Genomic DNA, 55,235 nt, shown 5'->3' on the forward strand with positions numbered 1-55,235 from the left:
GACCAATATGTCGCGAGCCGCAACCCGATCACCGGCAAGGGCGGCTGGTGGACCGCGATGATCGGACCGGGCAAGCCGATCGATACCGACCGCTTCTTCGTGATCTGCGCCAATGTCGTTGGCGGCTGCACGGGCACGACCGGCCCGGCCTCGACCAATCCGGCGACGGGCAAGCCCTGGGGCCTGTCCTTCCCGGTCGTCACCATCCGCGACATGGTGCGGGCGCAGGCGGCATTGATCGACTCGCTCGGCATCGAGACGCTGTTCTGCGTCGCCGGCGGCTCGATGGGCGGCATGCAGGTGCTGCAATGGGCGGCGAGCTATCCGGGCCGTGTGTTCTCGGCGCTGCCGCTGGCGACCGGCGCCAAGCATTCGGCGCAGAACATCGCCTTCCACGAGGTCGGCCGGCAGGCGGTGATGGCCGACCCGGACTGGCGCCAGGGACGCTATCTCGAAGAAGGCACCCGGCCTTCCAAAGGATTGTCGGTCGCCCGGATGGGAGCGCATATCACCTATCTCTCCGAGCAGGCGCTGCACCGCAAATTCGGCCGCAAGCTGCAGGACAGGGAGGCGCCGACCTTCTCCTTCGACGCCGACTTTCAGGTCGAGAGCTATCTGCGCCATCAGGGCCTGAGCTTCGTCGAGCGCTTCGACGCCAATTCCTATCTCTACGTCACGCGGGCGATGGATTATTTCGACCTCGCCGACGACCATGACGGAGTTCTGGCGCGCGCCTTCGCAGGCACGAAGACGCGCTTCTGCGTGGCCTCCTTCACCTCGGACTGGCTGTTCCCTACGGCGGATTCCCGCGCCATCGTGCATGCGCTCAACGCGGCCGGCGCTTCGGTCTCCTTCGTCGAGCTGGAGAGCGACAAGGGCCACGACGCCTTCCTGCTGGAAGAGCCCAATCTGTTCGCCACGACGCGCGGCTTCATCGGCGCGGCGGCACGGGCGCGGGGACTCTGAGCATGACCCTCCCGGACAATCAGACGAACCGCATCGACCTCAAGCTCGTCGCCGAGATGGTGCAGCCCGGCACGCGCGTGCTCGATGTCGGCTGCGGCGACGGGGCGCTGCTGGCACTGCTCGCGGAGACCCGCAACGTCGATGCGCGCGGGATCGAGCTCTCGCGCGAGGGCGTGGCCGATTGCGTGGCGCGCGGGCTCTCGGTGATCCAGGGCGACGCCGACACCGATCTCGCCGACTACCCCAACGACTCGTTCGACTATGTCATCCTGTCCCAGACGATTCAGGCGACGCGCAATCCGCGCCTCGTGCTGGAGCAGATGCTCAGGATCGGCCGTCGCGCCATCGTTTCCTTCCCGAATTTCGGGCATTGGCGGATGCGCTCGCAGGTGTTCTTCCAGGGGCATATGCCGGTGACCGAGGCCCTGCCCTATAGCTGGTGGGACACGCCCAACATCCATTTCTGCACGATCCGCGATTTCGTCGCGCTCTGCGACCTGATCGGCGCGGAAAAGGAACGCGCGGTGGCGCTCGACGCCGCCGGCGGCAAGGTCGGCGTCAAGGCGCCGTGGTGGTTCTGGAACCTGTTCGGCGCCCAGGCGGTGTTTCTGCTGAAGCGGGGGTGAATCCTTCTCCTCACCGGTCTCGGGCTTGCCCCAGACCGGCTTCTGGAGAGCGTATGTCGGAAACATCCGACATACGCGGAGAAGGTGGCAGCGCGCAGCGCTGACGGATGAGGGCGACGCAACAGGCAAAGAAAAGGGCCGCTTGCGCGACCCTTCCCTCATCCGCCTGCTCCCCAGACACCTTCTCCCCGAGGGGAGAAGGGCGCTCGCGATTTCAGTTCAGCGCCACACCCACGGGCCGCTTCTCCTTAACGGCCGCGACATGGCCCAGCATCAGCGAGCCCGGACCGACGGTGATCGGCACCGTCTCGCCATCGACGATCTCGCCGGCCAGGATGGCTTCCGCCAGCGGATCCTGAACGAACTTCTGGATCACGCGCTTCAGCGGGCGCGCGCCATAGGCGGGGTCATAACCCTTGTCGGCCAGCCACTCGCGCGCCTCCTTCGAGAGCTCGAGCGTGATCTTGCGATCGGTCAGCAGCTTCTGCAGCCGGGCCATCTGGATATCGACGATGGCGTCCATGTCCTTCCGCCGCAGGCGATGGAACAGGATGATGTCGTCGATCCGGTTCAGGAACTCGGGCCGGAAGGCGTGGCGAACCACGCCCATCACCTCGTCGCGCACCGCATCACTGTCCTGCCCCTCGGGCTGGTTCACCAGGAACTCCGAACCGAGATTCGAGGTCATGATGATCAACACGTTGCGGAAATCGACCGTGCGGCCCTGGCCATCGGTCAGGCGGCCATCGTCGAGAACCTGCAGCAGGACGTTGAACACGTCCGGATGCGCCTTCTCGATCTCGTCGAAGAGCACGACCTGATAGGGCCGGCGGCGGACCGCCTCCGTCAGCGCCCCGCCCTCCTCATAGCCGACATAGCCGGGAGGCGCGCCGATCAGCCGGGCGACCGAGTGCTTCTCCATGTACTCGGACATGTCGATGCGCAGGAGCGCGGTGTCGTCGTCGAACAGGAAGGATGCCAGCGCCTTGGTCAGCTCCGTCTTGCCGACGCCGGTCGGGCCGAGGAACATGAAGGAGCCGATCGGACGGTTGGGATCCTGCAGGCCGGCCCGCGCACGACGGACCGCGGTCGAGACCGCCTCCACCGCCTCGCGCTGCCCGACGACGCGGGAGCCCAGAACCTCCTCCATGCGGAGCAGCTTCTCCCTCTCGCCTTCGAGCATGCGATCGACCGGCACGCCGGTCCAGCGGCTGACGACCTGCGCGACATGGTCAGGCGTCACCGCCTCCTCGACCATGCCGGCGCCCTCGCCCTTCTCCTCGACCTCGGCGAGTTGCTTCTCGAGCCCGGGGATCTCGCCATAGGCAAGCTCGCCCGCCCGCTGATACTCGCCCTTGCGCTGCGCCTGGGCGAGTTCGTTGCGGGCGTTGTCGAGCTTGGTTTTCAGCTCGGCGGCGTGGCCGAGCTTGTCCTTCTCGGCTTTCCACTTGGCCGTGATGGTGTCGGAGCGCGACTCCAGATCGGCCAGTTCGGATTCGAGCCGCTTCAGCCGCTCCTTCGAGCCGGCGTCGTTCTCCTTCTTGAGCGCCTCCTGCTCGATCTTGAGACGGACGATCTCGCGGTCGATCGAATCCAGCTCCTCGGGCTTGGAATCGACCTGCATGCGCAGGCGCGCCGAGGCCTCGTCGACAAGGTCGATCGCCTTGTCCGGCAGGAAGCGGTCGGTGATGTAGCGGTTCGACAGGGTCGCCGCCGAGACCAGCGCCGAATCCGTGATGCGGACGCGGTGATGCTGCTCGTATTTCTCCTTCAGGCCGCGCAGGATCGAGATGGTGTCCTCGACCGTCGGCTCGTCGACGAAGACCGGCTGGAAGCGCCGCGCCAGCGCCGCATCCTTCTCGACATATTTGCGATACTCGTCGAGCGTGGTCGCGCCGATGCAGTGCAGTTCGCCGCGCGCGAGCGCCGGCTTCAGCAGGTTCGACGCATCCATCGCGCCGTCGGTCTTGCCGGCGCCGACGAGGGTGTGCATCTCGTCGATGAACAGGATGATGCCGCCATCCGAGGACGAAACCTCGGTCAGCACCGCCTTCAGCCGCTCCTCGAACTCGCCGCGATATTTCGCGCCGGCGATGAGCGAGCCCATGTCGAGGGCAAGCAGTTCCTTGTCCTTCAGGCTCTCGGGCACGTCGCCATTGACGATGCGCAAGGCGAGGCCCTCGGCGATGGCGGTCTTGCCGACGCCGGGCTCACCGATCAGGACGGGATTGTTCTTAGTCCGGCGCGAGAGGACCTGGATGGTGCGGCGGATCTCCTCGTCGCGGCCGATCACCGGGTCGAGCTTGCCCTCGCGCGCCGCGGCCGTGAGGTCACGGGCATATTTCTTCAGCGCGTCATAGGCCTGCTCGGCCGAAGCGGAATCGGCGTTGCGGCCCTTGCGGATCGCCTCGATCGCGGCATTCAGCGCCTGCGGGGTGACGCCGGCCTTCGACAGCGCCTTGCCGGCTTCGGTGTCCTTCTCGATCGCGAGCGCGAGCAAAAGCCGCTCGACCGTGACGAAACTGTCGCCGGCCTTCTCGGCCGCCTTCTCGGCGGTGTCGAAGACGCGGGCGAGACCCGGCGTCAGGTTGAGGCCGCCCGAGCCGCCCGAGACCTTCGGCAGCTTCGCCAGCGCCTGGTCGACAAGCTGCAGCGCGAGGCGCGACTGGCCGCCGGCCCGGTCGATGAGACCCGCCGCCATGCCTTCATTGTCGTCGAGCAACGCCTTGAGCAGATGCTCGGGGGTGAATTGCTGGTTGCCCTCGCGCAGCGCGATCGTCTGCGCCGCCTGGAGGAAGCCCTTCGCCCGATCCGTATATTTTTCAATGTTCATTCAGATCACTCCGCCCGCAGGCCGCGCCCCGTAGCGACGCAAGACCCGCTGCCTTTCATCAGGATAGGGCGCCGCGATGGGCCGCCCTTCGCCTCCCAAGATAGTGTGACATTGGCGCAACGGAAGAGGGGGCGATGCAATTGACCTCGGCCTCGCGCCAGGCGCAGATCGGGCATGGCCGGGACCAAGCGACAGCAGGCGATTCGTCGGGCGTTGAGAGCGCTGGCACCGGGCATCCCGCTTTCCGACGCAGAGGCGGTGATCACCCTGGCGGAGCGGCGCCACATGAAGGACCTGCCGCCTTCGACGGCACTGTGGCTCGCGCTCGGCAGCCATGTCCGCCACGTCCATACCGATTACGAGCGTCTGCTGGGCGAGGGCTATGACCGCGATGCCGCCCGCTTCTTCGTCGCCGACGAAACCGATGCGGTGCTGGCCGGCTGGGGCTGCCAGCGTTCGGTCGCGGATGGAGAAGACGATGCGGACGCTTGATCGAAACGGATACAGAATTTGATCTGTCAGGGCGCCTGAAGGCGGCTATCGTCCGGCAGATTGCAACGGCCGGACAGATCATGCGCATCGAGACGCTTTACCGCTATCCCGTGAAGGGGCTTTCGCCGGAGCGCCTGTCGCAGGCCACCCTGCCGGCAGGCGGCTATTTTCCGGGCGATCGGCTCTTCGCCATCGAGAACGGCCCTTCGGGTTTCGACCCGGCCGAGCCGGTGCATCAGCCGAAGATCAAATACCTCATGCTGATGCGCAACGAATCGCTGGCGCGGCTGCGCACGCGCTACGACGATGCCAGCGGCGATCTCGTCATCCGGCACGAGGGCAAGGAGGCTTTGCGTGCCCCCATGGCCACCGAAGAGGGCCACGCCGCGCTCGCCCGCTTCTTCGAGAGTTTCATGCCGGACGAGCTGCGCGGGGAGCCGAAACTGCTGACGGCGCCCTCAACCTATCGCTTCACCGATTCCCGCTCCGGCTTCGTCTCGATCATCAACCTCGCCAGCGTCGCCGATCTCGAAGGGCGGCTCGGACGGCCGGTCGATCCGCTGCGCTTCCGCGGCAACCTGATGGTGAGCGGGCTTTCGGCCTGGGGGGAAAACGACCTCGTCGGCCGCGACCTCGCCGGGCCGGACGGCCTGAAGCTACAGGTCATCAAGCGGATCGAGCGTTGCGCCGCGACCAATGTCGACCCGGATACCGGCGCCCGCGACATGCAGATCCCGAAGGCGCTGATGAAGAATTACGGCCATGTCGATTGCGGCATCTATTGCCGCATCATTGCCGGCGGAACGCTGCGGGAAGGCGACGCCCTCATGCCGTCCGAGGCGCCCGCGGAACTCGGCATCGCCTGACCACCCCGGAGAGCACCGCAGACAAGAAAAAGGGCCCTTGCGGGCCCTTTTTTATCTCTGATGGTCCGATGCTCCGAACTTACTCGGCAGAACCGTCCGTCTCGGAACCCAGCGCGTCCATGACCTCGCGCGGCGACCGGCGACGGCGCACCCGCTTGGCCGGAGTGGCCTCCTCGGCCGTATCGCCGACCGGGGCGGGCTCAGCAGGTTCCGCAGCCACCGGCTCGACCGGCGCCACGGTGCGGACCGGGTTCGTCAGGAAAGACGGCAGCGCGCTGGCGACGTCTTCCCCCTCGGGCTCGGGCTGCCGCTCGCGACGCGGGCGGCGCTCGGCGCGCTGCGGACGCTCGAAGGAGCGCTCGGCCTGCGGCTGCTCGGCAGCGACGGGCGCCACCGGCTCCCCGACATTGCCAACCGGAATGTCGGAACGCGGTGCGTCGGGACGCGGCGTGTAACCGCCCTGCCCGGCTTCGCCGTTGCGATCGAAGCGGCGTTCGCCACGATCCTGCCGGTCGAAGCGACGCTCGTTGTTATTGTTGTTGTTGTTGTTATTGTTGTTGTTGAAGCGCTCGCGGCGGTTCTGACGGTCGAAGCGCTGGCCGCCACCTTGCGACTGGCCGTCGCCGGCTTCGCCCTCGGCGCGCTGGCCACCATGCCCGTTATAGCCGTTGCCGTTCATCTGGCCGTTCTGACCACGGAAATCCGGCTGCGGGCCCGTGCCCGGCTGGAAGGAGCCGTCGTCGTCCCCCTCCTCCTCCATATCGTCCTCGACATCGACGAAGGCGCGATTGGGCGGGAAGGTATGGCCGAATTGCTGCGTCATCTGCTCCTGCGCTGCGAGCAGGATGCGATAATAGTGTTCGGCGTGCTGGAAGTAGCCCTCGGCAGCAACGGTATCACCCGAAGATTGCGCATCGCGAGCGAGCTGCAAATACTTCTCGGCGACGTGCTGAGCCGTGCCGCGGACCTTTACGTCCGGCCCGTTCGACTCGTAGCTACGCTGCAAAGGGTTGGGAGATTTACGATTGCCGTTATTGTTGCCGTTATTGCTACGGCCGCGCATACGCCGGTTCTGACCTGGTCTCATTCGCGTCTGTCTCGCGCTTCTTTGTTCAAAGCAACCGTGGCGTCGTCATGCGCGTTTCGACACACAGCGGGTTGCGACGCCGTGTCGGGCTGAGTGGACCTGAAGGGGCCTTGCGCCGTTTCTGGTCTTCACGCGCTCTTATTCCAAAAGGGGATCCATCCCCATGGGCCGAGGGGCGCCGCAGCGCCTTCGGAGTCCAATCTGGCAGGTCAGTTACATCGCTTCAGGAACACGCCCGTAAACAATGCTGATCTTGAGCAAGGCCTGCCGATGAAAGGGGCCGCCCAAGGCTCCGGCTCTGACGCCGCCAGCTTCGGCTGAAAGCTGCATAACCGCTTTTGGCTGCTTCTCCAAGCGAAATCGACCAAAAGCCTGTGCATGATCAGGCGGGCGCAAAGATCAGGGCCCGCTCATGCCCTCCGAGATCGTAACGACTCGCCTGCAATTCAAGGCCCCCGCCTGCCATGATCGAAGCGATATCCTGCTTCTGGCCGGCGCCGATTTCGAGAACGATAAAGCCTCCGGGCGCCAGAAGGGCCGGCAGGCTGCGGGCGAAGCATCGGTAAGGATCGAGCCCATCAGGCCCGCCATCGAGGGCGAGGCGCGGATCGTGCTCGCGCACCTCGACCGACAGCGTCGCGATGTCGGAGGACGGGATATAGGGCGGGTTCGAGACGATCAGGTCGAAAGGGCCACCCAGCCCTTCGGTCCAACGGCCCTGGCGGAAGGAAACCCGCCCGGCGACGCCGTTCCCTGCGGCGTTGCCGGCGGCGGTTTCGCAGGCTTCCGCTGAGAGATCGATGCCGAGCCCCGTCGCGTTCCGGCACTCGCTGAGCAGCGCGACGAGAAGGCAGCCCGTGCCGGTGCCCAGATCCAGGATCGACAGCGTCTCGTCCCGGCGTCCGCCCAACCGGTCCAATGCCGCCTCGACGATGGTCTCGCTGTCCGGCCGCGGCTCCAGCGTCGCCGGCGAGAGGCGGAAGGTAAGCCCCCAGAATTCACGCTCGCCGAGGACCCGCCAGACCGGCTCACCGGCGATCCGCCGATGCAGGAAACCGGCGAGCACCGCGGCGGTGGCGGGGTCGAGCGAACGATCCGGGTCGAGATGGCGCGTCTCCAGGGCCCCTTCGAGCAGAAGGCGCGCCTCGAGCCCGGCCGGCTCGATGCCGGCATGACGCAGGGCCCGGACGACAAGACGCCGCGCCTCCCTCACGGTCGGCACGGCGCCCTCCCCTAACCCCTCGACGGCCGCTCGGGCCGCTCGGTCAGTCGGGTTCAGCTGTTGCCCTGCATCTTCTGGTCGACGCACAGCTTCATCTTGGTGCGGAGCGAAGCCTTGCTCTCGCGAGCGCCCCTCATCTCCGTCTGGCAGGCCTTGCGGGCTTGAGCCTGGGTCATCGCTCCCTGAAGGGCCGCCGGCTTGCCGGACGTCACCTTGCGCATGGTCTGCTCCTGCGCCTGTGAAGCGCCGGACATGGCCAGAGCCATCAACCCGGCCATCGCGATCGTCGATACGGTCTTCATCATGGGAGGTTCCCCCGTTTGCTGGTGTCGATGCATCAGCAACGCGAGAAGGAGAATTTGGTTTCATCGCCGTCATTTTCCGGCGATTCCTTCTTCCAGAAGCAGCTTCGCCTGATGCTCGGCCGTCAGCGCATCGATGATCTCGTCGAGCACGAGCCCCTGCATCATCTCGTCGAGCTTGTAGAGGGTCAGGTTGATGCGGTGGTCGGTGACGCGCCCCTGCGGGAAGTTGTAGGTGCGGATGCGCTCGGAGCGGTCGCCGGAGCCGACCTGCGAACGTCGATCGGCCGAACGTTCGGCATCGATCCGCATCCGCTCCATGTCGTAGAGCTTGGCCCGCAGCAATTCATAGGCGCGCGCCTTGTTCTTGTGCTGCGAGCGCTCATCCTGGACCAGGACCACCGTGTTCGTCGGGATATGGGTCAGGCGGACGGCGGATTCGGTCTTGTTGACGTGCTGGCCGCCGGCGCCGCCCGAGCGCAAGGTGTCGATGCGGATATCGGCCTCGTTGAGCGCGATGTCGACCTCGCTCGCCAGCGGCAGCGTGGCGACGGTCGCGGCGGAGGTGTGGATGCGCCCGCTCCCCTCGGTATCGGGCACGCGCTGCACGCGGTGGACGCCGGATTCGAATTTCAGCCGGGCATAGACGCCGCGGCCGTTGATCTCGGCGATGACCTCCTTGTAGCCGCCCATCGTGCCTTCGCTCTCCGACAGGATCTCGACGCTCCAGCCCTTCTGCGCGGCGTGGCGCTGGTACATGCGCAGCAGGTCGCCGGCGAAGAGCGACGCCTCGTCGCCGCCGGTCCCGGCGCGGATCTCGATGATGACGCCACGCTCGTCGGCCGCGTCCTTCGGCAGCAGCGCGATCAGGATCTCGCGGGAGCGCGTCTCGATCTCGGCGCGGGCGGCATCGCGCTCCTCATAGGCCAGTTCGCGAAACTCAGGATCGGTCGCGGGGTCGGCGATCAGAGCCTCGGCCTCGGCCAGCGTCTCCTGAGCCTGGCGCCACGAGGCGATGGCGGCCACGACGGGATCGAGTTCCGACAGCTCCTTGGCAAGCTCGACCGTGCGCACCGGATCGGTGGCATGGTTGATCTCCTCGGTTGCGGCGGCGTGGCGAGCCACGATGCCGTCGAGACGATCCTGCGGAAGCTGTACGGACATGAGGGAACTCTGAAAACGATCTGAAAAGCGGGTCTCGCGGCGGGAAGCGACGCTAGACCGGCACCTTGAACTCGGAGGCGAAGGCCGCCAGCTGCGGGCGCAAATTGACCGCGCCTTCGGGTGAGGCGAGCATCCATTCGAGCCGCTCCCGGAGCTTGCCGGCATCGAGCCCGCGCAGCATCGCCTTGACCGGGCCGACCGAGGCCGCCGACATCGAGAAGGCGCGATAGCCCAGCCCGATCAACGCCATGGTCTCCAGCGGCTTGCCGCCCATCTCCCCGCAGACCGTGACCGGGCAACGCGCCTCGCTCGCCGCATCGACGATGCTCCGCAGGGCGCGCAGGGCGCCCACGCTGAGCGGATCGAAGCGGTCGGCGACGCGCTTGTTCTCGCGGTCGGCGGCGAAGAGGAACTGCATCAGGTCGTTGGTGCCGATCGAGAGGAAATCCGCCTCGCGGGCGATCTCGGGCAGTTCGAACAGCAGCGACGGCACCTCGACCATCACGCCAACGCGCAGATCACGCGGCGGCGCGACGCCCTGCTTCTCCAGCATGGCCTGCTCGCGGTGCAGGATCATGCGGGCCCGCCGGAATTCCTCGGTCGTCGCGACCATGGGCAGCATGATCTTGAGATCGCGACCGGCGCCGGCCCGCAACATCGCGCGCAACTGCGCCCGCAGCAGCCGCGGCTTGTCGAGGCCGATGCGGATCGCGCGCCAGCCCAGCGCCGGGTTCTCCTCCTCGATCCGCTCCATATAGGGCAGCACCTTGTCGCCACCGATATCGAGGGTGCGGAAGGTGACCGGGCGATGCTCGGCCGCATCGAGCACCGCGGCATAGAGCGCCTGCTGCTCGGCGGTGGTCGGCATGTGCTGCGCCACCATGAACTGCAATTCGGTGCGGAACAGCCCGATGCCGGAGGCGGCCGTCGCCGTGATGTTCGGCATGTCGACGATCAGCCCGGCATTGATCTGCAAGGTGATGCCGAGACCGTCCCTGGTGACGGCCGGCATCTCCTTCAGCTTCTCGTATTGCTTCTGCTTGCGCGCCCTCAGCCGGGCCTTGTCCTTGTAGGCGTTCTCGACATCGGGCTGCGGGCGGATCTGCACCTCGCCGGCCTGGCCGTCGACGATGATGGCATCGCCGGCCTGGACCAGCGCCGTGGCGTTGACGACCTCGCCGACAGCGGGGATGCCGAGCGCGCGGGCGACGATGGCGATGTGGCTGGTCGGCCCGCCCTCCTCCAGCAGGAGCCCGCGCAGACGGGAGCGGTCATAGTCGAGCAGGGCCGCCGGCCCCATCGAGCGTGCCACGAGGATGGCGTTCTCCGGCAGGTCCTCGCGCGCGACACCGTTGGCCTTGCCCGTCAATGTCCGCAGCAGGCGGTTGGCCAGATCGTCGAGATCGTGCAGGCGCTCGCGCAGATAGGGGTCGGTCTGGCGCAGCATCTTGGCGCGGGTGTCGGACTGGACGCGCTCGACCGCCGCCTCGGCGGTGAGGCCGGTCAGCACCACCTCGCGCATGCGGCGCAGCCAGCCCTGGTCATGGGCGAACATGCGGAAGGTTTCGAGCACGTCGCGATGCTCGCCGGTATGGGCGACGTCGCCGCGCTCGATCAATTCGTCGATCGAGGCCCGCATCTCGCCGATCGCCGCCTCCAGCCGCGTCACCTCGGCGGCAGGGTTCTCGGCGATGAGGTTGCTGATCGCGACGCGCGGCTCGTGCATCACGGCATGGCCGAGGCCGACGCCATCCGCCAGCGAGACACCGACGCCATGGATCGGCCGGTCGAGGCCAATCGAGGCGCCGGGCGCGGCCAGCGACTTCAGCCCGCCGGCCGCGATCATCTCCGCCATGATCATGGCGGTGGTCTGCAGCGTCTCGATCTCCTCCTCGGAATAGATCCGAGAGGCGCGATTCTGGATGACGAGCACGCCCATCACGGCGCCGCCACGCAGGATCGGCACACCCAGGAAGGAGCGATAGACTTCTTCGCCCGTCTCGGGGCGGTAGGAGAAGGCCGGATGCGCCTGCGCATCCGACAGGGCGAGCGCTTCGGCCTCGCTCGCGATCAGGCCGACGAGGCCTTCGCCGGCCCGCATCGTGGTGAGGTGGACCGCCTCGCGATTGAGGCCTTCGGTGGCATAGAGCTCGAGGGAGCCGTCCTCGCGCAGGACGTAGACCGAGCAGACTTCGGCGACGAGATTGCCGGCGATCAGGACGACGAGCCTGTCCAGCCGCTCCTGCGGGCTGATCGACGCCGCCATGACCTCGCGGAGGCGGCGCAAAAGGACGCCCGGTCCTCCGAGAGCGCCTCGCATCGATCTCAGCCCTCCGCCGCCTCCTCAGCCATCGACGATACGATGCCTGTCCAGACCCTGAGTCGCCCACCCGGATCACTGCGCCTTCTAGCGACCAAAGGCCGCCTTCGGCAAGGGCCGGTTGCGCCGGGCGCGGCACGATCAGCGATTCAGGCCAGATTTTCGCGATCGGCCCGGCAGGCAAGTCAGCGGACGGGCGTGGAATGCCCCGCATCGCCCGGATGCGGGCTCGCCTTGTGCCCGGCGGCGACCGCCCGACTCTTCGTATCCGTACGCCCGGGAACAGCGGCCCCCTTGGCGCGGCTCGCGCGCCTCGTCGCCGAATCACCCTTGGTCCTGGTCCCGGTCTTCCGGGGCGGCTCGACGGCGCCGGTGGACAGTGGCACGCCGGTGAGCGCTTCCAGATAGCGCCGCCGCCACCAGTCGATGTCGGTCGTCTCGATGACATGGTAGAGCTGCTCGAAGCGGCGGATGCGCTCGCTCTTCGGCATCGCCAACGCGGTGCGGATCGCCTCCGCCACCTCATGGGTGTCGTAGGGGTTGACGATCAGCGCCTCACCCATCTGCTGCGCGGCCCCGGCAAAGCGCGACAGCACCAGCACACCGGGATCCGCCGGGTCCTGCGCCGCGACATATTCCTTCGCGACGAGGTTCATGCCATCCCGCATCGGCGTGACCAGCCCGACCTGCGCGCGGCGATAGAAGCCGGCGAGCGCGGTGCGGGAATAGGCCTTCTTCACCACGCGGATCGGCGTCCAGTCGAATTCGCCGAGCTGGGCGTTGAGCCGCCCCGCCACCTCGTCGGACATCCGGTCGAGCTCGGCATATTCCGGCACGTCGCTGCGCGACGGCGGGGCGATCTGCAGCAGGCTGACATTGCCACGCTGCTCCGGATGGCTGCGCAGGAACTGGCCGAAGGCCTCCAGGCGCTGGACGATGCCCTTCGAGTAGTCGAGCCGGTCGACGCCGATCACCAGCTTGCGTTCGCCGAGCGATTCCCGCGTGGCCCTGAGCGGCGTCACCGCCCGGCGCACCGAGGCCGCGGCCAGGCGCCGGAAAGCCTCGACATCGATGCCGATCGGGAAGGCCTGCATCAGGGTCTCGCGCGCGCCGAGGCGCACACGCCGCCCTTCCTGGCGAGCGCCGCACAAATCGACGAGGCCGCCGATCAGATTGCGGACGTCGAGCTCGGTCTGCATGCCGATGAGATCGTAGGCGGCGAGCGTCCGGACCAGCGTGGCGCTGAACGGCAGGGCGCCCAGCACATCGGCGGAAGGCCAGGGAATGTGATGGAAATAGCCGATCCGGTTGGTGACACCGCGCCGGCGCAGCTCCGCCGCCAGCGGAATCAGGTGGTAGTCGTGAATCCAGATGACGTCGTCCGGCTGGATCAGCCCGGCCAGTGCCCGGGCGAAGCGGCGGTTGACGCCGAGATAGCCCATATAGTCGCTGCGCTGGAACTCGGTCAGCCCGAGCCGGTAATGCATGATCGGCCAGAGCGCGCGGTTGGAGAAGCCGAGATAATAGCTTTGGCGTTCGGCCTCGGTCAGATCGGTGACCGCGTAGGTCACGTTGCCGCGCTGGACCTGGCGGGTGTCCTCGCCGACTGCGCCGCTCCAGCCGAACCAGAGGCCGCCATATTTTTCGAGCGCCTCCCTCAGCGCGACCGCCAAGCCGCCCGCCGTCGCTTTTTCATAACGATCGGGGATGGTGACGCGGTTGGAAACGACGACAAGACGCATGGGCGACGAGTTCTCCGAGGAAGGCCGCCCGATTTTTGCCATGGGCGGCAGGAACAGAACGCCGCGAAAGGCGTAATGTTTCCGAGGTGCAGGGCCGGCTGCGTGACGCAGCGATGGCGGCCTTGCGGTGAAATCGTGTCCTGCATGTTAAGCATCCAGTACAGCGGCACAACCCCAAGGACGATTTTTCGGCGGCGGCGCTCCGCAAATTGTGAAAGAAAGGATTAGCGGATCGACTGGCCGTTCTTCTGCCTCCTTCTCCGCTCAGATACAGAACGATGACGACCTTGATCGAACCCGAATCTATCCATGAAATCCGCGACATCGCTCAGACCGAGCAGCAGATCGCACTCTTTCTGGATTTCGACGGCACGCTCGTCGAGATCGCGCCTTCGCCGGAGGACGTGAAGCTCGACCGTCGCGTCGCGCCCGCGCTCGAGACGCTGCGCCTCAAGCTCGGCGGCGCGCTGGCGCTGGTCTCCGGGCGCCCGATCGCGTTCCTCGACGAGATGCTGACTCCCTATCAGTTCGACATCGCCGGGTTGCATGGCGCCCAGATCCGGATGGGCGGCGCGCTTCGGGCGCAATCGGACGCGCCGGACAGCCTGCATGAAGCGCTGCGCGAGCTCGTCCGCTTCGCCAACAGCCATGTCGGCATCATCGTCGAGGACAAGCGGATCTCGGTGGCGCTGCACTGGCGGCTCGCCCCCACGCTCAAGGACGAGGCGCTCGACCTGATGCGCCGCACCGCCGCGAAGATGGGGCCGGGCGTGCGCCTGCAGGAAGGCAAATCGGTCGCCGAGATCGTCCCTGCGAATGCCAGCAAGGGCGGCGCCATCGCATGGCTGATGGCGACGCCGACCTATGCCGCGCGCCTGCCGGTCTTCATCGGCGACGACATCACCGATGAGGACGGCTTCAAGACGGTGAACGCGATGGGTGGCCTGTCGGTGCGGATCGGCGCCGACCGCGAAAGCCGTGCCATGCATCGCCTCGCCTCGCCGACGGCCTTGCACCGCATCCTTCTCGAAGCCGCCGAGAACGGCCACCTTTCCGCCGCCAGCTTCACCCAGGGCTGATCGGAGAATGTCCGCGTGTCCGAAGCGCGGACATTCTCCAGCTCTTCATTTCATTGCATTTTCTTCATGCGAACCGGTATCCGCGTCGCTTGAAAATGCTCTTGGACCGACCTGACGAGGACCGACCTGACCATGACCGTCACGACCACGGCCGCGGGGCAACACTCCGCCTCGCTCGACCTCGGTGTCATCGGCAACTGCTCGATCGCCGCGCTCATCGACCGGCGCGCCCGCATCGTCTGGGGCTGCTTCCCGCGCTTCGACCGCGATCCGGTCTTCTGCTCCCTGATCGACAACGAGGCGGACGATGGCGACGCGGAGCCGAAGAAGGGCTTCTTCGGCATCGAGCTCGTCGGCATGACGCGCTGCGAGCAGAGCTATCTCGACAACACCGCGATCCTCTCCTCCGTGCTGTCCGACGACCTGGGCAACGCCATCGAAATCCTCGATTTCGCGCCGCGCTTCGTGCGCTATGAGCGCTTCTTTCGGCCGCCGCAGATCGTGCGGCGGGTGCGGCGGGTGTCGGGACGGCCGCGCATCCGCGTCATGGTGAAGCCCTGCCTCGGCCTCGGCGAGCAGCCGGACGAGATCACGCGCGGTTCCAACCATGTCCGTTTCGTCGGCGCCGACCAGACCATCCGGCTGACGACGAACGCCCCGCTCTCCTATGTCGTGGAAGGCACGCCCTTCGCCGTCGACCAGGCCTATTCCTTCTTCATCGGCTCCGACGAGGCTCTGCGCGCCGAGATCGAGACCACGTCGCGCGAATTCCTCGACAAGACCACCGACTATTGGCGCGACTGGGTGCGCTCGCTCTCGATCCCCTTCGAGTACCAGCGCGAAGTGATCCGGGCCGCGATCACGCTGAAGCTCTGCGCTTTTGAGGAAACCGGCGCCATCGTCGCGGCGCTGACGACCTCGATTCCCGAGGCCCCCGGCACCCAGCGCAACTGGGATTACCGCTATTGCTGGCTGCGCGACGCCTATTTCGTCGTGCATGCGCTGAACCGCCTCGGCACGACGCGCACGATGGAGGACTATCTCGGCTTCATCACCAACATCGTCGACTCGTTCTCGGAGAGCGGCGCGGAGCACCTGCCGCCGCTCTATCCGATCACGCGCGGCGGGACGCTGACGGAGTTCGAGGCAACCAGCCTCTCCGGCTATCGCGGACACCGGCCGGTGCGCTTCGGCAATGGCGCGGCCGGGCAGATCCAGAACGACGGCTACGGCGCCGTGGTGCTGGCCGCGACGCATTCCTTCTTCGACCGGCGCCTGATCCAGCCCGGCAAGGACACGCTGTTCGAACAGCTCGAACGCATGGGAGCGCTGGCACTTGCCGTCTTCGACAAGCCCGATGCCGGCCCCTGGGAGTTGCGCGAGAAGGAAGCGGTGCACTCCTTCTCCAGCGTGATGTGCTGGGCGGCCTGCGATCGGCTGGCCCGCATCGCCGGCACGCTCGGCCGGGCCGACCGCAAGGAATACTGGAAGGGCGAGGCCAAGCGGCTCAAGAGCTTCATCGCCGAGCGGATCTGGAACGAGCAGAAGGGCCATTTCGTCTCGACCTTCGATGGCGAGGAGCTCGACGCGACACTGCTGCTCCTGGCCGAGCTCGGCTTCGTCAAGCCCGACGACGCCCGCTTCGTCGCCACCGTCGAAGCGATCGGACGCGATCTCACGCGCGGCGATCTCCTGCTGCGCTACGCCACGCAGGACGATTTCGGCTACATGCATACCGGCTTCCTGATCTGCGCCTTCTGGTATGTCGACGCGCTGAACGCGATCGGACGCAGCGAGGAAGCCAAGGCGCTGTTCGAGCGCATCCTGCAGCGGCGCAACAGCTTCGGCCTGCTCTCCGAGGATGCCGACCTCAAGACCGGCGAGCTCTGGGGCAATTTCCCGCAGACCTATTCGATGGTCGGCATGATCAACTCGGCGATGCGGCTCAGCCGCAACTGGGAAGAGGCGTTCTGAGACGGCCCGCTCCCGGGACGGTCAGCGCGGCGCGCCGAAGCGAAAGGCGACCGGGATCACCCCATAGACCATCGCCAGCACCATGGGCGGCACGGCCAGCGCCGTGATGCCCAATGTGGGCCAGCCGGCGGTGAAGGGCGCCAGCACCGCCAGCACCAGATTGATGGCGGCATAGGCGCCGACGGTCGCGACGAGCAGGAAGCGCAGGCGCGAGGCAAGGCGGGACGCGAAGGATGCGGTCATCGGCTTCTCCACATAACGGAACGTTCCGTTTCTATTGACCTTGAACTAAACGGGCCGTTTCGTTATGTCAAGAGGCCAAGCAGACGAGGTCAGACAGATGGAACCGAAGCCGAAGCGCCGTGCCTCGATCGGCGCCCGGCGTAGCCCGGAGACGGAAGCTGCCGTCAAGGCGGCTGCACGGGAACTGCTGGCGGAAAAGGGCTATGCCGGCTTCTCGATCGAGGAGGTCGCGCGCCGCGCCGGGGCCGGCAAGCCGACGATCTATCGCTGGTGGCCGAACAAGGCCGAGCTGTTCATCGCGATCTACGGTGTCGAGAAGGACGCCGCCATCCCGGTGCCGGATACCGGGTCGCTGCGCGAGGACCTGCTGCGCTACACTAGGGATCTCTGGCGCTTCTGGCGCGAGGATGCGGCAGGGCGCGTCTTCCGCGGGCTGATCGCCGAAGCACAGACCAGCGAGACGGCACTCGCCGCACTGCGCTTCAAATTCATGCCGGAACGCCTCGCCTCGCCGCGCAGGATGTTCGTGCGCGCGGCAGAGCGGGGGGATATCGCGGCCGACGAAATCGACGACCGGCTCGAACTCTGGGTCGGCTTCAACTGGCTGCACGTGCTGACCGACCGGCTGAGCGAGGAGGAGCCCTCGCTCAGCCGTAAGATCAATCTGCTCTGCCGCTGAGCCTCACTCCACCTTCGCCGCTGCGCGCATCACCGCGAGCGCCAGCACCTGCGCCGCCGGCACGAGGCTTTCGACCTCGAGGAACTCGTCCGGGGTGTGCGCCATGCCGCCGATCGGCCCGACGCTGCACAGCGTCGGAGTGCCCTGCGCGGCCGTGAAGCCGGAATCGGCGCAGCCGCCGGTGAATTCCGCGGTGACGCCGATGCCGAAGGCGGCCGCCGCCTCGCGATAGGTGTCGTAGAGCGCAGCCGATTCCGAGGAGCGCTCCAGCGGCAGGAACTCGCCCTTGATCGAGAGCACGGCGCTGGTGCCGGCAACCTCCGGCGCTTCGATGATCGCCTTGATCTTGCCGACCATCTCGTCGCGCTGGGCGGCGGTGACGTAGCGCAGGTCGATCTCGCACCAGGCACTCGGAGCGATGGTGTTGACGGTCTGGCCGCCGCCGATCAGGCCGACATTGACGGTGATGCCCTTCTCCAGGTCGGTGAGGCCCTGGAGCTTCGGGATCTTGTGGCCGAGATCGACGATGGCCGAGGCGCCCTTCTCGTAATTCGCGCCGGAATGGGCGGGCTTGCCGGTGAATTCGGCCCGCATGAAGACGCCGCCCTTGCGGCCGCTGGTGACCGACTGCTTGTGGTCCCTGGCGAAATCGGTACCGGCCGGCAGGCGGCTGGGCTCGGCATTGAAGACGCAGCGCGACTCGCGCGCCGCCGCCTCGATCACCGGCCGGGAGGACGGCGAGCCGATCTCCTCGTCGCTGGTCGTCAGCATCAGCAGAGGCGCGGCGAGCCCGCCCAATTCGGCGAAGGCGGCAGCCACGAAGGCCTCGATGACGAGGCCGCCCTTCATGTCGGCGACGCCCGGCCCATAGGCGCGCGCGCGCTTGATGGTGAAGGGGCGGCGCGTCGGCTCGCCCTGCGGAAAGACGGTGTCGCGATGGCCGAGCAGCAGGACGGGGCGCTGGTCATTGGCCGTCGGGTTGGGCAGGCGCGCCTTGACGGCATCGCCGAAGCGGCTGTCCGGCACGATCTCGACATCGAGCCCGTTGGCCTGATGGAAGCGGGCGATCACCTGCCCGGCCCGGTCGACGCCGGCCTTGTCGTAGGAGCCAGAGTCGGTGTCGACGAGCTCGCGCAGCAGCGCGACCATGCCTTCCTTGCGGCTCGCCAGCCACTCGGTGACCTTCTTCTCTTCGGGGCTCAAGACGCTCATCGACTCACTCGCAATCGTTCCGAACGGGACAATGCCGGCAGCTTATCGGCTGAGCCGCCCGCGGCAACGGCAAACCGCGGCGGAGAGCCCCTTCATGCGGCGCATGCCGGGACCGCGCGGCCGCCGATCAATCGGCCCATTCGGGGTCGGTCGTGAAGGCGATGGTGAGCCAGCGGTCGGGCGTGTCGTCGCCGATCGCCTCGCCGACCTCGTCGCGAATGCGATCCCACTCCTCCAGCTTCTGCGCCGCTCCGCCCTTCGGCACGATGAAGAAGAGCTCGATCTGCCTGCCCCTGCCGACGCGCGCGACATAGGAGCGGTAGGAGGCGAAGCCGTAACGGCGGACGAAATCCTCCGCGACGGCATCGACATGCTGCTTCAGGTCGGACGGGGTCACGAGCAGGATGTCGGCGAAGGCCTGCTTGATCGTGCCGATCGGAACGGGAATCACCGCGATGCAGACCAGAGCCAACGCCACCGGATCGACATAGGGCAGCATCCAGGCGAGCTTCGTGCCCTGGATCGCATAGCCGAAGCCGAAGGCGACGAGCAGCGCGCCGCTCAAGGCACCGGACATCAGCCAGGCCTTGGCGTCGAGCGCGACGAAATTCGACTGAAGGGCGCGGTTGGCCCGCGCGCCATAGATCGCCATGGCGAAGGCGATCAGCATCGTCAGCGCCGCGTAGATGATGGCGTAGTCGAAGGCGAGAAGCCGACCGCCGGCCATGATGCTGCCGATGGCATTGATCAGGGCGTAGATCGCCGCCCCGGTCAGCAGGACGCCATTGAGGCCGAGCACCATCGGCTCCAGATGCCAGAAGCCCATGGTGAAATGCTTGACCAGCTTGCTGCCGGCGGCTCCGTCCGCCGTCGAGGAGACGATCAGGGTCGAGACCAGCAGCGCGACGATCGTCATGATCGCGTCGGTCAGGGCGTAGACGCCGTCGAAGACGATCGCGAAGGAACCGGAGAGAAGGCCGAAGACGATGCCTGCGGCCGCCAGCAGGAAGGTGACGGCGATCGAGAGGCGCAGAACGCTTTGCTCGGTCTTCACGACAAGCCCCTTCTCCCGGCCCATCTGTACCACGCCCAGGCTGCCGCACGCCATTTGGCGTCCTGGCGGCAACCGGCCTGCCCGATCAGACGAAGCCGAGCGCCCAGGCGGTGGCGTAGACGACCGTGCCCGCCGCCATCGGGACGAGCGGGTTCACCTTGGACCGGTAGGTGACGATCGCGGTCGCGGCGGTGACCGCATAACCGAAGACACCGGCATCGGCCGCGATTGCCGCGACAAGGCCGCTCGCCAGCATGAGGCCGAGCGCAATCGGCACCAGCGCCAGCGTGACGATCCTGACGATGCGATTGTCGCGATAGCGCTGCAGGCCGCGGCTGCAGACGAAGGTCAACACGGACGATGGCAGCAGGATCGCAAGGGTCGCGACGAGCAGGCCCGCCGTCCCGGCCATGTGCCAGCCGACGACGCTCGCCAGCATGACGTTCGGCCCCGGCGCCGCCTGCGCGATGGCGAAGAGCCGGGCGAAGGTCGGCGCATCCATCCAGGCGAGGACATCGACGAGCTGGCGGTGGATCTCCGGCACCACCGCATTGGCGCCGCCGATCGCCATCAGCGAGATCGCGCCGAAGGTGATGGCGAGCTGGCCGAGGACACCGCGCTCCATCAGACCCGCCTCGCGCTCAACGATGCCGCGACCAGGCCGAGCGGCACCAGCACCAGCAGGGCCGGCAGCATCGGCAGCCTGAGAATACCGACGGCGAGAAAGGCGGCAGCGGCCATGATCCAGGCCCAGCGGGCAAGCCCGGCGCGGGTGAGGAGCCGGGCGGCGGTGCCGAGGATGAGCCCGGCCGCGCTTGCCGCCGCCCCGGTCAGGGCGATCTGCGCCAGCGGATGGTTCGAAACCGCGTCGTAGATGTTCGCGATGGCGACGAGCACCAGCAGCGGCATGGCCATCAGGGCGACGAGGCAGGTCAGGGCGCCGATCGGTCCCCGGAAGCGATCCCCCAGCATCACGGCCACGTTGACCGTGTTCGCGCCTGGAAGCGCCTGGCAGATGCCCATCAACTCGGCATAGCCGCGATCGTCGAGCCAGCCGCGTTCGGCGACGATGATATGGCGCGCAATGGGGCCGACGCCGCCGAAGCCCATCAGCCCGATCTTGAGGAAGCCCGTGAAGAGCGCCGGCAATCCCGGCCGTAGAGCGGACGTGGACGCGCTTGCGGACATGCAGCCCTCGTCAGCGGCGCGCTTCCATCGCCATGCGCAGGGCGAAACCGGCCAGCACCGTGCCCATCAGCCAGCGCTGCACCAGCGACCAGAAGGGCCGCGTCCGCAGGAATAGTGCGATGCTGCCCGCCGCCGTCGCGATCAGGGCGTTGACGCTGCCGCTGATGGCGATCTGGATGAAACCGAGCACCATGGACTGGCCGAGGACATCGCCCGCGGCCGGGTCGATGAATTGCGGCAGCAGGGCGAGATAGAACATCGCGATCTTCGGATTGAGCAGGCTGGTCAGGAAGCCCATAGCGAAGAGCTTGCGAGGGCCGTCATGCGGCAGGTCGCGGACATGGAAGGGCGAGCGGCCACCGGGGCGCACCGCCTGCCAGGCAAGCCAGAGCAGATAGGCGGCGCCGCCGAGCCTCAGCGCGTCATAGGCATAGGGCACGGCGAAGAGCAGGGCCGTGATGCCGAAGGCCGCGCAGAACATGTAGACGAAGAAGCCGAGGATGACGCCGCCGAGCGAAATCAGCCCCGCCGCCCTGCCCTGCGCGATCGAGCGCGAGATCAGGTAGATCATGTTGGGGCCTGGGGTCAGCACCATGCCGAGCGCGATCAGGGCGAAGGTGAGGAGTGTGGTCGTCTCGGGCATGGGCGGGCGCTCCGGCGGGGTCCAGCGCTTGGAGCATGGATCGCGAGAGCCAGCAATCGCCGCGGCTGCCGGAGCGGCCATGCACGCTTTCGATGCCCCGGAAGCCCCCCGCGACGGAACCGGCGGGCTTGCCGCCCGTTGTCGCCCGCAAGCGGATTGGGGGAAGACATGACGCTGTTCAGCCGGCTGCTCTACACCATCATCGCCTTCGCGCTGCTCGGCGCCGCGATCATCCTGATCGGCGTCGCCGTCTGGCGCACCGCGCATGGCTTCTGGACCGGCGATGGCGGTCTCGACACGATGCTCGACGCGATCGGTCTCATCATCATCGCGGTCGCCGTCTCCGATGTCGGCAAGTTCCTGTTCGAGGAGGAGGTGGTGGCCGACCGCGAGATGCGCCACCCTGCCGAGGCGCGGGGATCGCTGACCAAGTTCATGTCGATCATCATCGTGGCGCTGGCGCTGGAAGCGCTGGTGCTGATCGCCAAGACCACCCGCGAGACGCTGAGTGAGATCGTCTATCCCGGCCTTGTGATGCTGCTCGCGATCTTCGCGCTGGTCGGCCTCGGCCTGTTCCAGAAACTCAGCCAGCATGCGACGGCTTCGGTTCCGCCCGATCATGAGGAGCGGGACGAGCGGTCGAAGCAGCGTGCAATGACACCCCTTTCGGCGGAGAAAGCCGGCTGAGACCAAGGCGGATGGCCGGGCCAAAAAGTGCGCACCGTGCTTAAGCGATAGGGGACCGCACAAGCGCCTCCCCTCATCGACGTGTCGCCGCCTAGCGTGCTTCGTCGACCAGAAGGAGATCGGTGTCCTCCGGCCGGGCTCCGGCGGCCGTCAGCATCGCATGGATCTGGCCGCGATGGTGGGTCTGGTGATTGAACATATGAGCGATGACGAAGGCACGCGGCTTGCCGATCTCACGGCCCGCGCGACCGAAGTACCAGATCAGCGTGCCGCGCAGCCAATCGGCCTCGACCGCATCCGCCCAGGCGAGGATGGCGGCGTCCCGTTCGCGGCGCCGGGCGCAGAATGCGGCCCAATCGTCAAAATAGATCGATGAATCGCGACCGTTGACGGCGGGTTTCTCCGTGCCGACCAAGCGGCTCATCCAGGTCTCATCGCCCCAGAGGAGATGGTTGAAGGTGCCGTGGATCGACTTGAAGAAGGCGCCGCGGTCTAGCCGGCGCTCCGCGTCGGTCAGCCCGTCGGCGGCCGCCATCAGGCTCTCGTTCTGCCAGGCATTGTAGCGGGCCATGGTCCGGACGAAGGCGGGATCGACCATCGCGGCCTCCTTCTCAGGCGATCTTGCTCAGATGATGTTGGCCTCGGCGAGGGGCCTGCCGGCAACGATGCGCTCATGGCCGAGATCGGCAAGATCGAGCGAGCGATAACGGCCATGCGCGATGTGCTCGGCGATGCCCCGCCCCACGGCCGGGGATTGCTGCAGGCCATGGCCGGAGAAGCCATTGGCGAGATAGAGGTTCGGCAGGCCGACCGCCGGGCCGACAATGGCGTTATGGTCGAGCCCGCACATGTCGTAGGGGCCGGCCCAGGCACGGCCGGGCTTGATCTGCTCGAAGGCCGGGATGCGATGGGCCAGCGGCGCCCAGACCGCCTCCTCGAAGAAGGGCCAGTCGACATCCTCCACGCCCGGATCGGTTTCGACCCATTCGACATCCTGCTCGGGCGTCAGCGGCGAGCAGCTGCCGATGAAGAGTTGTCCTTCGGCCGTGCGCTGACCTTCCGGCCGACACCAGGCGCCGTTCGTGTCGATCAGGAGCGGACAATTCCCGACATCGCCCTTGCAGGTGAAGGTGAAGACATAGCGCTTCATCGATTTGACGGGGATCGCGATGCCTGCCGTCGCCGCCAGCCTGGCGCCATGGGTGCCGCTGGCATTGACGACCGCGCCGCAGGCGATGCGGCTGCCATCGGCGAGCTCGACGCCGGTGACGCGACCGCCCTCCGTGAGATAGCTGATGACCTCGCCCTGGCGATATTCGATGCCGAGGCTGCGCGCCTTCTTGCGAAAGGCTTGCAGCAAGGCCCAGCCGTCGAACCAGCCCTCGCCGCTGACGCCATAGGTGCCGCAGGCGAGGTCGGAGGTGTTCAGCCAGGGGAATTTGCTGCGCAGCATTTCTGCAGCATAAAGCGCGATATCGGCGCCTTCCTGCTGCTGAAGCCTTTGATTGGCTTCGAGAATCCCTTTACCCTCCTCGCCGGCGAGGTAGAGGTATCCGCCCTCGTGGAGATCGATCGCCGGCACCTCGCCATCGACCGAGAGATGGGTGCCGATGTTGCGCAAAAACGCGATGCCGTAGAGCGAGACGCGGATGTTCACCGCGCTCGAGAATTGCTGGCGGATCGAGGCGGCCGAGAGCGCCGAGGCGGAGTAGCGGTAGGTCGGGTCCTTCTCGACCACGATGACCTTGCCGGAGAAGCCGGGATCGGCTGCAAGATGATAGGCGACTGAGGAGCCGATCGCGGCACCGCCGCAAATCACGACATCGGCGGTCTCGGAGACGGACGGCATGGCGGGCCTCGCGCGACGACTCCGCAGGGAGCCGGGTTGGTGAATTCCGCGCATGAATGACGTGGCTGGGAGCGCTTGTCGAGAGGGGCGCTATCCCACAGGCGCGCACTCCGCCAGCAGCCAGTCGCGGAAAGCGGTGACGGCCGGCAGGTTCGCCTTCTCCTCGGGATAGACCAGATAATAGCCTTCCTGCCCGATCAGCGAACGGTCGATCGGGATGACGAGCGCGCCCGAGCGCAACTCCTCCTCGACGAGGAAGCGCGGCACGATGGCGAGCCCGAGCCCCGCGACCGCCGCCTGAGAGACCATGGCGAACTGCTCGAAGCGCGGTCCCACCAGCGCGCGCTGCGGCGGCAGGCCCTGCTGCTCCAGCCAGTTGGCCCAGGCACGCGGCCGCGTCGATTGCTGCAGCAGCGGCGCCTTCAGCATGTCGGCCGGCTCGGCGATCCCGAAGCGGGCGACGAGAGCGGGCGAGGCGACCGGCACGATCTCCTCCCCCATCAGCCGGTGCAGCCGCGCCCCCGGCCAGACCGGATCCCCGAAATGGACGGCGGCGTCGAGCGGCTCGCGGCTGAAATCGAAGGGCACGAGCTTGGTGGCGAAGTTGATGGTGATGCCGGGATGGGCTTCGGTGAAGCGGGGCAGGCGCGGGATCAGCCAGCGCGTGCCGAAAGTCGGCAGGATGGCGAGGTTGAGCACGCCGGCCGCGCCCCGGAAGGCCATGGCGGATACGGTGGCGGCGGCGAGCCGCGACAGCCCTTCGCGGACCTCCGCGGCATAGGCCGCGCCGGCGGCGGTGAGGCTGACACGCTTCTTGACGCGCTCGAACAGGCTGACGCCGAGAGCCCCTTCGAGCTGAGCCACCTGCCGGCTGACGGCGCCCTGCGTCAGGCTCAGCTCCTCGGCGGCACGGGTGAAGCTGCCATGCCGGGCCGCCGCCTCGAAGGCAGCGAGCGCCGAGAGCGAGGGCACCGACAGGCGGCCGGGAATGAGGACATCATCCATGACTAGAACTCACCAAGTGGTGAGAACATATCGATTGCCCCAAGGATAAGAAAGAGGGCACTCTCCCGGCCTCAAGCGCGGCGCCTTCGGTTTCCGCGCCCCTCTGCCATGCGCCCCGGGGCCTCTCCCCTGCGGCACTGCGACCGTTTTGGAAGACAAAGATGGCCACATCCCTGCCGAAAGACACGCTCGCCCTGCTCAAGCGCCTCGGCGTCTCCGAGAGCGCCTATGCCGATGCCGGCCTTTCGGCCCGCTCGCCGATCACCGGCGAGACCGTCGTGACCCTGCGCGAGACCTCTCCGGCCGAGGCCGAGGCCGCGATCGGTCGGGCCCAATCCGCCTATCTCGCCTGGCGCAAGGTGCCGGCGCCGCGCCGCGGCGAGTTCGTCCGCCTGCTCGGCGAAGAGCTGCGCGCCGCCAAGGCCGATCTCGGCCTGCTGGTGACGCTCGAAGCCGGCAAGGTCACCTCCGAGGGCCTCGGCGAGGTCCAGGAGATGATCGACATCTGCGACTTCGCCGTCGGCCTCTCGCGCCAGCTCTACGGCCTGACCATCGCGACCGAGCGCCCGAACCATCGCATGATGGAGACCTGGCATCCGATCGGCGTCGTCGGCGTGATCTCGGCCTTCAACTTCCCGGTCGCGGTCTGGTCCTGGAACGCGGCGCTCGCCTTCGTCTGCGGCGACAGCGTCGTCTGGAAGCCCTCCGAGAAGACCCCGCTGACCGCGCTCGCCGTGCAGGCCATCGTCGAGAAGACGATGAAGCGCTTCGGCCCCGAGGCTCCGATCGGCCTGTCGGAAATCCTGATCGGCGGCCGCGAGATCGGCGACATCCTGGTCCAGGATCACCGCGTTCCGGTCGTCTCGGCCACCGGCTCGACCCGCATGGGCAAGGAAGTGGGCCAGAAGCTGGCGGCTCGCTTCGCCCGCGCCATCCTGGAGCTCGGCGGCAACAACGCCGCGATCGTCGCCCCCTCGGCCGATCTCGACATCGCGCTGCGCGGCATCGCCTTCGCGGCGATGGGCACCGCCGGCCAGCGCTGCACCACGCTGCGCCGCCTGATCGTGCATGAAAGCATCTATGATGCGCTCGTGCCGAAGCTCGCCAAGGTCTATGCCAGCGTGAAGATCGGCGATCCCCGCGAGGCCGGTGTGCTGGTCGGCCCGCTGGTCGACGAGGCTGCTTATCAGGGCATGCAGAAGGCACTCTCCGAGGCCAAGGCCGAAGGCGGCAAGGTCCATGGCGGCGAGAAGGTCGATGTCGGCGCTGGCGGCTTCTACGTCCGTCCGGCGCTGGTCGAGATGCCCAGGCAGTGCGGCCCGGTCGAGCGCGAGACCTTCGCCCCGATCCTCTATGTGATGAAGTACAAGTCCATCGACGAGGCGATCGCGATCCAGAACGCCGTCGGCGCCGGCCTGTCCTCCTCGATCTTCACGCTGAACATGCGCGAGGCCGAGCTCTTCGTCTCGGACGAGGGTTCGGATTGCGGCATCGCCAACGTCAATATCGGCCCCTCGGGCGCCGAGATCGGCGGGGCGTTCGGCGGCGAAAAGGAGACGGGCGGCGGCCGCGAGGCGGGCTCCGACGCCTGGAAGGCCTATATGCGCCGCGCCACCAACACGCTGAACTACGGCACCACCTTGCCGCTGGCACAGGGCGTCAGCTTCGACGTGGATGCGTGATCGGTAGAACTGAACAGCAACCGTCATTGCGAGCGTAGCGAAGCAATCCAGGAGCGGCAGCGCTCTACGTCCCCCCTGGATTGCTTCGTCGCTCCGCTCCTCGCAATGACGGTTATTGAGAACAAGACGGGAGACGAACACCATGGCCGGCAGCCACAAGCTCGCGAAGTTCACCTGGGACGATGCCTATCTGCTCGACGAGCAGCTGAACGAGGACGAGCGGCTGATCCGCGACACGGCCCGCGCCTATGCGCAGGAGAAGCTCCAGCCGCGCGTGAACGAAGCCTATCTCGACGAGAAGACCGACCGTTCGATCTTCAACGAAATGGGCGAGCTCGGCCTGCTCGGCGTCACCGTCCCCGAGGAGTATGGCTGCGCCGGCGCCAACTACGTCTCCTACGGGCTCGTCGCCCGCGAGGTCGAGCGCATCGACTCCGGCTATCGCTCGATGATGTCGGTGCAGTCCTCGCTGGTGATGTACCCGATCTATGCCTATGGCAGCGAAGAGCAGCGCAAGAAGTACCTGCCGAAGCTGGGCTCGGGCGAATGGGTCGGCTGCTTCGGCCTGACCGAGCCGGATGCCGGCTCCGATCCCGGCGGCATGAAGACCCGCGCCGAGAAGGTCGCCGACGGCTACAGGCTGACGGGATCGAAGATGTGGATATCGAACTCGCCGATCGCCGACGTCTTCGTCGTCTGGGCGAAATCATCAGCGCATGACAACCAGATCCGCGGCTTCATCCTCGAGAAGGGCATGAAGGGCCTGTCCGCGCCGAAGATCGGCGGCAAGCTTTCGCTCCGCGCCTCGATCACCGGCGAGGTCGTCATGGACGGCGTCATCGTGCCGGAAGAGAACCTGCTGCCGAACGTCTCGGGCCTGTCGGGCCCGTTCGGCTGCCTCAACCGCGCCCGCTACGGCATCTCCTGGGGCGTGATGGGCGCCGCCGAGGATTGCTTCCACCGCGCCCGCCAGTACGGGCTCGACCGCAAGCAGTTCAACAAGCCCCTCGCCCAGACGCAGCTCTACCAGAAGAAGCTCGCGGACATGCTGACCGAGATCACGCTCGGCCTGCAGGGTAGCTTGCGCGTCGGGCGCCTGCTCGACGAGGGCAAGATGGCCCCGGAGATGATCTCGCTGGTGAAGCGCAACAATTGCGGCAAGGCGCTCGACATTGCCCGCCAGGCCCGCGACATGCATGGCGGCAACGGCATCCAGATCGAGTATCAGGTGATGCGCCACGCCGCGAACCTCGAGACGGTGAACACCTATGAGGGCACGCATGACGTCCACGCGCTGATCCTTGGCCGGGCGATCACCGGCCTGCAGGCGTTCTTCTGAGCCCTTCCGCCCCCCTCCGCGTCATCCCGGGCGACCGCAGGTCGACCCGGGATCCATTCCGGAACATCGCCGATCGGCGGTCAGGCATGGATCCCGGGTCTGCGCTTCGCTCCGGCCGGGATGACGGCGCGGACATACGATGATGTCTCAATCCCCTCCCCTCGCCGGCCTGCGCGTCCTCGAACTGGCGCGCATCCTCGCAGGTCCCTGGATCGGCCAGTTGTTGGCCGATCTCGGCGCCGATGTCGTCAAGGTCGAGGCACCCGAGGGCGACGACACCCGCAAATGGGGCCCGCCCTTCGTCGAGGGTGCCGAGGGCGAGAACCTCTCGGCCGCCTATTTCCACTCGGCCAATCGCGGCAAGCGCTCGATCACGGCCGATTTCCGCACGGCGGAAGGGCAGGCGCTGGTCAAGCGGCTCGCCGCCCATGCCGATGTGGTGGTCGAGAATTTCAAGGTCGGCGGCCTCGAAAAATACGGGCTCGACGCCGCTTCGCTCCGCAAGGAATTCCCGCGCCTCGTCTATTGCTCCGTCACCGGCTTCGGGCAGGACGGCCCCTATGCGCCGCGCGCCGGCTACGACTTCCTCGTCCAGGGCATGGGCGGGCCGATGTCGGTCACCGGCGAGCCCGCGGGCGCGCCGATGAAGGCGGGCTATGCCGTCGCCGACATCTTCACCGGCCTCTATGCCTCCAACGGCATCCTCGCGGCGCTGCGCCGTCGCGACCTCACCGGCGAGGGCGCGACGCTCGACATGGCGCTGCTCGACACGCAGATCGCCGTGCTCGGCAACCAGGCGATGAACTATCTGGTCGGCGGCCAGCCCCCGGCGCGGCTCGGCAACGCCCATCCCAACATCGTCCCCTATGACGTGTTTCCGGTCGCGGACGGCCACATCATCATCGCCACCGGCAATGACGGGCAATGGCGCAAGCTCTGCGAGGTTCTGGGCGAACCGACGCTGGCCGAGGAGCCCGACTACATCGACAACCGCTCGCGGGTGAAGAACCGCGTCGCTCTGACCGAGCGTTTGCACCGGCTTTGCCAGCGTTATGCCAAGCTCGACCTGCTGGCGGCGCTGGAGAAGGTCGGCGTCCCGGCCGGACCGATCAACGACATCGGCGAAGTCTTCGCCGATCCACAAGTGATCGCGCGCGGCGTCAAGGTCGATCTGCCGAGCGCAGCCGCGAAGGCAGGCCATATTCCAACCGTCGCCTCGCCCATCGTCATGGATGGCGTGCGGCAAGTGGCTGAGCGCACGAGCCCACGGCTCGGCGAGCATGCCGACGAGATTCTGAACGATCCGGCCTGGGGAGGGCCGCAGCATGGCTAATCGTACTGGCGGGCAGATCCTCGTCGACCAGCTCATCCTCCACGGCGCCACAGACGCCTTCTGCGTGCCGGGCGAGAGCTATCTCGCCGTGCTCGACGCGCTGCACGACGCCTCGATGAAGGTCACCATCTGCCGGGCCGAGGGCGGCGCCTGCATGATGGCCGAGGCCGCCGGCAAGCTGACCGGCAAGCCCGGCATCTGCTTCGTCACGCGCGGTCCCGGCGCCACCAACGCCTCGCCCGGCGTCCATATCGCCGATCAGGATTCGACGCCGCTCATCCTCTTCGTCGGCCAGATCGACCAGAGCATGCGTGAGCGCGAGGCCTTTCAGGAGCTCGACTACCGCGCCGTCTTCGGCACCATGACGAAATGGGCGACCGAGATCGACGATGCCGCGCGCATCCCCGAGATCATCAGCCGCGCCTTCCATATCGCGACCTCGGGCCGCCCCGGCCCGGTGGTGATCGCCTTGCCCGAGAACATGCTGACCGACATCGCCGATGTCGCCGACGCCGAGCCGTATCAGGTCACGGAAACGCACCCCTCCCTGACCCAGACCATCGAATTGCAGAAGCGGCTCTGGGCGGCGAAGAAGCCGATCGCGATTCTCGGCGGCTCGCGCTGGAATCCGCAGGCGATCGAGCGCTTCCAGCGCTTCGCCGAACGCTTCGACCTGCCCGTCGCGGTCTCCTTCCGCCGGCAGATGCTGTTCCCGGCCGATCATCCGAACTTCGCCGGCGATCTCGGCATCGGCCCGAACCCTAAGCTGCTCGCCCGCATCAAGGAGAGCGACCTCGTCCTGCTGGTCGGCGGCCGCCTCTCGGAGATGCCGAGCCAGTCCTATACGCTGTTCGGCATTCCCAATCCCGGACGCCCGCTCGTCCATGTCCATCCGGACCCGGAGGAGCTCGGCCGCGTCTACCGGCCGACGCAGGCGATCAACGCCACGCCGACCGCCTTCTGCGCGGCGCTGGAGACCGTGCATCCGCCGCAAACGATCCCCTGGGCCGGCGCGGCTGCCGAAGCCCATGAGGCCTATCTCGCCTGGAGCGAGCAGCCCGCGCCCGTCGCGGGCGCCTTCCATCCCGGCGAGATGGTGCGCTGGTTGAGGAGCCGCCTGCCCGACGACGCGATCCTGTGCAACGGCGCCGGTAACTATGCGACCTGGGTGCACCGCTTCCATCGCTTCAACAAGTTCGCGACGCAGCTCGCCCCGACCTCGGGCTCGATGGGCTATGGCGTCCCGGCCGCGATCGGCGCCAAGCGGATCTTCCCGGAGCGAACCGTCGTCGCCTTCGCCGGCGATGGCTGCTTCCTGATGAACGGGCAGGATTTCGCCACCGCCGTGCAATACGACCTGCCCGTCATCGTCGTGGTGGTCGATAACGGCATGTACGGCACAATCCGCATGCATCAGGAACGGGAATATCCCGGCCGCGTCTCCGCGACGACGCTGAAGAACCCGGATTTCGCCGCCTATGCCAAGGCCTTCGGCGGCCATGGCGAGCGCGTCGAGAAAACCGAGGACTTCGCCGCCGCCTTCGAGCGCGCCGTCGCCTCGGGCAAGCCCGCGATCATCCACTGCCTGCTCGACCCCGAGGCGATCACCCCGGCGAAGTCGCTCTCGACCATCCGGGCGGAAGCGCTGGCAGCGCAGGGCAAGGCCTGAGATGAAACAGCGGCCCGCCACGCGATGCGGGCCGCTCCTGGCGGCGATGCCCGGGCAAGTTGAACCGGCGCGGAGTACGCAACCGCGACCGGGAGAGATTCAAGGCGACAGGATCAGGTAACCTCCGCTTAAGCGCGCGTGTGCCGCGCATCAGCCATGTCATTGAATTTTCGCGTAGATGGGCTAACTTCCTCTCGGGGGAAAGGCTACCGCTCATGGCGTTTCGCGCGATCTCGCTTGCCGGCCTGGCTACGATTCTGAGTATCACCGCCTTGCCGGCCCATGCCGCCGGGTTTTTCGACGATCTCGCGCGAGCCTTTTTGGGAGCCCCTCCACGGCCCCAGGCCGTGGAGCCGTACAACCCGCTCAGCGTCACAGTGAAGCCGCGGCGGCAGAAGAGCGTTCGCGCCAAGGCTGCACCGGTCGAGGCTCGGTCGACACCGAAACCACCGGTGGTGCAGCTCGATCCCTCGAGCGACCCATACTGGTATCTCAAGGATCCCACGATGCGGCGCGGCGATATCGTGGTGACCGATCGCGGCGTGCTTGTCTACCAGGGCAGGAACGCGGACGCGATGCGCCGGTCCGATTTCGCCGGCCTCGGCAGCGGCGATGCGAAGAGCTGGAAACGGAAGCTGCAAGCCGCCGCCGCCGGAGCGCGCACCATGTTCAGCCCCGGAGCGACCAGAGTCAGAACCATGACGGCGGAAACCGTCGAGGAACTCAAGATCGTCGAACCCTAGACATCATACAGCTCTGGAAGCTGTCGGGCATGCCGATCAGGGAGAGGCAACCTGATCGGCAACGGGTTTCAGGTGCCGTTACGACCAGCGCCGGCCGAACCACATCCGGCCAAGCAGGCCGTCGCGCCAGAGCAGCATATGGACGGCAACCGCCGCCACATGCACGACGCCGAGCCCGATGAGGATATTGCCGAACTGGTCGTGCAGCCACAGCATCCGCCGGTAGACGGCCGGGTCGGGGCCGATCGGATGCGGCACCGGAAACAGCCCGAAATAGAGCGTGGGTATCTGGATCGGCGCCGCCGCCGCCATCAGCAGGCCGGTGACCGGCAAGGCGATGATGCAGAGATAGAGCGCGGCATGGACGAGCGATGCGGCGCCGCGCAGCCAGGGATTGTCGTTCTCCGGGCCGGGCTGGCGCAGGGCGACGCGCAGGAGGAGCCGCAGCAGGACGAAGGCCGCGACCGTCAGCCCGACCGATTTATGAAGCTGGTAGAGCTCGAAGCGCGAGAGAAGGTCGCGCTTCTCGTCCAGCATGGGGCCGGAAACCCAGAACTGAAACAGGATCAGCAGGAAGGTCAGCCAGTGCAAGGCGACGCTGGCCGGATGCCAGCGCAGCGGCTCGCCCGGCGTTCCCTTCGCCGCGTTGTCTCCACGCAAACCGGTATCCACTTCGCTCGAAAATGCTTCGGGCTTCGCATTCATCGCGCCAGCCGGCCCTGGATCTCGATGTCGATCTGGTCGTCGACGATGTTGACGTCCCGGCCGATATCGTAGGTCGGCCGCAGGAAGCTGCCGCTGGCCCGGAAGGGCAAGGCTTCGCCGCGCCGGGCCTTGCCGATATCGCCGTTTATCATGGCGCGCACGGTGAAGGGATGCGTCATGCCCTTGATGGTGAGCCGGCCCCGAATTTCGAGGTCGTGCTCGCCCGTCCGCGTCACGCTGTCCGAGACGAAGGTCGCGGTGGGATAGGCCGCACTGTCCAGCATGCTCGCCCCGGCAATGAAGCCGTCGACCAGCGGCGAGCCCGCCTTGATCGAACCCGTTTCCAGCGTGACCCGGATGCGGCTTTTCTCGGGATGGTCGAAATCGATCGAGAAGGTGCCGTCATAGCGCTCGAAGCGGCCATTGGTGACGACCGTGCCGAAGCGGTGGCCGATGAAGCTGATCTGCGTCGCCGCGCGGTCGAAATTCCAGCTCGACTGGGCCTCGGCCGGCAGGCCGAACAGGAGGGCGCCGAAGGCGAGGACAGCTGGCTTGATCATGACGCACCGGAGGCGGCTTGCGAGAATCGCGAAGTATCGTCTTTTCCATGGAAAAAACGTGGCGAAGCGCGCCGCAACACGCAAAGGTGAAGCGGCGCCGCAATTCGCGACCGGCACCGCTCAAGCGCGTTTGGTGATGACCCCGTCGAAGGTGGAGCGGATGGCGCGGGCAAGCGCGATCGCAGCCCAGCCCTGGAAGATCAGCTCGATGGCGAGGAAGGTGCCGAGCACCCAGAGGCTCGAGGCCGGCCATTGCATCAGGATCATGCCGCCGAGGATCAAGGACAGCAGCCCCGAGAGCGCAACCCAGGTCCAATAGGGCAATTCCCGGTTCTGGAAAGCGACGATGAGGCGCAGCACGCCCGTGGCGACCAGAGCCGCGCCGGCCAGCAGGGTCAGCGATGCCGTCGCGAGCAGCGGGTTGGCGAAAGTCATCACGCCGACGGCGACGTAGAGCACGCCGATCAGGACATGCAGCAGGCGGCTCTTCCAGCCCTGATGGCGAAAGGCGTCGATCAGCACGATGATGCCGCCGACGAAGATCATCGCCCCGAACCAGATCGCGCTGGCGACGCTGAGCAGGGCGACCGCGCCGAGCCCGAGCACGCCGAGGACGATCAGGGCGATGCCGGCCGCCATCAGCCAGCGCCAGTTGCGCCTGAGCGGAATGAGATGCGTGCCGAGCGATGGCGGGCGATGCGGGGAGGTTTCGGACGGCGTGCTGATTTCAGAGGGATTGCTCATGGCGACCGGCTCCGTTTGCGGCAGGCGCCGAAGACCGGAACCGCCTGTCAGACGAAAGCCATGAGAAACCCGACGGGCCGGCGCGTCAATCGCAGCCGGCTCCATCCTCCAAAGATCGCGCCCGCCGGAGAGGCCGAGCACCGGCCCGGCCAGGCGCCGCAGCACTCATCGAGCGCGCGGAGCCACCGGGCTGCGCATGTCTCAGCCGAGCTTTTCGGCCACGAGCTTGCGCAGGCTGCGCAGGTCCTTGACGAAGCCGCGGATGCCCTCCGCCAGCTTCTCCGTCGCCATCGCATCCTCGTTCATGGCGAAACGGAAGGCCTTCTCGTCGAGGACGATGCGCTTCGCCATCTCCGAGGAAGTCTGCGGCGAGGCGGCAGGCGACAACCGGCGCGGCAGATCGCCGGTCGCGGCGGCGAGCTCGTCGAGCAGGCTAGGCCCGATGGTCAGCCGGTCGCAGCCGGCCAGCGCCTCGATCTCGCCGGTGTTGCGGAAGGAGGCGCCCATCACGACCGTCTTGATGCCGAAGGTTTTGTAATAGGCATAGATGCTCTTCACCGAGACGACGCCGGGGTCGGTCTCGGCCGTGTAGGGGCCGCCGCCAGCCTTGACGTGCCAGTCGAGGATGCGCCCGACAAAGGGCGAGATCAGGAAGGCCCCGGCATCGGCGGCCGCGACAGCCTGCGGCAAGGCGAAGAGCAGCGTCAGGTTGCAATCGATGCCCTCGCCCTGCAGCACCTTGGCGGCCTGCAGGCCCTCCCAGGTCGAGGCGATCTTGATCAGGATGCGCTCGCGCGCGACGCCGCGCTCCTTGTAGGCGGCGATGATGGCGCGCGCCTTGTCGATCGTGGCCTTGCCGTCGAATGAGAGATCGGCATCGACCTCGGTCGAGACGCGGCCGGGCACGATCTTCGTGAGTTCCGTGCCGAAGCTGACGGCGAGACGGTCGCAGACGGCCTGGACCGCCTTCTCGCCACCGCCCTGCTTCTTGCCCCAGGCGATCGCCTCTTCGACGAGATGGGCATAGGCCGGCGTCTCCGCCGCCTTGAACAGCAGCGTCGGATTGGTGGTGCAGTCGACGGGCTTGAGCCGGCGCACCGCTTCGATATCGCCGGTGTCGGCGACGACGGTGGTCATCTCGCGGAGCTGGTCGAGCTTGGAAGCCATGATCTGTTCCCGGTGTCCTGATCCTTGGGCGGTCACCCGCAATGTGGCGCCTCTGCCCTGCCATTGCGAGCCCGCCATGGCAATCCGACCATGCGCGCGGGTGACACGCAACCACCGGCCATTTACGACACGGTCTTCACGGAACTGTCACGCGCAGGGTCTACCGGCAGCGCCATCCCGCGGTTGCGGCCAGAGATGGAGAGTTACATGCAGCGCAAGGCATTGAGCGCGTTCACCATTGCCGCCGGCCTGATCGTCTCGGCGCTGGGCGCGCAGGCGCAGGGCGTGGAAGGCAAGCTGGTGCTCTATACGAGCCAGCCGAACACCGACGCTCAGCAGACCGTCGATGCCTTCAAGGCGAAGTACCCGAAGGTCGACATCTCCTTCGTCCGCGACGGCACGCCGCGCGTCCTGGCGAAGCTCAGGGCCGAGTTCGAGGCAGGCAGCCCGCAGGCCGACGTGCTGCTGATCGCCGATTCCGTGACCATGGAAGGGCTGAAGAAGGAAGGCCGGCTGGAGGCTTATGACAAGGCCGACGTCTCGGCCTATCCGGCGGGGATCCACGACCCGGCCAAGTTCTGGTTCGCGACCAAGCTGATCACCACCGGCATCGTCTACAACACCAAGGCCACGATGAAGCCGACGAGCTGGCTCGACCTCACCAGGCCGGAGGCGAAGAACCAGATCGCCATGCCGAGCCCGCTGAATTCGGGCGCCGCGCTGATCCACACGATCACGCTGACCGGCAATCTCAAGGATGGCTGGAAATACTACGAGGCGCTGAAGGAGAACGGCACGCTGGCTGCCGGCGCCAATGGCGACATCCTGCGCCAGGTCGCCACGGGCGAGAAGCTCTACGGCATGATCGTCGACTTCATGCCGATCCGCGAGAAGGCCAAGGGCGCGCCGGTCGAGTTCGTCTTCCCGAGCGAGGGCGTCTCCTCGGTCAGCGAACCGGTCGCCATTCTCAAGGGCACCAAGAACGAGGCGGCCGCCCGTGCCTTCATCGACTTCGCCCTGTCGAAGGAGGGGCAGCAAGTCGCGCTGAAGCAGGGTTATGTCCCGGCGCGTCCCGATGTCGCGCTGCCGGCCGGCTACCCGGCCCGTGACGCCATCAAGCTGATGCCCTTCGACGCCGGCAAGGCGCTGGCCGAGTCGGACGCCGCCCGCAAGCGCTTCGGCGCCATCTTCGAGTGAGCGTGGTTTCGCCTCGCGGACATACGGCGCGATGACGCTGGTCCTGCGCCCATCACGCAAGCGGGAGCCCGTTCCGGCGCTCCCGCTTCCGCCTTTGCGCCTGCCTGCCGAGCTAGGGTTGCCGGCGCTCATTATCCTGATTGCACTGCTGCTCGGCGGCCTGCCCTTCCTGCGGCTCGTGCTGGCGGCCTTCGCGCCGGGCTGGCAGTTCGCTCCGGAAACCGCCTTTGCCGCGATGACGGGCCGCTCGGCCATCACGGCCACGCTGCATACGCTCGACACCTCCTTCTTCTCGGCGCTGGGCGCGCTCGCGATCGGCACCGTCGTCGCACTGGCGCTCGGCGTCAGCGATGTCCGCGGCAAGCGCCCGCTGGCCTTCGCCTTCGTCTTCTCGATGATGATCGCGCCGCAGGTGGCGGCGCTCGCCTTCCTCAGCCTGCTCGCACCGAATTCGCAGGTGCTGATGCTGCTCGGATTGGCGCCGGCGCCGGGCACGGCGAACCCGCTGCTCGGACGCGGCGGCATCATCCTGGTCATGGCGCTGCATCATGCGCCGCTGGTCGCGATCACCCTCTGGACCGGCTTGCGCAGCATTCCGCATTCGCTGGTCGAAGCGGCGCAGATGGAAGGCGCGGGGCCGGCGACCATCACCGCGCGGATCATCGTGCCGGTGCTGCGGCCGCAATTCATCGCGGCCGGGCTGATCGCCTTCGTCGCCGGCGTCGGCAATTTCGGCATCCCCGCTTTGCTCGGCCTGCCGGTGAACTATCTCACTTTGCCGACACTGATCTATCGCCGGCTGTCGAGCTTCGGCCCGGAGAGCCTGCCGGAGACGGCTGCGCTCGCCCTGCTCGTCGGCGCTGTGGCGGCGCTCGGCATCCTCGCCGGCATGGCGGTCGCGCGCCGCCAGGGCGGCAAGGTCGAGATCGAACGGCCGCTGGAGCCATTCTGGCTGCTCGGGCCGGCACGCCCCTTCGTCGCGGCAGGCCTGTGGCTGCTGCTGCTCGTCAAGCTCGGCCTGCCCCTCTTCGCGCTGGCGAGCGAGGCATTGACGCCGGCGCTCGGCGTGCCGCTCTCCTGGCAGACGCTGACCTTCGACAAATTCGCCGAGGTGCTGTTCCGGCAGGCCGTAACCATCCGCGCCTTCTGGAATTCCTTCTGGTTCGCGGCGGTCGCCGCGGTCCTGCTGTCGCTCACCTCGATCGCCTTCGCCTACGGGCTCGAGCGGCGCATCGGCAGGCTCCGGCGGCCGGTGGAGCTCATCGTCGAATTGCCCTATGCGCTGCCGGGCGTGGTGCTCGCCATCGCCTGCATCCTGATCTTCCTGAGGCCGCTGCCGCTGATCGGCGTCAGCATCTACGGCACACCCTTCATCATCCTCTTCGCCTATCTCGCGCGCTTCCTGCCCCTGGCGCTGAAGGCGCCGCTGGCGGCGATGGCGCAGATCGAGGCGCATCATGAAGAGGCGGCCAAGCTCGACGGCGCCGGGCTCTGGCAGATGCTGCGCTTCATCGTCGCGCCGATCCTCGCGCCGGCCGCTGCCGTCTCCGCCCTGATGGTCTTCCTCGTCGCCTTCAACGAGCTGACCGTCTCGGCGCTGCTCTGGTCGTCAGGCACCGAGACGCTCGGCGTCGTGCTGTTCAGCCTGAAGGAAGCGGGGCTGGCGGGCGAGGCCGCCGCGATCGCGATCAGCGCCTCCGCCGTGATCCTCGCCGCCATGCTGCTCCTCGACCTCCTCGGCCGGCATCTGCCGCGCAACGTGCTGCCCTGGAGAATCTGAAGCGCGACATCAACGTCACGACCGACCTGAGACCGCGGGCGGAACGTCACGGAAAATTAAGCCTGACAGCGCCGTAGATGGAGCATGAATGCTCCATCTACGGCGGCTCTTGCCGATGATAAACCCGGGAAAGACGAGCGCGGCATCCTCGTCATCGAAGATTCGCGGACATTCGCGATCGCCTTGCGTCAGTTCCTCGAGGCGGAGACCGGGCTGCCCGTCACGACCTGCGCCTCGCTCAAGGACCTCAGCGAGCTGATCGTCGCGGCACCCGGCGCCTATGCGATCGCGGTGGTCGACCTCAACCTGCCGGACGCGCCGCGCGGCGAAGCGCTCGACTGGACCGTCGCCCACGGCATCCCGACCGTCGTCTTCACCGCGACCTTCGATCTCGCCACGCGCGGACGGATCATGGAGCGGGAGGTCATCGACTACGTTCTGAAGGACAACGAGTTCGCCCTTCCGAACCTCGTCGGCACGGTGAAGCGCGCGCTCGACAACCGCAACACGCGCATCCTCGTCGTGGACGACACCCGCACCACCCGCAAGGTGCTCGCCCGCATGCTGTCGATCCAGCAATATGTCGTGGTCGAGGCCGGCTCGGGCGCGGAAGCGCTCGCCCTGCTCGACGCCCATCCTGACCTGGAGCTCGTCGTCAGCGACTATTACATGCCGGACATGGACGGCTTCGAGCTGGCTCGCAAAATCCGGCGGAGCCATCCCAATGTCCGCCTCATCGGGATCTCCTCCTCGACCGACCGGAAGACCTCCGCCGGCTTCCTCAAGGCCGGGGCGCATGACTTCGTCGCGCGCCCCTTCGTCCTCGAAGAGCTGCAATGCCGCATCGCCTCGAATGTCGAGACGCTGACGCAGCTCAAGCGGCTGCAGGAGCTGGCCGCACGGGACTATCTCACCAACCTGTTCAACCGGCGCCATTTCTTCGAGCAGGGGCCGGCCCTGGTCGAGACGGCCCGGCAGGCCGGGTTGCCGGCCTCGATCGCGCTGCTCGACATCGACCATTTCAAGCAGCTGAATGACCGCCACGGCCATGACGGCGGCGACAGGGTGCTCGATGCGGTTGCGCGGAACCTCAGCCGTCTGGCCGAGGGCGGCACCAATCTGCTGGCGCGCGTCGGCGGCGAGGAATTCGCGATCCTGTTCCGGGGCGCGGATCTCGCGGAAGCCCTGCGGCTCTCGGAAACGATCCGCGAGGAGATCGCCCGCGAAGCGCTGCTGCTGGGAGGCGAGACGTTGGCGCTCACCGTCTCGATCGGCGTCACCGAGATCGGCGCCTCCGAGCGTCTCGATGCCAGCCTCGGCCGGGCCGACCAGGCGCTCTATACGGCCAAGCAGGCCGGCCGGAACCGGGTCTGCGCCGCCGCTCAAAGAAGCTAGGGCAGGCTCGCGCGCAGCCGGCTACTCCGCCGCCGCGCGCGGCTCCTGTCTCGGCTCGCCCATCAGAAGCGCGCGCGACACCTTGGCTTCGCGCACGACGAAGTCGACGATGGCGCGGACACGGGCGACGTCCTTGAGGTCGGCATGGACGAGCAGCCAGAAGGAGCGGGTGATCTGCACCGTCTCGGGCAGCACCGGCACGAGCCGCGGGTCGTTCTCCGCCATGAAATGATGGATGACGCCGACGCCGGCACCGGCGACGACCGCGTTCATCTGGGCGATGACGCTCGAACTCTGGACATGGGCGCGCAGGCCTTTGGCGACCTCGTCGAGATAGTCGAGCTCGGGCGAGAAGATCAGGTCGTCGATATAGCCGATGATACGGTGCTCGAAGAGATCGTCCGGCTTCGTCACCGAAGGCATATCCTTGAGATAGCCCGGCGCGGCGTAGAGGCCGAGGCGATAATCGGCGAGCTTGCGCGCCACCACCTTGCCCTCCTTCGGCGGGGCGAGCGTGATCGCGACATCGGCCTCGCGCTTCGACAGCGAGAGCAGGCGGGGCATGGCGATGAGCTGGATCTCCAGCCCCGGATAGGATTTCGCGAAGGCCGCGAGGCGCGGCGCCAGGAAGGCGGTGCCGAAGCCGTCCGGCGCGCCGATCCTGACCGTGCCGGACAAGGCCATGTCGGCGCCGCCGATATCGCTCTGGATGGCGAGCGCCTCGGTCTCCATCGTCTCCGCCTTGGCGAGCAGCCGCTCGCCATGCGCCGTCAGCGTGTAGCCCTGCGGACGGCGCTCGAAGAGCTTCGCCTTCAGCGCCTCCTCCAGCGAGGTGATGCGGCGCGAGACGGTGGCATGGTCGGCGCCGAGCCGGCGCGCGGCGGCGGTCAGCCGGCCGGAGCGGGCCACCGCCAGAAAGAAGCGGAGATCGTCCCAGTCGAAGCGCTCCAAGCCTCCCTCCTCATATTTGTGTTTTTGCACGACAAGCGTTCCACGCCCGCTATAGCCGTGCGCAAACGAGAATGGTAGTGAGTTGTCACGATCACCACACCACCAATTCGTAGGGAGGACGCCATGCGTCAGGTCGGACATTTCATCGGCGGCAAGCAGGTCGCCGGCACCTCGGGACGCAGCGCCGACATCTTCCAGCCGATGGATGGCAGCGTGATCGGCAAGGTCGCGCTCGCCTCTGCGGCCGAACTCGACGCGGCCGTCAGGAACGCGGCCGAAGCGCAGCCGAAATGGGCCGCGACCAATCCGCAGCGCCGCGCCCGCGTGCTGATGAAGTTCCTCGACCTGATCGCCCAGAACAACGAGGAGCTGGCCGAGCTGCTCGCCCGCGAGCATGGCAAGACCATTCCCGACGCCAAGGGCGACATCCAGCGCGGCGTCGAGGTCGTGGAATTCTCGCTCGGCGCGCCCAACCTGATGAAGGGCGAGTTCACCGACGGTGCCGGCCCCGGCATCGACATCTATTCGCTGCGCCAGCCGCTCGGCGTGGTCGCCGGCATCACCCCGTTCAACTTCCCGGCGATGATCCCGCTCTGGAAGCTCGGCCCCGCGATCGCCTGCGGCAACGCCTTCATCCTGAAGCCCTCGGAGCGCGATCCCGGCGTGCCGATGCGCCTCGCCGAACTCTTCATCGAGGCCGGCGGCCCTCCCGGCATCCTCAACGTCGTCAATGGCGACAAGGAAGCGGTCGACGCCATCCTCGACCATCCCGAGATCAAGGCCGTCGGCTTCGTCGGCTCGACCCCGATCGCGGAGTACATCTACGCCCGGGGCTGCGCGAACGGTAAGCGCGTGCAGTGCTTCGGCGGCGCCAAGAACCATATGGTCATCATGCCCGACGCCGATATGGACCAGGCCGTCGACGCGCTGATCGGCGCCGGCTACGGCTCGGCCGGCGAGCGCTGCATGGCGATCTCGGTCGCGGTGCCCGTCGGCAAGGCCACGGCCGACGAGCTGGTCAGGCGCCTGATCCCGCGCGTCGAGAGCCTCAAGGTCGGCCCCTCTACCGATGTCACCGCCGATTACGGCCCGGTCGTCACCAAGGCGGCGATGGAGAAGATCAAGAACTACGTCGATATCGGCGTCGAGGAAGGCGCCAAGCTGGTGGTCGATGGCCGCGGCTTCAAGATGCAGGGCTACGAGAACGGCTTCTATGTCGGCGGCTGCCTGTTCGACAACGTCACCAAGGACATGCGCATCTACAAGGAAGAGATCTTCGGGCCGGTGCTCGCAGTCGTCCGCGCCGACAGCTATGACGAGGCGCTGAAGCTCACCAACGACCACGAATACGGCAACGGCACTGCGATCTTCACCCGCGACGGCGACGCCGCGCGCGACTTCGCCTCGAAGGTGCAGGTCGGCATGATCGGCATCAACGTGCCGATCCCGGTGCCGCTGGCCTATTACACCTTCGGCGGCTGGAAGCGCTCGGCCTTCGGCGACCTCAACCAGCACGGCCCGGACTCGATCCGCTTCTACACCAAGACCAAGACGGTGACGGCGCGCTGGCCGAGCGGCATCAAGGACGGTGCGAGCTTCGTCATTCCGACGATGAATTGACGCGGCACCGGCGAGGGGGCCATGGAGCGAACGCTGCGGACCCTCGCAACGTCGCTTCCGGCCTCCGCTGGCGCGGCTCGACCTGCCATGAATGCTGCCGGCGCATCGCGATCTGCCGGCCGCCCTTCCCCATCCCGATCCGACGCGAACAGGCCCGGCCTTTCGTCGCGATTGCGCGCGCCTGCGCCGCGGGACTATCTCACTGATCAGGAGGGCCAGCCATGAACGCCTTCGCTCTCACCGAAGACCAGATCGCCATCCGCGACATGGCGCAGGAATTCGCCGCCGAGACACTCGCCCCCCACGCCATGCGCTGGGACGAGGAGAAGCATTTCCCGGTCGAGGAGATGCGCGCTGCCGCCGCGCTCGGCATGGGCGGCATCTATATCCAGGACGATGTCGGCGGCTCCGGCCTGACCCGGCTCGATGCGGCGCTGATCTTCGAGGCGCTCTCGACCGGCTGCCCGACGGTCGCAGCCTATATCTCGATCCACAACATGTGCGCCTGGATGATCGACCGCTACGGCTCCGACGAGCAGCGCCGGCGCCTCCTGCCGAAGCTCTGCACGATGGAGCATCTGGCGAGCTATTGCCTGACCGAGCCCGGCGCCGGCTCGGACGCGGCCGCTCTGAAGACCAAGGCGGCGCTCGACGGCGACCATTACGTGCTCGACGGGCAGAAGCAGTTCATCTCCGGCGCCGGGGTTTCCGACATCTATGTCGTGATGGCCCGCACCGGCGAGGCCGGCCCCGGGGGCATCTCGACCATCGTGGTCGAGAAGGACACGCCCGGCCTCTCCTTCGGCGCCAACGAGAAGAAGATGGGCTGGAACGCCCAGCCGACGCGGGCGGTGATCTTCGAGAATTGCCGCGTGCCGGTGGCGAACCGGCTCGGCCCGGAAGGCATCGGCTTCAAGATCGCCATGGCCGGCCTCGATGGCGGGCGGCTCAATATCGGCGCCTGCTCGATCGGCGGCGCGCAAGGAGCGCTCGACAAGGCCATCGCCTATGCCAAGGAGCGCAAGGCCTTCGGCTCGGCCATCGCCGATTTCCAGGCCCTGCAATTCAAGCTCGCCGACATGGCGACGGAGCTTGAGGCAGCGCGCACCCTGCTCTGGCGTGCCGCCGCGGCGCTCGATGCCAAGACGCCGGATGCGACGAAGCTCTGCGCCATGGCCAAGCGCATCGCCACCGACACCGGTTTCGAGGTCGCCAATGACGCGCTGCAGATCCATGGCGGCTACGGTTATCTGGCCGATTACGGCATCGAGAAGATCGTCCGCGACCTGCGCGTTCACCAGATCCTCGAAGGCACCAACGAGGTGATGCGGATGATCGTCGCGCGCGGGCTGGTGGGACGCGCGAAGGGGAATTGACGCCTATGCGGCGAGCGGTCTCACGCGCTTCTCGATCTCGCGGCCGGCAGCTTGCCGGGCGAGGCGCAGATCGTAGTCGCTCTGCAAAGCCATCCACATCTCCGGCGATGTTCCGAAAAACTGCGCAAGACGCAACGCGGTGTCGGCCGTGATCGCCCGCTCGCCCTTGACGATGCCGGCGATGCGGCTCACCGGCGCGTCGATGTCACGCGCGAGCCGGTTCTGGCTGACGCCAAGCGGCTTCATGAACTCCTCCAGCAGGATTTCCCCGGGAGGAACCGCAGCCAACGGGCTCTCATCGGAAGCCTCGCCGACTCGTGGGTCAATGGTAGTCGACGATCTCGACATCATGCGCCTCCCCATCCCTCCAGACAAAGCAGACCCGCCACTGATCGTTCACCCGGATCGAGTGCTGTCCCGCGCGATCTCCGCGAAGAGCTTCCAGCCTGTTACCCGGCGGAACACGCAAATCGTCCAGCTTCGCAGCGGCGTGGAGCATCAAAAGCTTCCGGCGGATGATGCGTTCAATGGCCGCGAAACGCTTGACCGGCCTGTCGTTGAACAGAAGCTCGGCTTCGCGCTGCGCGAACGATCGGATCATGAGACAACAGACTATTCCGCGATAAGTATTCCGTCAACAGGAATGGAAGGAAACGCGATATGACCAGCATCGCCTTCATCGGCCTCGGCAATATGGGCGGCCCGATGGCCGGGAACCTCGTCAAGGCGGGCCATAGCGTCAAGGCCTTCGATCTCGTCGAGGCATCGCGCCATGCCGCCGCCGAGCTCGGCGTCGGTATCGCAGCCTCCGCCAAGGAGGCCGTCGCGGATGCCGAGATCGTCGTCACCATGCTGCCGGCCGGCAAGCATGTGCTCTCGGTCTGGGCGGACATCCTGCCGGCGGTTAAACCCGGCACGCTGCTGATCGATTCCTCGACCATCGACGTCGACAGCGCCCGCAAGGCGCATGCGCTGGCGGCCGAGCGCGGCTGCCTCTCGCTCGACGCTCCCGTCTCGGGCGGCACGGGCGGCGCCAAGGGCGCGACGCTGACCTTCATGGTCGGCGGCACGGCGGAAGCGTTCGACAAGGGCGAGCCCATCCTCGCCAAGATGGGCCGCAAGATCGTGCATTGCGGCGGCGCCGGAAACGGGCAGGCCGCGAAGATCTGCAACAACATGATCCTCGGCATCTCGATGATCGGCGTCTCCGAGGCTTTCGTGCTGGCCGAGAAGCTCGGGCTTTCGCATCAGGCGCTGTTCGACGTCGCCTCGACCTCGTCCGGCCAGTGCTGGTCGCTCACGACCTATTGTCCGGTGCCGGGGCCGGTGCCGACCTCGCCCGCCAACAACGACTACAAGCCCGGCTTCGCCTCGGCGCTGATGCTGAAAGACCTGAAATTGTCGCAGGAAGCGGCACAGGCGGTGGGCGCTTCGACCCCGCTGGGCGCGGCGGCGGCGCAGCTCTTCGGCCTGCACAATGCCTGGGGCGAAGGCGGCACGGATTTCTCCGGGATCATCCATCTTTTGCGCGGTCGCGGAGAGGCGTGAGAGACGCTTGCGCGGCAGGGTGTCGCGGGTCTAGGACGGACCCATGAACGACACGCCCCTCCGCCGCGAGCGCTCCTCTCTCACCGGCTTCGCGGTCAACCGGCTCGACCGGCGCGAGGATTTGCGGAACAAGCCGGATGCGGTGACCGCGCTGCGCCACCGTTCGGACACGCTGATCGCCGCCGTGGCGGGCGAGACCCCGATCCTCAACCGAATCGAGGGCGAGACGCTCTCGGTCTGGTTCAGCCATGGCGAGACCGAAATGCTCGGCCCGGCGCAGGAGGAGATCTTCCTCGGCATGGCCGAGGACGGCTCGCCGCGCTTCGGGCGGCTGCTCGACCGGGCCCTGGCCGAGACCCTGAAGGAGCGCCCCGAGCTCGTCGTGACGGATCTGCGCTCGGTCGCGTTGAAGCGGCTCGTTCCCGAGGACGAGGTCGGGCCGCTCGGCGAGGCCAAGGCCGTGCTCGACTGGCATGCGCGCCACCGCTTCTGCGCGCAGTGCGGCGGGCCGACCAAGGCGGCCGCGTCCGGCTGGCGGCGCGAATGCAGCGTCTGCGGGGCGATGCATTTCCCGCGCACCGACCCGGTCGTGATCATGCTGGTGACGCGTGGCGACAAATGCCTGCTGGCACGCCAGGCGCGCTTCGCGCCGGGCATGTATTCCTGCATCGCGGGCTTCGTCGAGCCGGGCGAAACGATGGAAGACGCGGTGCGCCGCGAGAGCTGGGAGGAAGCGGGACTAAGGGTCGGCCCGGTCCGCTACCTCGCCTCGCAGCCCTGGCCCTTCCCGTCCTCGATCATGCTCGGCTGCATCGCCGAGGCGTTGGGCGACGAGATCACCCTCGACATGACCGAGCTCGAGGAAGGCCGCTGGTTCCCGCGCGAGGAGGTGCTGCAGATGCTGAACGGCACCCATCCGGACGGCCTCGCCTGCCCGCAGCATATCGCCATCGCCAACACGCTGCTCCGGGCCTGGGCCCTGGAGGGCGAGCGGGTCTAGGGTCTCCGCATCCTAGCGTCGCGACGAACGAACAGCCTTTTCGGAGCCTTGATGTCGACGGACCCCGTCAACGCCTTCGTACCGGGCCCGCGAGCCCGGATTCCCGGCAAGCCGGGCCTGCCGCTCTCGGGCCTGACCTTCGCGGCCAAGGATCTGTTCGATGTCGCGGGGATACCGACCGGCGGCGGCAATCACGACTGGGCCCGGGCAAACCCCGTGCCCGAACGCCATGCCTGGGCCGTGCAGAGACTGCTCGACGCCGGCGCCGAACTGGTCGGCAAGACGATCACGGACGAGGTGTCGCTCGGCATCCTCGGCGAGAGCGCCTTCGACGGGACGCCGCTCAACAGCGCCGCACCCAAGCGCGTGCCGGGCGGCTCCTCCTCCGGCTCGGCCGCCGCCGTCGCCGCCGGCCTGTGCGATACCGCTCTCGGAACCGATACGGGCGGCTCGATGCGCGTGCCGGCGAGCTTCTGCGGCCTCTATGGCATCCGGCCGACGCATGGCCGGCTCGACCTCACGGGGTTGATGCCGCAGGCGCCGAGCTCCGACACCGCCGGATGGTTCGCACGCGACGCGGCGACCTTCGCGCGCGTCGGCACGGTGATGCTGGGCGAGGAGCCGGGTCATTTGCCGACGAAGCTCCTCATCGCCGTGGACGCTTTCGGCTTCGCCAACCCGGAGGTCGCCGCCGCCTTGCAGCCCGTGGTCGAGCGGCTGGCGCGGATCGTCGGTTCGCCGCCGCGTGAAGAGATCATGGCGCCGCAGGGGCTCTCGGTCTGGGCGCGGGCCCAGCGCAGCTTGCAACCGGCCGAAGCCTGGCAGACCTTCAAGCCCTGGATCGAGCAGCACAATCCGCGCATGGCCTTCAGCGTCGCCGCCGGACTGATCGCCGGCTCGCAGATTCCGGCGAGCGAGCGCAACTGGGCCGCTCTGATGCGCGAGGAGGCGCGGGCGCGGCTGCGTTATCTCCTGCCGGCCGGAACGATCCTGTGCCTGCCGACGACGCCGTTCCCCGCGCCGTTGCGCGGCCTGTCCCTGCCGGAGCTTCAACCGCTGCGCGACCGCATCACCTGCCTCTGCGCACAAGGCGGCCTGGCGGGCCATCCGCAGGTCAGCCTGCCGGGTGCCACCGTCGACGGGGCGCCTGTCGGCCTGTCCATCATCGGCGCGCGCGACAGCGATGCCAGCCTGATCGCCGTCGCCAAAGCCATGGAGAATGCGGCGTGACCGACCTGACCCCGAACCTGCCCGACGTGGTCGCGGAAATCAGCGCGCTCTTCGAGGCCTATGAACAGGCGCTGATCGATAAGAACGTGGACGTTCTCGACGCGACCTTCTGGAACAGCCCGCACACCATCCGCTACGCTCTCGGCGAGAACGGCTATGGCTTTTCCGAGATCCACGCGCACCGCGTCGCCCGCCCGCCGGGACCGGGCATCAAGGAGAAGCGGATCAGGCTGGAAATCCTGACGCTCGGCCGCGACCTCGCCACCGTGAACCTGGAGTTCAAGGTCCGGGGCCGCGACGTCATCGGGCGCCAGAGCCAGAGCTGGGTGCGCTTTCCCGATCTGGGCTGGAAGGTCGTCTCCGCCCATGTCTCGACGATGGAGCCGCGCCCCTGGTGAGACGCATGGCGGCGTCATGAAGATGGCTTGAAGACCGCGTTTCCTGTGCCGATCGGAATTGCTGGAGGATCACCGATGTCATTCTACCGGGGCATGACCTGCACGAACATCACCATCGGCGGAGACAAGGGCGATCCGATCACCGCCTATGTCGCGAAGCCCGAGGGGCCGGGACCCTTTCCGGCCGTGGTGCTGATCCATCATCTGCCGGGTTGGAGCGAGATCTATATCGAGACGACGCGGCGCTTCGCGCATCACGGCTACATCGCGATCTGTGCCAATCTCTATGAGCGGGCCGGCGCCGGCAATCCGGACGATGTCGCGGCCAGGGTGCGCGCCGAGGGCGGCGTTCCCGACGCGCAGGTCGTCGGCGACACCGAGGGCGCAGTGAAATGGGTGCGGGCGCTCAAGGAGCACAACGGCAAGGTCGGTCTCTTCGGCTCCTGCTCGGGCGGCCGGCACGCTTTCCTCTATGCCTGCCAGAAGCATGACGTCGACGCCTGCGCCGAGCTCTGGGGCGGGCGTGTCGTGATGGCGCCGGAGGATCTCAACGCCAAGACGCCGGTCTCGCCGATCACGCTGACCGAGGGCTTGTCCTGCCCGCTCATCGGCATCTTCGGCAATGAGGACCGCGCGCCGAGCCCGGAGCAGGTGAACCAGCACGAGGCGGAGCTGAAGAAGCACGGCAAGGCTTACGAGTTCCACCGCTATGACGGCGCCGGCCACGGCTTCTTCTACTGGAATCGCCCGATCTACCGGCCCGAGCAGGCGATGGACGCCTGGGGCAAGATCTTCGCGTTCTTCGGAAAGCATCTGTCGTAAGATATTCCCGCGTTTCTCCGAAAACGCGGGAATATCTTACCTTTTTGTTTTTCGCATTTTCTTCACGCGAACCGATATCCACTTCGCTCGAAAATGCTCCTATCGGAGGCCCATCATGTGCACGTCGATTGTCGAGATCGTCCCGGTCGAGGGCATGGCCAAGCGCGGCGATGACTGGTTTTCGCTGACCCAGGCCGTCGTCGCCTATGACCATGCCCGCCACGCGCCGCTGGCGGATGTCATCACGCTGGACTTCATCAACGCTTCGCTCGATGTCGGCGCGCGGGCCGGCGTCGAATTGACGCTCGAGACCGCGAAGGCGCTGCATGCGGCGCTGGGGCGGGCGATCGCCGAGGCGGAATTCGAGGAGGCAGAGGTGCGCGGCAAGGGCGCGCCGGCGAGTTTGGTCAGGGCGGCCTGAGGCGGTTGTTTCCGCCTGGTTTTTCCGCCGCTGCACTCAGGGCGGAGCGGTCGAGAGCCACCAGCTCCCTGCGTCGAGCCAGCAGCTGTCGTCGGGCTCTCCATCGAAGCGGATCGACTGCACGCTCTCGATATCGCCCCGCTGGAAGGCCGCCACCAGATCGCGGCCGAGCTCGGCGTTCTGCTCGGTCTGGCATGCGATGAAACTCGCCCGCGAGATGAAGCGAGCAGGCCAGGACGATCCATCATCCTGTGGTTTCTCCACGAGAAGCATTCCACCGTGCGTCGTCTCGGCCTGTAGCGGGAACAGCAACCGGCCGCCCGGGTGCAAGGCTTCGAGCCAGTTGACGCTGGGGTGGCTGATCCCGGCGTTCACATAGACGATGTCGGCCTTCGGGAGGGGATCGGTCGTCCCGGATCGGGCCATCACCTTCGCCTGCGGCCAAGGGCCGAGATTGCTCGTCGCCCTCTCGGCAAGCGCGGGGTCGATCTCGTAGGCGTAGACCCGACCTTCGGGGCCGGCGAGCGTGGCGAGGATCGCGGTGTAATAGCCGCTCCCCGCCCCGATCTGCAGGACGGTTTCGCCCGGCTGCACGCCAACGCAGTCGAGGCAGCGCGCATGCAGGCTGGGCTCGCCGATGTTGATGCCCCGCGCGGAATCGAGCGCGATCAGGACATCCTGATAAAGAAAGGCGGGATCGGCATCCGGCGTCTCGATATAGCCGGAGCGCTCGGGACCCCGCCTCCACGGGCTGGCGACGCGGATGAACCACGGCCGCGGCCCGGCAAAGGGCTCGCGGGGAACAGATGCGAAGGCGGCTTCGATACGCGGCTCGCGAACGGCGCCCGTATACGCCACGTAGCGCGCGAAGAAAGCCCGCAGCTTCGCAATCCGCTGCGCCTCGGCGGTTGCCGATCGCTCATCTGCCATGCTCGCCCCCAAATGCACCGCCGCCCGACGGTATCGCTTCGGAGGCGCGGATCAATCGCCGCGTGGCGACAGCGACCGATCCGCTGCCTCGCGAGCGCTACTCCGCCGGCTCTTCGATGGTCGAGCGGAAATCGCTCGCCGGATAGACGCCCATGATCTTCATCTCCTTGGAGAAATAGGAGAGTTCATCGAGCGCGCGCCGCAGCGCCGGGTCGTCCGGATGCCCCTCGACATCGGCGTAGAACATCGTGGCGGCGAACAGGCCGTCGACCATGTAGCTCTCGAGCTTGGTCATGTTGATGCCGTTGGTGGCGAAGCCGCCCATCGCCTTGTAGAGCGCGGCGGGAATGTTGCGGACGCGGAACATCAGCGTCGTCACGGTCTTACCCGCGCCCTGGCGGGCATATTCCGGGTATTTCGAGAGCACGACGAAGCGGGTGGTGTTGTGCTTCTCGTCCTCGATGTCCTCCATCAGGATGTTGAGGCCATAGACCTCCGCCGCGATGCGCGGGGCGATGGCGGCGCGCGTTACGTCGCCGGTCTCGGCCACCTGCCGGGCGGAACCCGCCGTATCGGCCGCGACCTCGGCCTTGAGGCCGAGCTTGCGGATGATCTTGCGGCACTGGCCGAGCGCATGGATGTGGCTCTGCACCACCTTGACCGTCGCCAGCGTCGCGCCCTCGACGCCCATCAGATGGAAGCGGATCGGCAGGAAATGCTCACCGATGATGTGCAGGCCCGAGCGCGGCAGCAGATGATGGATGTCGGCGACGCGGCCGGCGATCGAATTGTCGATCGGGATCATGCCATAGCGGGCCTTGCCGTCGCTGACGGCTGAAAGCGCGTCCTCGAAGGTGGGACAGGGCAGGAGTTCGCAATCCGGAAACACCTGGAGAGCCGCCTGAGAGGAGAAGGCTCCGGGCTCACCCTGATAGGACACGACGAAGGACATGGGGTCTCTCAGGCTCCTCAGCTTCTTGTCTTCGCCGTTCCGAACGCGAAGCCGCGATGCGGCTTCGCCGGAACGGCTTTAGCGGGACTTCAGGATCGCGCGGGCGCGATCGAGATCATGGGGCGTGTCAACGCCGAGCGGCACATCGTCGACGACGATGATGTCGATGCGCATGCCGTCCTCGACCGCGCGCAGCTGCTCCAGGCGTTCGCGCTTCTCCAGCGGCGAAGGCGGCAGCGAAACGAAGCGGTCGAGCGCGCTGCGGCGATAGGTGTAGAGGCCGATATGGTGATAGAGCGGCCCCTCCCCGCCCGGCGCGGTGACGCGGGTGAAATAGAGCGCCCGCATCCGGCCGGGGCCGATCTCGCTGCCGATCGCCTTGACCACGCTGGATTCGGTCTTCTCCTCCTCGCGCGTGATCACGGCGGCCAGCGTGACGATGTCGACCGCGGGATCCTCCAGCGGCGCCACCGAGGCGATGATGACCTGCGGGTCGATGGTCGGCAGGTCGCCCTGGACGTTGACGATGACGTCATGGCGGCCCTGCGGATCGACGATGTCGGCGGCCTCCTTGATGCGGTCGGAGCCGGAGGGATGATCGGAGCGCGTCAGGGCGGCGCGGCCGCCCGCTTTTTCCACAGCCGCGACGATCTCGGGCGTGTCGGTGGCGACCACGACGGGTCCGAGCCCCGTCTCCATCGCACGGCGCCAGACATGCACGATCATCGGCTCGCCATGGATGTCGGCGAGCGGCTTGCCGGGCAGGCGGGTCGACTGCATGCGGGCGGGGATCAGAATCAGCGGATTCGGCATGATCGGCGGCGGGTCCGGCTGGGATGCCGCTTCGGGACGGGAAGCAGCGTCGAAAGGTCTCAAAACGAAGCGCGCTTATACGAGTTGCAATCGGGCGCGCAAAGCGGTTAAGCAGCATCCGAGGCTGGAGGCGTTGAAGACTTCGGCTAAGGCTCTATCTCGTCTCCCGCGCCTCGGCCGCGGAGGGTCCAGGGTTCGGATACGATGAATATCGAAGCCAACAAGATCGCCGGCGCGGTTCTGTCCACGCTCCTCGCGGTGATGGGTCTCCAGATGGTCGCCGGAATCGCCTTCACGCCACATAAGCCGGCCGTGCCGGGCTACGACCTTCCCACCGCCGAGCCGGCCTCCGCCGGCGGCGCCGCTCCCGCGGCCGTGGAAGATCCGCCGATCGCCGACCGCCTCGCCAAGGCCGACCCGGCCAAGGGCGAGAAGGCGACCGCCGCCTGCAAGGCCTGCCACACCTTCGAGAAGGGCGGCGCCAACAAGGTCGGCCCGCATCTCTTCGGCGTCGTCGGCCGCAACGAGGGCACCGTCGAGGGCTTCGGCTACTCGGCTGCGATGAAAGGCCGCAACGACAAGACCTGGGATGCCGACGGGCTCGACCACTTCCTGAAGAACCCGAAGGCCTATGTCGCGGGCACCGCGATGTCCTTCGCCGGCATCAGCAATCCCCAGACCCGCGCCGACGTGATCGCCTATCTCAGCACGTTGAAGTGATCGGTTTCGATCTCACCTCTCGCTGACCCTTCCGAGCCGGGCTTAACGCCCGGCTTTTGCTTGCGGTGCCCTGCTCCCGCCTTCACCATGGCGATAATCACCGCCATTGCCGTTCCGGCGCCCACGGGCGACAAGGAACAGGCGAATCGGAGAAGGAGACGCGAGACGATGGCGATGCGCATCACACGCCGCAGGCTGCTCGAAGCCGGAGGCGTCATGGCGGCAACGGCCGCTTTGCCGGAACTGTCCGGGACGGTGCTCGCACAGGAAGCCGAATCGCACGGGCTCTCGACCTTCGGCGAGCTCGGCCTGCCGCCGGATTTCCCACATTTCCCCTATGTGAACCCGCAGGCGCCGAAAGGCGGCACGCTGACCCTGCAGATCAAGCAGGCCGGCGGCAACCAGAGCTTCGACACCTTCAACACGCTCAACACCTTCGTGCTGCAGGGCGACGGTGCGGCCGGCATGGATGCCTGCTTCGACAGCCTGATGGCCGGTTCGGGCGACGAGCCGGGCTCGCTCTATGGGCTCCTGGCCAAGAGCGTCGCGGTCTCCGCCGACAGGCTGACCTATCGCTTCCGCCTCAGGCCCGAGGCGAAATTCCAGGACGGTTCGCGCGTTACGGCGAAGGATGTCGCCTTCTCGCTCAACATCCTCAAGGAGAAGGGCCACCCCTCCTATCGGCTGACGCTGAACGAGATGGTCTCGGCCAGCGCCGAGGGCGACGACATCGCCATCGTGCAGTTGTCGCCGAAGCGCAGCCGCGACCTACATCTGGTCGTCGCAAGCCTGCCGGTCTTCTCCGAAAAATACTGGTCGACGCGGGATTTCACCGCCGCGACGCTGGAAGCGCCGCTCGGTTCCGGCCCCTACAAGGTCGGGCGCTTCGAGCAAGGTCGCTTCATCGAGTTCGAGCGCCTGCCGGATTACTGGGGCAAGGACCTGCCGGTGAATGTCGGCACCAATAATTTCGACCGGGTGCGCTGGGAGTATTTCCGCGACCGGCAGGTGGCGTTCGAGGGCTTCAAGAGCGGTGTCATCACCTTCCAGGAGGAGTTCACCTCACGCATCTGGGCGACCGGATACGACTTCCCGGCGCTGAAGGAGGGCAAGGTCAGGAAGGAGTCCCTGCCGCGGACGGAACCGGTGGCCTCGCAAGGCTGGATCTATAATCTGCGCCGCGAGAAATTCGCCGATCCGCGCGTCCGCGAAGCGCTGGGCCTCGCATTCGACTTCGAGTGGACGCGCAAGAACATCATGTTCGGCTTCTACGAGCGGCTGACCTCCTATTTCGAGAACTCGGATTCGAAGGCCGTCGGCAAGCCCTCGCCCGCAGAACTCGCACTGCTCGAGCCCTGGCGCGGCAAGGTGCCGGACGAAGTCTTCGGCGAGCCCTGGCTGCCGCCGGTCTCGGACGGCTCGGGCAGCGATCGCAACCTGCTGCGCAAGGCCGACGAGATGCTGCGCGCCGCCGGCTGCAAGCGCGAGGGCAATGTGCTCAAGCTGCCGAACGGGCAGCCCTTCGAGATCGAGTTCCTCGATTCGAACCCGGCGCTGCAGCCGCATACCCAGCCCTTCCAGGCGAATCTCAAGCGGCTCGGCATCAACGCCACCTCGCGCTTCGTCGACCCCGCCCAGTATCAGCGCCGCCTCGACGAGTTCGATTTCGACATGATCACGCGCGCGCTCAGCGGCAGCGCCATTCCGAGCGACACGCTGCGCATCGTTTATGGCTCGGAAGCGGCCAAGACGCGCGGCTCGCGCAACCAGAACGGCATCAGCGACCCGGCGGTCGATGCGATGATCGAGAAGATCGGCCAGGCGCATAGCTATGCCGACGCCGTCACCGCCGCGAAATGCCTCGACCGGCTGCTTCGCGCCGGCCGCTACTGGATCCCGATGTGGTGGAACGACGAGGTCTGGCTCGCCCATTGGGATATGTTCGACCGGCCGCAGACCAAGCCGAAATTCAGCTCCGGCGCTCCGGGAACCTGGTGGTACGACGCCGAGAAGGCCAAGCGGATCGGGAAGGCGTGATGACCGCACCGTTCTCCGTCGGCCAGGTTCAAGGCGCGCCGCGCCTGCTGCTGCGGTTGGAAGGGCTCGCGCTCGGCCTGCTCTGCATCTGGCTGTTTCACAAGTCGGGGGCCTCATGGTGGCTGTTCGGCAGCCTGATCCTGGCGCCCGATCTGACAATGCTGGGCTATCTCGCCGGACCGCGTTTCGGCGCGGTGCTCTACAATGCCGGGCACACGCTGCTCTGGCCGGTCCTTCTCGCGGTCATCGGTTGGGGTGTCCAAGCCTCCCTCGCGCTCGCCCTCGCTTTGATCTGGGCAGCTCACATCACCCTCGACAGGGCACTCGGCTACGGCTTGAAATATTCGAGCGCGTTCAACCACACGCATCTGGGAACCATCGGCCAGCCCGGAAAGGCGCAGTGAGCGAATGCTGAGCTATATCGCCCGGCGTCTCGCCCTGATGGTGCCGACCCTGTTCGGCATCCTGCTGGTCGCCTTCACCATCGTGCAATTCGCGCCGGGCGGGCCGGTCGAGCGCGTGATCTCGCAGCTCCAGAACCCCAATAGCGGCGCGGCCGACCGCGTCGGCGGCGGCCAGGGCGGCGATGCCGGCGCCCATGGCGGCGAGGCATCAGCCTATCGCGGCGCGCAGGGCCTCGACCCCGCCTTCATCAAGGAGCTGGAGAAACAGTTCGGCTTCGACAAGCCGGCGCCCGAACGCTTCTGGAAGATGCTGACCGACTATGCCCGCTTCGATTTCGGCCGCTCCTATTTCCGCGGCGCGCCGGTGCTGCAGCTGATCAAGGAGAAGCTGCCGGTCTCGATCTCGCTCGGCCTGTGGATGACGCTGCTCTCCTACATGATCTCGATCCCCCTCGGCATCCGCAAG

54 protein-coding genes (2 of these 54 only partly in view) are annotated in these 55,235 nt (G+C 67.1%); 28 read left to right on the forward strand and 26 right to left on the reverse strand.

The genetic code is table 11. The features are described from left to right. Window positions 1–966: the 3' portion of a homoserine O-acetyltransferase MetX gene (gene metX / locus GGC47_RS04195; RefSeq protein ID WP_142019970.1), read on the forward strand. The gene continues 204 nt to the left of window position 1, outside the view; the window shows 966 of its 1,170 coding nt (coding positions 205–1,170); its start codon lies beyond the left edge, outside the window; its stop codon occupies window positions 964–966. 2 nt (window positions 967–968) lie between these two features. Next, window positions 969–1,592, forward strand: coding sequence for a methionine biosynthesis protein MetW (gene metW / locus GGC47_RS04200; RefSeq protein WP_142019968.1), 624 nt, complete (start codon window positions 969–971; stop codon window positions 1,590–1,592). A gap of 214 nt (window positions 1,593–1,806) precedes the next feature. Here the strand turns inward: metW and clpB are convergent, their stop codons facing one another. Beyond that, the gene (gene clpB, locus GGC47_RS04205; protein WP_142019966.1) at window positions 1,807–4,425 is read right to left on the reverse strand and encodes an ATP-dependent chaperone ClpB; all 2,619 of its coding nucleotides are present in this window, start codon (window positions 4,423–4,425) and stop codon (window positions 1,807–1,809) included. Window positions 4,426–4,599: 174 nt separating this feature from the next. Between clpB and GGC47_RS04210 the strand changes: the two genes are divergently transcribed. Continuing rightward, window positions 4,600–4,917 (forward strand): DUF2293 domain-containing protein, encoded by a 318-nt coding sequence (locus tag GGC47_RS04210; RefSeq protein WP_038360682.1) that lies wholly within the window; start codon window positions 4,600–4,602, stop codon window positions 4,915–4,917. A gap of 80 nt (window positions 4,918–4,997) precedes the next feature. Next, entirely contained in the window at window positions 4,998–5,783 is a 786-nt protein-coding gene (locus GGC47_RS04215; protein ID WP_370954718.1) for an MOSC domain-containing protein, read from the forward strand. Between the two features lie 79 nt (window positions 5,784–5,862). Here the strand turns inward: GGC47_RS04215 and GGC47_RS04220 are convergent, their stop codons facing one another. The 6 genes from GGC47_RS04220 to GGC47_RS04245 all read right to left on the reverse strand — a co-directional run bounded on the left by GGC47_RS04220 (window position 5,863) and on the right by GGC47_RS04245 (window position 13,620). Next, the gene (locus tag GGC47_RS04220; RefSeq protein WP_429066991.1) at window positions 5,863–6,870 is read right to left on the reverse strand and encodes a DUF4167 domain-containing protein; all 1,008 of its coding nucleotides are present in this window, start codon (window positions 6,868–6,870) and stop codon (window positions 5,863–5,865) included. 382 nt (window positions 6,871–7,252) lie between these two features. Beyond that, window positions 7,253–8,092 (reverse strand): peptide chain release factor N(5)-glutamine methyltransferase, encoded by an 840-nt coding sequence (gene prmC, locus GGC47_RS04225; RefSeq protein WP_370954720.1) that lies wholly within the window; start codon window positions 8,090–8,092, stop codon window positions 7,253–7,255. Between the two features lie 53 nt (window positions 8,093–8,145). Continuing rightward, window positions 8,146–8,397, reverse strand: coding sequence for a hypothetical protein (locus tag GGC47_RS04230; protein WP_038360676.1), 252 nt, complete (start codon window positions 8,395–8,397; stop codon window positions 8,146–8,148). A 69-nt stretch (window positions 8,398–8,466) separates the two neighbouring features. Further along, window positions 8,467–9,558: a peptide chain release factor 1 gene (prfA, locus tag GGC47_RS04235; protein WP_112763017.1), complete on the reverse strand. Its 1,092-nt coding sequence runs from the start codon at window positions 9,556–9,558 to the stop codon at window positions 8,467–8,469. A gap of 52 nt (window positions 9,559–9,610) precedes the next feature. Then, on the reverse strand, window positions 9,611–11,878 hold the full coding sequence (gene ptsP / locus GGC47_RS04240) for a phosphoenolpyruvate--protein phosphotransferase (protein ID WP_038360671.1): 2,268 nt from the start codon (window positions 11,876–11,878) through the stop codon (window positions 9,611–9,613). A 185-nt stretch (window positions 11,879–12,063) separates the two neighbouring features. After that, complete coding sequence (locus GGC47_RS04245) at window positions 12,064–13,620, reverse strand: alpha,alpha-trehalose-phosphate synthase (UDP-forming) (protein ID WP_112763018.1); 1,557 nt, start codon at window positions 13,618–13,620, stop codon at window positions 12,064–12,066. A gap of 278 nt (window positions 13,621–13,898) precedes the next feature. Here GGC47_RS04245 and otsB point away from each other — a divergent pair, with 278 nt between their 5' ends. Continuing rightward, the gene (gene otsB / locus GGC47_RS04250) at window positions 13,899–14,699 is read left to right on the forward strand and encodes a trehalose-phosphatase (RefSeq protein WP_191124503.1); all 801 of its coding nucleotides are present in this window, start codon (window positions 13,899–13,901) and stop codon (window positions 14,697–14,699) included. Window positions 14,700–14,831: 132 nt separating this feature from the next. Next, window positions 14,832–16,673 carry a glycoside hydrolase family 15 protein gene (locus GGC47_RS04255; RefSeq protein WP_142019953.1) on the forward strand — a complete coding sequence of 614 codons (1,842 nt, stop codon included), beginning with the start codon at window positions 14,832–14,834 and terminating at the stop codon, window positions 16,671–16,673. A gap of 21 nt (window positions 16,674–16,694) precedes the next feature. On the opposite strand, the gene GGC47_RS04260 is transcribed toward GGC47_RS04255, so the two are convergent. Next, on the reverse strand, window positions 16,695–16,916 hold the full coding sequence (locus GGC47_RS04260; protein WP_142019951.1) for a putative antibiotic biosynthesis monooxygenase: 222 nt from the start codon (window positions 16,914–16,916) through the stop codon (window positions 16,695–16,697). A gap of 97 nt (window positions 16,917–17,013) precedes the next feature. Between GGC47_RS04260 and GGC47_RS04265 the strand changes: the two genes are divergently transcribed. Then, the gene (locus GGC47_RS04265) at window positions 17,014–17,595 is read left to right on the forward strand and encodes a TetR/AcrR family transcriptional regulator (RefSeq protein ID WP_113254198.1); all 582 of its coding nucleotides are present in this window, start codon (window positions 17,014–17,016) and stop codon (window positions 17,593–17,595) included. 3 nt (window positions 17,596–17,598) lie between these two features. On the opposite strand, the gene GGC47_RS04270 is transcribed toward GGC47_RS04265, so the two are convergent. From GGC47_RS04270 to GGC47_RS04290, 5 genes are all read right to left on the reverse strand, one after another. Continuing rightward, the gene (locus GGC47_RS04270; RefSeq protein ID WP_142019949.1) at window positions 17,599–18,807 is read right to left on the reverse strand and encodes a M20 family metallopeptidase; all 1,209 of its coding nucleotides are present in this window, start codon (window positions 18,805–18,807) and stop codon (window positions 17,599–17,601) included. A gap of 127 nt (window positions 18,808–18,934) precedes the next feature. After that, complete coding sequence (locus GGC47_RS04275) at window positions 18,935–19,915, reverse strand: cation diffusion facilitator family transporter (protein ID WP_429066999.1); 981 nt, start codon at window positions 19,913–19,915, stop codon at window positions 18,935–18,937. A 31-nt stretch (window positions 19,916–19,946) separates the two neighbouring features. Then, on the reverse strand, window positions 19,947–20,486 hold the full coding sequence (locus GGC47_RS04280) for a chromate transporter (protein WP_112763024.1): 540 nt from the start codon (window positions 20,484–20,486) through the stop codon (window positions 19,947–19,949). Then, a complete protein-coding gene (locus GGC47_RS04285) occupies window positions 20,486–21,049 on the reverse strand; it encodes a chromate transporter (RefSeq protein WP_038360655.1) in 564 nt (187 codons plus the stop codon). Before GGC47_RS04285 ends, GGC47_RS04280 begins: the two co-directional genes overlap by 1 nt. A 10-nt stretch (window positions 21,050–21,059) precedes the next feature. After that, a complete protein-coding gene (locus tag GGC47_RS04290) occupies window positions 21,060–21,692 on the reverse strand; it encodes a LysE family translocator (RefSeq protein ID WP_038360652.1) in 633 nt (210 codons plus the stop codon). A gap of 168 nt (window positions 21,693–21,860) precedes the next feature. On the opposite strand from GGC47_RS04290, the gene GGC47_RS04295 reads away from it, so the two are divergent. Continuing rightward, window positions 21,861–22,379 carry a hypothetical protein gene (locus GGC47_RS04295; protein ID WP_038360649.1) on the forward strand — a complete coding sequence of 173 codons (519 nt, stop codon included), beginning with the start codon at window positions 21,861–21,863 and terminating at the stop codon, window positions 22,377–22,379. A 91-nt stretch (window positions 22,380–22,470) separates the two neighbouring features. On the opposite strand, the gene GGC47_RS04300 is transcribed toward GGC47_RS04295, so the two are convergent. From GGC47_RS04300 to GGC47_RS04310, 3 genes are all read right to left on the reverse strand, one after another. Beyond that, window positions 22,471–22,977: a DinB family protein gene (locus GGC47_RS04300; protein WP_142019947.1), complete on the reverse strand. Its 507-nt coding sequence runs from the start codon at window positions 22,975–22,977 to the stop codon at window positions 22,471–22,473. Window positions 22,978–23,004: 27 nt separating this feature from the next. Continuing rightward, on the reverse strand, window positions 23,005–24,228 hold the full coding sequence (locus tag GGC47_RS04305; protein WP_142019945.1) for an NAD(P)/FAD-dependent oxidoreductase: 1,224 nt from the start codon (window positions 24,226–24,228) through the stop codon (window positions 23,005–23,007). Between the two features lie 90 nt (window positions 24,229–24,318). Beyond that, complete coding sequence (locus tag GGC47_RS04310) at window positions 24,319–25,233, reverse strand: LysR family transcriptional regulator (protein ID WP_038360641.1); 915 nt, start codon at window positions 25,231–25,233, stop codon at window positions 24,319–24,321. Window positions 25,234–25,394: 161 nt separating this feature from the next. On the opposite strand from GGC47_RS04310, the gene amaB reads away from it, so the two are divergent. The 5 genes from amaB to GGC47_RS04335 all read left to right on the forward strand — a co-directional run bounded on the left by amaB (window position 25,395) and on the right by GGC47_RS04335 (window position 31,999). Next, complete coding sequence (amaB, locus tag GGC47_RS04315; RefSeq protein WP_142019943.1) at window positions 25,395–26,915, forward strand: L-piperidine-6-carboxylate dehydrogenase; 1,521 nt, start codon at window positions 25,395–25,397, stop codon at window positions 26,913–26,915. A 142-nt stretch (window positions 26,916–27,057) separates the two neighbouring features. Next, entirely contained in the window at window positions 27,058–28,254 is a 1,197-nt protein-coding gene (locus GGC47_RS04320) for an acyl-CoA dehydrogenase (RefSeq protein WP_112763029.1), read from the forward strand. 139 nt (window positions 28,255–28,393) lie between these two features. After that, on the forward strand, window positions 28,394–29,587 hold the full coding sequence (locus GGC47_RS04325; RefSeq protein ID WP_370954726.1) for a CaiB/BaiF CoA transferase family protein: 1,194 nt from the start codon (window positions 28,394–28,396) through the stop codon (window positions 29,585–29,587). After that, window positions 29,580–31,256: a thiamine pyrophosphate-binding protein gene (locus GGC47_RS04330; RefSeq protein WP_113254202.1), complete on the forward strand. Its 1,677-nt coding sequence runs from the start codon at window positions 29,580–29,582 to the stop codon at window positions 31,254–31,256. The genes GGC47_RS04325 and GGC47_RS04330 overlap by 8 nt, the downstream gene beginning before the upstream one ends. 215 nt (window positions 31,257–31,471) lie before the next feature. Then, window positions 31,472–31,999 (forward strand): hypothetical protein, encoded by a 528-nt coding sequence (locus GGC47_RS04335; protein WP_142019940.1) that lies wholly within the window; start codon window positions 31,472–31,474, stop codon window positions 31,997–31,999. A gap of 78 nt (window positions 32,000–32,077) precedes the next feature. On the opposite strand, the gene GGC47_RS04340 is transcribed toward GGC47_RS04335, so the two are convergent. The 4 genes from GGC47_RS04340 to tal form a co-directional block, all read right to left on the reverse strand. After that, window positions 32,078–32,659 carry a cytochrome b gene (locus tag GGC47_RS04340; RefSeq protein ID WP_185747768.1) on the reverse strand — a complete coding sequence of 194 codons (582 nt, stop codon included), beginning with the start codon at window positions 32,657–32,659 and terminating at the stop codon, window positions 32,078–32,080. Window positions 32,660–32,700: 41 nt separating this feature from the next. Next, window positions 32,701–33,264: a YceI family protein gene (locus GGC47_RS04345; RefSeq protein ID WP_142019936.1), complete on the reverse strand. Its 564-nt coding sequence runs from the start codon at window positions 33,262–33,264 to the stop codon at window positions 32,701–32,703. 120 nt (window positions 33,265–33,384) lie between these two features. After that, window positions 33,385–34,008 (reverse strand): HdeD family acid-resistance protein, encoded by a 624-nt coding sequence (locus GGC47_RS04350; protein ID WP_142019934.1) that lies wholly within the window; start codon window positions 34,006–34,008, stop codon window positions 33,385–33,387. Window positions 34,009–34,209: 201 nt separating this feature from the next. After that, window positions 34,210–35,175, reverse strand: a complete 966-nt coding sequence (gene tal, locus GGC47_RS04355) for a transaldolase (protein WP_142019932.1) — start codon at window positions 35,173–35,175, stop codon at window positions 34,210–34,212. A 207-nt stretch (window positions 35,176–35,382) separates the two neighbouring features. Here tal and GGC47_RS04360 point away from each other — a divergent pair, with 207 nt between their 5' ends. From GGC47_RS04360 to GGC47_RS04370, 3 genes are all read left to right on the forward strand, one after another. Then, window positions 35,383–36,372 carry an ABC transporter substrate-binding protein gene (locus GGC47_RS04360; protein ID WP_142019930.1) on the forward strand — a complete coding sequence of 330 codons (990 nt, stop codon included), beginning with the start codon at window positions 35,383–35,385 and terminating at the stop codon, window positions 36,370–36,372. A 118-nt stretch (window positions 36,373–36,490) separates the two neighbouring features. After that, on the forward strand, window positions 36,491–38,152 hold the full coding sequence (locus GGC47_RS04365) for an ABC transporter permease (RefSeq protein WP_429067012.1): 1,662 nt from the start codon (window positions 36,491–36,493) through the stop codon (window positions 38,150–38,152). Window positions 38,153–38,236: 84 nt separating this feature from the next. Further along, complete coding sequence (locus tag GGC47_RS04370; protein WP_051987655.1) at window positions 38,237–39,547, forward strand: GGDEF domain-containing response regulator; 1,311 nt, start codon at window positions 38,237–38,239, stop codon at window positions 39,545–39,547. Window positions 39,548–39,568: 21 nt separating this feature from the next. On the opposite strand, the gene GGC47_RS04375 is transcribed toward GGC47_RS04370, so the two are convergent. After that, window positions 39,569–40,498, reverse strand: a complete 930-nt coding sequence (locus tag GGC47_RS04375; protein WP_142019926.1) for a LysR family transcriptional regulator — start codon at window positions 40,496–40,498, stop codon at window positions 39,569–39,571. A 123-nt stretch (window positions 40,499–40,621) separates the two neighbouring features. On the opposite strand from GGC47_RS04375, the gene GGC47_RS04380 reads away from it, so the two are divergent. After that, window positions 40,622–42,118 (forward strand): CoA-acylating methylmalonate-semialdehyde dehydrogenase, encoded by a 1,497-nt coding sequence (locus GGC47_RS04380; protein WP_142019924.1) that lies wholly within the window; start codon window positions 40,622–40,624, stop codon window positions 42,116–42,118. A 221-nt stretch (window positions 42,119–42,339) separates the two neighbouring features. Beyond that, on the forward strand, window positions 42,340–43,494 hold the full coding sequence (locus GGC47_RS04385; RefSeq protein ID WP_142019922.1) for an isobutyryl-CoA dehydrogenase: 1,155 nt from the start codon (window positions 42,340–42,342) through the stop codon (window positions 43,492–43,494). A 3-nt stretch (window positions 43,495–43,497) separates the two neighbouring features. Here GGC47_RS04385 and GGC47_RS04390 read toward each other — a convergent pair whose 3' ends face one another. Together GGC47_RS04390 and GGC47_RS04395 are read right to left on the reverse strand one after the other, a co-directional pair. Then, window positions 43,498–43,842 (reverse strand): HigA family addiction module antitoxin, encoded by a 345-nt coding sequence (locus GGC47_RS04390; RefSeq protein ID WP_210245562.1) that lies wholly within the window; start codon window positions 43,840–43,842, stop codon window positions 43,498–43,500. Then, window positions 43,817–44,095, reverse strand: a complete 279-nt coding sequence (locus tag GGC47_RS04395) for a type II toxin-antitoxin system RelE/ParE family toxin (RefSeq protein WP_113254214.1) — start codon at window positions 44,093–44,095, stop codon at window positions 43,817–43,819. The genes GGC47_RS04390 and GGC47_RS04395 overlap by 26 nt, the downstream gene beginning before the upstream one ends. Before the next feature lie 59 nt (window positions 44,096–44,154). Here GGC47_RS04395 and mmsB point away from each other — a divergent pair, with 59 nt between their 5' ends. The 6 genes from mmsB to GGC47_RS04425 all read left to right on the forward strand — a co-directional run bounded on the left by mmsB (window position 44,155) and on the right by GGC47_RS04425 (window position 48,913). Further along, on the forward strand, window positions 44,155–45,042 hold the full coding sequence (gene mmsB, locus GGC47_RS04400) for a 3-hydroxyisobutyrate dehydrogenase (RefSeq protein WP_038360605.1): 888 nt from the start codon (window positions 44,155–44,157) through the stop codon (window positions 45,040–45,042). Window positions 45,043–45,085: 43 nt separating this feature from the next. Then, the gene (gene nudC / locus GGC47_RS04405) at window positions 45,086–46,042 is read left to right on the forward strand and encodes an NAD(+) diphosphatase (protein ID WP_038360602.1); all 957 of its coding nucleotides are present in this window, start codon (window positions 45,086–45,088) and stop codon (window positions 46,040–46,042) included. 51 nt (window positions 46,043–46,093) lie between these two features. Next, on the forward strand, window positions 46,094–47,272 hold the full coding sequence (locus tag GGC47_RS04410) for an amidase (protein WP_113254215.1): 1,179 nt from the start codon (window positions 46,094–46,096) through the stop codon (window positions 47,270–47,272). Continuing rightward, window positions 47,269–47,670 (forward strand): oxalurate catabolism protein HpxZ, encoded by a 402-nt coding sequence (gene hpxZ / locus GGC47_RS04415; RefSeq protein ID WP_429067019.1) that lies wholly within the window; start codon window positions 47,269–47,271, stop codon window positions 47,668–47,670. The genes GGC47_RS04410 and hpxZ overlap by 4 nt, the downstream gene beginning before the upstream one ends. A gap of 75 nt (window positions 47,671–47,745) precedes the next feature. Continuing rightward, complete coding sequence (locus GGC47_RS04420; RefSeq protein ID WP_210245548.1) at window positions 47,746–48,492, forward strand: dienelactone hydrolase family protein; 747 nt, start codon at window positions 47,746–47,748, stop codon at window positions 48,490–48,492. 115 nt (window positions 48,493–48,607) lie between these two features. Next, window positions 48,608–48,913, forward strand: coding sequence for a DUF6295 family protein (locus tag GGC47_RS04425; protein ID WP_142019918.1), 306 nt, complete (start codon window positions 48,608–48,610; stop codon window positions 48,911–48,913). A gap of 36 nt (window positions 48,914–48,949) precedes the next feature. Here the strand turns inward: GGC47_RS04425 and GGC47_RS04430 are convergent, their stop codons facing one another. From GGC47_RS04430 to GGC47_RS04440, 3 genes are all read right to left on the reverse strand, one after another. Continuing rightward, window positions 48,950–49,843 carry a protein-L-isoaspartate O-methyltransferase family protein gene (locus tag GGC47_RS04430; protein WP_142019916.1) on the reverse strand — a complete coding sequence of 298 codons (894 nt, stop codon included), beginning with the start codon at window positions 49,841–49,843 and terminating at the stop codon, window positions 48,950–48,952. A gap of 97 nt (window positions 49,844–49,940) precedes the next feature. After that, a complete protein-coding gene (locus tag GGC47_RS04435; protein ID WP_038360590.1) occupies window positions 49,941–50,795 on the reverse strand; it encodes a prephenate dehydratase in 855 nt (284 codons plus the stop codon). A 78-nt stretch (window positions 50,796–50,873) separates the two neighbouring features. Further along, window positions 50,874–51,608 (reverse strand): 3-deoxy-manno-octulosonate cytidylyltransferase, encoded by a 735-nt coding sequence (locus tag GGC47_RS04440; protein ID WP_038360587.1) that lies wholly within the window; start codon window positions 51,606–51,608, stop codon window positions 50,874–50,876. 204 nt (window positions 51,609–51,812) lie between these two features. Here GGC47_RS04440 and GGC47_RS04445 point away from each other — a divergent pair, with 204 nt between their 5' ends. The 4 genes from GGC47_RS04445 to GGC47_RS04460 all read left to right on the forward strand — a co-directional run. Then, window positions 51,813–52,328 carry a c-type cytochrome gene (locus tag GGC47_RS04445; RefSeq protein ID WP_142019914.1) on the forward strand — a complete coding sequence of 172 codons (516 nt, stop codon included), beginning with the start codon at window positions 51,813–51,815 and terminating at the stop codon, window positions 52,326–52,328. A gap of 174 nt (window positions 52,329–52,502) precedes the next feature. Continuing rightward, a complete protein-coding gene (locus tag GGC47_RS04450) occupies window positions 52,503–54,365 on the forward strand; it encodes an extracellular solute-binding protein (protein WP_038362181.1) in 1,863 nt (620 codons plus the stop codon). Continuing rightward, window positions 54,365–54,769: a DUF4260 domain-containing protein gene (locus tag GGC47_RS04455; protein ID WP_112763044.1), complete on the forward strand. Its 405-nt coding sequence runs from the start codon at window positions 54,365–54,367 to the stop codon at window positions 54,767–54,769. The genes GGC47_RS04450 and GGC47_RS04455 overlap by 1 nt, the downstream gene beginning before the upstream one ends. Window positions 54,770–54,773: 4 nt before the next feature. Further along, window positions 54,774–55,235: the beginning of a microcin C ABC transporter permease YejB gene (locus GGC47_RS04460; protein WP_038360579.1), read on the forward strand. 627 nt of this gene lie beyond the right edge of the window; only the first 462 of its 1,089 coding nucleotides appear in the window; the start codon lies at window positions 54,774–54,776; its stop codon lies off the right edge, out of view.

Origin of the sequence: Allobosea sp. OAE752, assembly GCF_050433265.1 — a bacterium.
GTDB classification, from domain to species: domain Bacteria; phylum Pseudomonadota; class Alphaproteobacteria; order Rhizobiales; family Beijerinckiaceae; genus Allobosea; species Allobosea spartocytisi.

What these genes read in the sequence shown, in the direction of transcription:
- GGC47_RS04300 (WP_142019947.1), bottom strand. Translation starts at nt 22,977, where the DNA reads ATGGTCGATCCCGCCTTCGTCCGGACCATGGCCCGCTACAATGCCTGG.
- GGC47_RS04360 (WP_142019930.1), top strand. Translation starts at nt 35,383, where the DNA reads ATGCAGCGCAAGGCATTGAGCGCGTTCACCATTGCCGCCGGCCTGATC.
- GGC47_RS04430 (WP_142019916.1), bottom strand. Translation starts at nt 49,843, where the DNA reads ATGGCAGATGAGCGATCGGCAACCGCCGAGGCGCAGCGGATTGCGAAG.
- GGC47_RS04410 (WP_113254215.1), top strand. Translation starts at nt 46,094, where the DNA reads ATGTCGACGGACCCCGTCAACGCCTTCGTACCGGGCCCGCGAGCCCGG.
- clpB (WP_142019966.1), bottom strand. Translation starts at nt 4,425, where the DNA reads ATGAACATTGAAAAATATACGGATCGGGCGAAGGGCTTCCTCCAGGCG.
- GGC47_RS04420 (WP_210245548.1), top strand. Translation starts at nt 47,746, where the DNA reads ATGTCATTCTACCGGGGCATGACCTGCACGAACATCACCATCGGCGGA.
- GGC47_RS04380 (WP_142019924.1), top strand. Translation starts at nt 40,622, where the DNA reads ATGCGTCAGGTCGGACATTTCATCGGCGGCAAGCAGGTCGCCGGCACC.
- GGC47_RS04255 (WP_142019953.1), top strand. Translation starts at nt 14,832, where the DNA reads ATGACCGTCACGACCACGGCCGCGGGGCAACACTCCGCCTCGCTCGAC.
- GGC47_RS04455 (WP_112763044.1), top strand. Translation starts at nt 54,365, where the DNA reads ATGACCGCACCGTTCTCCGTCGGCCAGGTTCAAGGCGCGCCGCGCCTG.
- GGC47_RS04270 (WP_142019949.1), bottom strand. Translation starts at nt 18,807, where the DNA reads ATGAGCGTCTTGAGCCCCGAAGAGAAGAAGGTCACCGAGTGGCTGGCG.
- GGC47_RS04350 (WP_142019934.1), bottom strand. Translation starts at nt 34,008, where the DNA reads ATGAGCAATCCCTCTGAAATCAGCACGCCGTCCGAAACCTCCCCGCAT.
- GGC47_RS04440 (WP_038360587.1), bottom strand. Translation starts at nt 51,608, where the DNA reads ATGCCGAATCCGCTGATTCTGATCCCCGCCCGCATGCAGTCGACCCGC.
- GGC47_RS04445 (WP_142019914.1), top strand. Translation starts at nt 51,813, where the DNA reads ATGAATATCGAAGCCAACAAGATCGCCGGCGCGGTTCTGTCCACGCTC.
- GGC47_RS04335 (WP_142019940.1), top strand. Translation starts at nt 31,472, where the DNA reads ATGGCGTTTCGCGCGATCTCGCTTGCCGGCCTGGCTACGATTCTGAGT.
- GGC47_RS04425 (WP_142019918.1), top strand. Translation starts at nt 48,608, where the DNA reads ATGTGCACGTCGATTGTCGAGATCGTCCCGGTCGAGGGCATGGCCAAG.
- GGC47_RS04385 (WP_142019922.1), top strand. Translation starts at nt 42,340, where the DNA reads ATGAACGCCTTCGCTCTCACCGAAGACCAGATCGCCATCCGCGACATG.
- mmsB (WP_038360605.1), top strand. Translation starts at nt 44,155, where the DNA reads ATGACCAGCATCGCCTTCATCGGCCTCGGCAATATGGGCGGCCCGATG.
- GGC47_RS04295 (WP_038360649.1), top strand. Translation starts at nt 21,861, where the DNA reads ATGACGCTGTTCAGCCGGCTGCTCTACACCATCATCGCCTTCGCGCTG.
- GGC47_RS04290 (WP_038360652.1), bottom strand. Translation starts at nt 21,692, where the DNA reads ATGCCCGAGACGACCACACTCCTCACCTTCGCCCTGATCGCGCTCGGC.
- GGC47_RS04310 (WP_038360641.1), bottom strand. Translation starts at nt 25,233, where the DNA reads ATGGATGATGTCCTCATTCCCGGCCGCCTGTCGGTGCCCTCGCTCTCG.
- GGC47_RS04280 (WP_112763024.1), bottom strand. Translation starts at nt 20,486, where the DNA reads ATGGAGCGCGGTGTCCTCGGCCAGCTCGCCATCACCTTCGGCGCGATC.
- GGC47_RS04435 (WP_038360590.1), bottom strand. Translation starts at nt 50,795, where the DNA reads ATGTCCTTCGTCGTGTCCTATCAGGGTGAGCCCGGAGCCTTCTCCTCT.
- GGC47_RS04245 (WP_112763018.1), bottom strand. Translation starts at nt 13,620, where the DNA reads ATGCGTCTTGTCGTCGTTTCCAACCGCGTCACCATCCCCGATCGTTAT.
- GGC47_RS04450 (WP_038362181.1), top strand. Translation starts at nt 52,503, where the DNA reads ATGCGCATCACACGCCGCAGGCTGCTCGAAGCCGGAGGCGTCATGGCG.
- GGC47_RS04210 (WP_038360682.1), top strand. Translation starts at nt 4,600, where the DNA reads ATGGCCGGGACCAAGCGACAGCAGGCGATTCGTCGGGCGTTGAGAGCG.
- otsB (WP_191124503.1), top strand. Translation starts at nt 13,899, where the DNA reads ATGACGACCTTGATCGAACCCGAATCTATCCATGAAATCCGCGACATC.
- tal (WP_142019932.1), bottom strand. Translation starts at nt 35,175, where the DNA reads ATGGCTTCCAAGCTCGACCAGCTCCGCGAGATGACCACCGTCGTCGCC.
- GGC47_RS04220 (WP_429066991.1), bottom strand. Translation starts at nt 6,870, where the DNA reads ATGAGACCAGGTCAGAACCGGCGTATGCGCGGCCGTAGCAATAACGGC.
- GGC47_RS04230 (WP_038360676.1), bottom strand. Translation starts at nt 8,397, where the DNA reads ATGATGAAGACCGTATCGACGATCGCGATGGCCGGGTTGATGGCTCTG.
- nudC (WP_038360602.1), top strand. Translation starts at nt 45,086, where the DNA reads ATGAACGACACGCCCCTCCGCCGCGAGCGCTCCTCTCTCACCGGCTTC.
- ptsP (WP_038360671.1), bottom strand. Translation starts at nt 11,878, where the DNA reads ATGCGAGGCGCTCTCGGAGGACCGGGCGTCCTTTTGCGCCGCCTCCGC.
- GGC47_RS04390 (WP_210245562.1), bottom strand. Translation starts at nt 43,842, where the DNA reads ATGTCGAGATCGTCGACTACCATTGACCCACGAGTCGGCGAGGCTTCC.
- GGC47_RS04215 (WP_370954718.1), top strand. Translation starts at nt 4,998, where the DNA reads ATGCGCATCGAGACGCTTTACCGCTATCCCGTGAAGGGGCTTTCGCCG.
- GGC47_RS04345 (WP_142019936.1), bottom strand. Translation starts at nt 33,264, where the DNA reads ATGATCAAGCCAGCTGTCCTCGCCTTCGGCGCCCTCCTGTTCGGCCTG.
- GGC47_RS04320 (WP_112763029.1), top strand. Translation starts at nt 27,058, where the DNA reads ATGGCCGGCAGCCACAAGCTCGCGAAGTTCACCTGGGACGATGCCTAT.
- GGC47_RS04305 (WP_142019945.1), bottom strand. Translation starts at nt 24,228, where the DNA reads ATGCCGTCCGTCTCCGAGACCGCCGATGTCGTGATTTGCGGCGGTGCC.
- GGC47_RS04275 (WP_429066999.1), bottom strand. Translation starts at nt 19,915, where the DNA reads ATGGCGTGCGGCAGCCTGGGCGTGGTACAGATGGGCCGGGAGAAGGGG.
- GGC47_RS04265 (WP_113254198.1), top strand. Translation starts at nt 17,014, where the DNA reads ATGGAACCGAAGCCGAAGCGCCGTGCCTCGATCGGCGCCCGGCGTAGC.
- prfA (WP_112763017.1), bottom strand. Translation starts at nt 9,558, where the DNA reads ATGTCCGTACAGCTTCCGCAGGATCGTCTCGACGGCATCGTGGCTCGC.
- GGC47_RS04370 (WP_051987655.1), top strand. Translation starts at nt 38,237, where the DNA reads ATGAATGCTCCATCTACGGCGGCTCTTGCCGATGATAAACCCGGGAAA.
- GGC47_RS04285 (WP_038360655.1), bottom strand. Translation starts at nt 21,049, where the DNA reads ATGTCCGCAAGCGCGTCCACGTCCGCTCTACGGCCGGGATTGCCGGCG.
- GGC47_RS04330 (WP_113254202.1), top strand. Translation starts at nt 29,580, where the DNA reads ATGGCTAATCGTACTGGCGGGCAGATCCTCGTCGACCAGCTCATCCTC.
- metW (WP_142019968.1), top strand. Translation starts at nt 969, where the DNA reads ATGACCCTCCCGGACAATCAGACGAACCGCATCGACCTCAAGCTCGTC.
- GGC47_RS04325 (WP_370954726.1), top strand. Translation starts at nt 28,394, where the DNA reads ATGATGTCTCAATCCCCTCCCCTCGCCGGCCTGCGCGTCCTCGAACTG.
- GGC47_RS04260 (WP_142019951.1), bottom strand. Translation starts at nt 16,916, where the DNA reads ATGACCGCATCCTTCGCGTCCCGCCTTGCCTCGCGCCTGCGCTTCCTG.
- amaB (WP_142019943.1), top strand. Translation starts at nt 25,395, where the DNA reads ATGGCCACATCCCTGCCGAAAGACACGCTCGCCCTGCTCAAGCGCCTC.
- GGC47_RS04395 (WP_113254214.1), bottom strand. Translation starts at nt 44,095, where the DNA reads ATGATCCGATCGTTCGCGCAGCGCGAAGCCGAGCTTCTGTTCAACGAC.